This is a genomic window from Bdellovibrio sp. CKG001 (assembly GCF_055397465.1).
The window spans coordinates 2,292,697-2,350,058 of record NZ_AP029173.1 but is presented as its reverse complement, the minus strand read 5'-3'; the positions used below and the strand labels follow the sequence as shown (position 1 = coordinate 2,350,058).

Annotated in this window: 49 protein-coding genes and 1 riboswitch (2 of these 50 only partly in view); of the genes, 27 read left to right on the top strand and 22 right to left on the bottom strand. The window is 50.0% G+C overall.

What is annotated here, in order from left to right; genetic code table 11:
- On the top strand, window positions 1–36 hold the 3' portion of the coding sequence (locus tag ACZ50P_RS11160) for a hypothetical protein (RefSeq protein WP_464131161.1). It extends 288 nt beyond the left edge of the window; only the last 36 of its 324 coding nucleotides appear in the window; the start codon falls outside the window, past its left edge; the stop codon is at window positions 34–36.
- A gap of 150 nt (window positions 37–186) precedes the next feature.
- A complete protein-coding gene (locus ACZ50P_RS11155) occupies window positions 187–2,373 on the top strand; it encodes a hypothetical protein (RefSeq protein ID WP_464131159.1) in 2,187 nt (728 codons plus the stop codon).
- 43 nt (window positions 2,374–2,416) lie between these two features.
- Here ACZ50P_RS11155 and ACZ50P_RS11150 read toward each other — a convergent pair whose 3' ends face one another.
- Entirely contained in the window at window positions 2,417–3,265 is an 849-nt protein-coding gene (locus tag ACZ50P_RS11150; RefSeq protein ID WP_464131158.1) for an outer membrane beta-barrel protein, read from the bottom strand.
- Between the two features lie 396 nt (window positions 3,266–3,661).
- Here ACZ50P_RS11150 and ACZ50P_RS11145 point away from each other — a divergent pair, with 396 nt between their 5' ends.
- From ACZ50P_RS11145 to ACZ50P_RS11120, 6 genes are all read left to right on the top strand, one after another.
- Window positions 3,662–5,527: a hypothetical protein gene (locus ACZ50P_RS11145; RefSeq protein WP_464131157.1), complete on the top strand. Its 1,866-nt coding sequence runs from the start codon at window positions 3,662–3,664 to the stop codon at window positions 5,525–5,527.
- Between the two features lie 3 nt (window positions 5,528–5,530).
- Window positions 5,531–6,211 carry a hypothetical protein gene (locus ACZ50P_RS11140; RefSeq protein ID WP_464131156.1) on the top strand — a complete coding sequence of 227 codons (681 nt, stop codon included), beginning with the start codon at window positions 5,531–5,533 and terminating at the stop codon, window positions 6,209–6,211.
- A gap of 24 nt (window positions 6,212–6,235) precedes the next feature.
- Window positions 6,236–7,651: a hypothetical protein gene (locus ACZ50P_RS11135; RefSeq protein WP_464131154.1), complete on the top strand. Its 1,416-nt coding sequence runs from the start codon at window positions 6,236–6,238 to the stop codon at window positions 7,649–7,651.
- 10 nt (window positions 7,652–7,661) lie between these two features.
- Window positions 7,662–8,927 carry a hypothetical protein gene (locus ACZ50P_RS11130; protein ID WP_464131153.1) on the top strand — a complete coding sequence of 422 codons (1,266 nt, stop codon included), beginning with the start codon at window positions 7,662–7,664 and terminating at the stop codon, window positions 8,925–8,927.
- A gap of 107 nt (window positions 8,928–9,034) precedes the next feature.
- On the top strand, window positions 9,035–10,048 hold the full coding sequence (locus ACZ50P_RS11125; protein WP_464131152.1) for a c-type cytochrome: 1,014 nt from the start codon (window positions 9,035–9,037) through the stop codon (window positions 10,046–10,048).
- A gap of 54 nt (window positions 10,049–10,102) precedes the next feature.
- Window positions 10,103–10,585 carry a YceI family protein gene (locus ACZ50P_RS11120; protein WP_464120688.1) on the top strand — a complete coding sequence of 161 codons (483 nt, stop codon included), beginning with the start codon at window positions 10,103–10,105 and terminating at the stop codon, window positions 10,583–10,585.
- Here the strand turns inward: ACZ50P_RS11120 and ACZ50P_RS11115 are convergent.
- Window positions 10,582–11,217 (bottom strand): hypothetical protein, encoded by a 636-nt coding sequence (locus tag ACZ50P_RS11115; protein WP_464131150.1) that lies wholly within the window; start codon window positions 11,215–11,217, stop codon window positions 10,582–10,584. The genes ACZ50P_RS11120 and ACZ50P_RS11115 overlap by 4 nt on opposite strands.
- A gap of 8 nt (window positions 11,218–11,225) precedes the next feature.
- On the bottom strand, window positions 11,226–12,389 hold the full coding sequence (locus ACZ50P_RS11110) for a hypothetical protein (RefSeq protein WP_464131149.1): 1,164 nt from the start codon (window positions 12,387–12,389) through the stop codon (window positions 11,226–11,228).
- Between the two features lie 79 nt (window positions 12,390–12,468).
- On the opposite strand from ACZ50P_RS11110, the gene ACZ50P_RS11105 reads away from it, so the two are divergent.
- Window positions 12,469–13,143, top strand: coding sequence for a PilZ domain-containing protein (locus ACZ50P_RS11105; protein ID WP_464120691.1), 675 nt, complete (start codon window positions 12,469–12,471; stop codon window positions 13,141–13,143).
- Window positions 13,144–13,204: 61 nt separating this feature from the next.
- Complete coding sequence (gene folE, locus ACZ50P_RS11100; RefSeq protein ID WP_464131147.1) at window positions 13,205–13,915, top strand: GTP cyclohydrolase I FolE; 711 nt, start codon at window positions 13,205–13,207, stop codon at window positions 13,913–13,915.
- Window positions 13,916–13,981: 66 nt separating this feature from the next.
- On the opposite strand, the gene pepN is transcribed toward folE, so the two are convergent.
- Window positions 13,982–16,603, bottom strand: coding sequence for an aminopeptidase N (gene pepN / locus ACZ50P_RS11095; protein WP_464131146.1), 2,622 nt, complete (start codon window positions 16,601–16,603; stop codon window positions 13,982–13,984).
- Between the two features lie 26 nt (window positions 16,604–16,629).
- Between pepN and ACZ50P_RS11090 the strand changes: the two genes are divergently transcribed.
- Window positions 16,630–16,986, top strand: coding sequence for a VOC family protein (locus tag ACZ50P_RS11090; protein WP_041577782.1), 357 nt, complete (start codon window positions 16,630–16,632; stop codon window positions 16,984–16,986).
- A gap of 40 nt (window positions 16,987–17,026) precedes the next feature.
- On the opposite strand, the gene ACZ50P_RS11085 is transcribed toward ACZ50P_RS11090, so the two are convergent.
- The 3 genes from ACZ50P_RS11085 to ahpC form a co-directional block, all read right to left on the bottom strand.
- Entirely contained in the window at window positions 17,027–19,006 is a 1,980-nt protein-coding gene (locus ACZ50P_RS11085) for a S9 family peptidase (RefSeq protein WP_464131145.1), read from the bottom strand.
- 111 nt (window positions 19,007–19,117) lie between these two features.
- Window positions 19,118–20,680 (bottom strand): alkyl hydroperoxide reductase subunit F, encoded by a 1,563-nt coding sequence (gene ahpF, locus ACZ50P_RS11080; protein WP_464131143.1) that lies wholly within the window; start codon window positions 20,678–20,680, stop codon window positions 19,118–19,120.
- Window positions 20,681–20,866: 186 nt separating this feature from the next.
- A complete protein-coding gene (gene ahpC, locus ACZ50P_RS11075; protein WP_464131142.1) occupies window positions 20,867–21,433 on the bottom strand; it encodes an alkyl hydroperoxide reductase subunit C in 567 nt (188 codons plus the stop codon).
- A 190-nt stretch (window positions 21,434–21,623) separates the two neighbouring features.
- Between ahpC and ACZ50P_RS11070 the strand changes: the two genes are divergently transcribed.
- The 3 genes from ACZ50P_RS11070 (at window position 21,624) to ACZ50P_RS11060 (ending at window position 23,742) form a co-directional block, all read left to right on the top strand.
- The gene (locus ACZ50P_RS11070) at window positions 21,624–22,583 is read left to right on the top strand and encodes a LysR substrate-binding domain-containing protein (protein ID WP_464120697.1); all 960 of its coding nucleotides are present in this window, start codon (window positions 21,624–21,626) and stop codon (window positions 22,581–22,583) included.
- 67 nt (window positions 22,584–22,650) lie between these two features.
- Window positions 22,651–23,031: a group III truncated hemoglobin gene (locus ACZ50P_RS11065; protein WP_464120698.1), complete on the top strand. Its 381-nt coding sequence runs from the start codon at window positions 22,651–22,653 to the stop codon at window positions 23,029–23,031.
- A 135-nt stretch (window positions 23,032–23,166) separates the two neighbouring features.
- Window positions 23,167–23,742 (top strand): alpha/beta hydrolase family protein, encoded by a 576-nt coding sequence (locus ACZ50P_RS11060; protein ID WP_464131140.1) that lies wholly within the window; start codon window positions 23,167–23,169, stop codon window positions 23,740–23,742.
- A 2-nt stretch (window positions 23,743–23,744) separates the two neighbouring features.
- Here the strand turns inward: ACZ50P_RS11060 and ACZ50P_RS11055 are convergent, their stop codons facing one another.
- A complete protein-coding gene (locus ACZ50P_RS11055) occupies window positions 23,745–24,824 on the bottom strand; it encodes an alkaline phosphatase D family protein (RefSeq protein ID WP_464131138.1) in 1,080 nt (359 codons plus the stop codon).
- Between the two features lie 223 nt (window positions 24,825–25,047).
- Between ACZ50P_RS11055 and ACZ50P_RS11050 the strand changes: the two genes are divergently transcribed.
- Window positions 25,048–25,533: a hypothetical protein gene (locus ACZ50P_RS11050; protein WP_464131136.1), complete on the top strand. Its 486-nt coding sequence runs from the start codon at window positions 25,048–25,050 to the stop codon at window positions 25,531–25,533.
- An 86-nt stretch (window positions 25,534–25,619) separates the two neighbouring features.
- Here the strand turns inward: ACZ50P_RS11050 and ACZ50P_RS11045 are convergent, their stop codons facing one another.
- Window positions 25,620–26,786: a bifunctional 2-methylcitrate synthase/citrate synthase gene (locus ACZ50P_RS11045; protein WP_464120702.1), complete on the bottom strand. Its 1,167-nt coding sequence runs from the start codon at window positions 26,784–26,786 to the stop codon at window positions 25,620–25,622.
- 184 nt (window positions 26,787–26,970) lie between these two features.
- Between ACZ50P_RS11045 and ACZ50P_RS11040 the strand changes: the two genes are divergently transcribed.
- Window positions 26,971–27,339, top strand: a complete 369-nt coding sequence (locus ACZ50P_RS11040; RefSeq protein WP_464131134.1) for a DUF1304 domain-containing protein — start codon at window positions 26,971–26,973, stop codon at window positions 27,337–27,339.
- On the opposite strand, the gene ACZ50P_RS11035 is transcribed toward ACZ50P_RS11040, so the two are convergent.
- From ACZ50P_RS11035 to ACZ50P_RS11025, 3 genes are all read right to left on the bottom strand, one after another.
- On the bottom strand, window positions 27,336–28,985 hold the full coding sequence (locus ACZ50P_RS11035) for a hypothetical protein (protein ID WP_464131132.1): 1,650 nt from the start codon (window positions 28,983–28,985) through the stop codon (window positions 27,336–27,338). The genes ACZ50P_RS11040 and ACZ50P_RS11035 overlap by 4 nt on opposite strands.
- A 77-nt stretch (window positions 28,986–29,062) precedes the next feature.
- Window positions 29,063–30,211: a metallophosphoesterase family protein gene (locus ACZ50P_RS11030; RefSeq protein ID WP_464131130.1), complete on the bottom strand. Its 1,149-nt coding sequence runs from the start codon at window positions 30,209–30,211 to the stop codon at window positions 29,063–29,065.
- A gap of 210 nt (window positions 30,212–30,421) precedes the next feature.
- A complete protein-coding gene (locus ACZ50P_RS11025; protein WP_464131128.1) occupies window positions 30,422–31,441 on the bottom strand; it encodes a lipoate--protein ligase in 1,020 nt (339 codons plus the stop codon).
- Window positions 31,442–31,614: 173 nt separating this feature from the next.
- A riboswitch (guanidine-III (ykkC-III) riboswitch) is annotated at window positions 31,615–31,677 on the top strand.
- A 23-nt stretch (window positions 31,678–31,700) separates the two neighbouring features.
- Here ACZ50P_RS11025 and sugE point away from each other — a divergent pair.
- Together sugE and ACZ50P_RS11015 are read left to right on the top strand one after the other, a co-directional pair.
- Window positions 31,701–32,036 carry a quaternary ammonium compound efflux SMR transporter SugE gene (gene sugE, locus ACZ50P_RS11020; RefSeq protein ID WP_464131126.1) on the top strand — a complete coding sequence of 112 codons (336 nt, stop codon included), beginning with the start codon at window positions 31,701–31,703 and terminating at the stop codon, window positions 32,034–32,036.
- A 132-nt stretch (window positions 32,037–32,168) separates the two neighbouring features.
- Window positions 32,169–33,974 carry a methyl-accepting chemotaxis protein gene (locus ACZ50P_RS11015; protein WP_464131124.1) on the top strand — a complete coding sequence of 602 codons (1,806 nt, stop codon included), beginning with the start codon at window positions 32,169–32,171 and terminating at the stop codon, window positions 33,972–33,974.
- On the opposite strand, the gene ACZ50P_RS11010 is transcribed toward ACZ50P_RS11015, so the two are convergent.
- From ACZ50P_RS11010 to ACZ50P_RS10990, 5 genes are all read right to left on the bottom strand, one after another.
- Window positions 33,971–35,785: a methyl-accepting chemotaxis protein gene (locus ACZ50P_RS11010; RefSeq protein WP_464131122.1), complete on the bottom strand. Its 1,815-nt coding sequence runs from the start codon at window positions 35,783–35,785 to the stop codon at window positions 33,971–33,973. The two genes, ACZ50P_RS11015 and ACZ50P_RS11010, sit on opposite strands and share 4 nt — an antisense overlap.
- Before the next feature lie 219 nt (window positions 35,786–36,004).
- Window positions 36,005–36,904: a methylisocitrate lyase gene (gene prpB / locus ACZ50P_RS11005; protein ID WP_464120710.1), complete on the bottom strand. Its 900-nt coding sequence runs from the start codon at window positions 36,902–36,904 to the stop codon at window positions 36,005–36,007.
- A gap of 484 nt (window positions 36,905–37,388) precedes the next feature.
- Window positions 37,389–38,897, bottom strand: coding sequence for an MmgE/PrpD family protein (locus ACZ50P_RS11000; RefSeq protein WP_464120711.1), 1,509 nt, complete (start codon window positions 38,895–38,897; stop codon window positions 37,389–37,391).
- 98 nt (window positions 38,898–38,995) lie between these two features.
- Entirely contained in the window at window positions 38,996–39,529 is a 534-nt protein-coding gene (locus tag ACZ50P_RS10995; protein WP_464131119.1) for a DOMON-like domain-containing protein, read from the bottom strand.
- Window positions 39,526–40,299: an acyl-[acyl-carrier-protein] thioesterase gene (locus ACZ50P_RS10990; RefSeq protein WP_464131117.1), complete on the bottom strand. Its 774-nt coding sequence runs from the start codon at window positions 40,297–40,299 to the stop codon at window positions 39,526–39,528. Before ACZ50P_RS10990 ends, ACZ50P_RS10995 begins: the two co-directional genes overlap by 4 nt.
- Window positions 40,300–40,506: 207 nt before the next feature.
- Here ACZ50P_RS10990 and ACZ50P_RS10985 point away from each other — a divergent pair, with 207 nt between their 5' ends.
- Entirely contained in the window at window positions 40,507–40,785 is a 279-nt protein-coding gene (locus ACZ50P_RS10985; protein WP_464131115.1) for a helix-turn-helix domain-containing protein, read from the top strand.
- A 104-nt stretch (window positions 40,786–40,889) separates the two neighbouring features.
- Window positions 40,890–41,543 carry a hypothetical protein gene (locus tag ACZ50P_RS10980; RefSeq protein WP_464131113.1) on the top strand — a complete coding sequence of 218 codons (654 nt, stop codon included), beginning with the start codon at window positions 40,890–40,892 and terminating at the stop codon, window positions 41,541–41,543.
- Here ACZ50P_RS10980 and ACZ50P_RS10975 read toward each other — a convergent pair.
- From ACZ50P_RS10975 to ACZ50P_RS10955, 5 genes are all read right to left on the bottom strand, one after another.
- Window positions 41,540–44,341, bottom strand: coding sequence for a POTRA domain-containing protein (locus ACZ50P_RS10975; RefSeq protein WP_464131111.1), 2,802 nt, complete (start codon window positions 44,339–44,341; stop codon window positions 41,540–41,542). The genes ACZ50P_RS10980 and ACZ50P_RS10975 overlap by 4 nt on opposite strands.
- Window positions 44,338–48,309, bottom strand: a complete 3,972-nt coding sequence (locus tag ACZ50P_RS10970; RefSeq protein ID WP_464131109.1) for a translocation/assembly module TamB domain-containing protein — start codon at window positions 48,307–48,309, stop codon at window positions 44,338–44,340. Before ACZ50P_RS10970 ends, ACZ50P_RS10975 begins: the two co-directional genes overlap by 4 nt.
- Window positions 48,306–49,361, bottom strand: coding sequence for a hypothetical protein (locus ACZ50P_RS10965; protein ID WP_464131107.1), 1,056 nt, complete (start codon window positions 49,359–49,361; stop codon window positions 48,306–48,308). The genes ACZ50P_RS10970 and ACZ50P_RS10965 overlap by 4 nt, the downstream gene beginning before the upstream one ends.
- Window positions 49,362–49,436: 75 nt before the next feature.
- Window positions 49,437–50,003 carry an elongation factor P gene (efp, locus tag ACZ50P_RS10960; protein ID WP_464120718.1) on the bottom strand — a complete coding sequence of 189 codons (567 nt, stop codon included), beginning with the start codon at window positions 50,001–50,003 and terminating at the stop codon, window positions 49,437–49,439.
- Window positions 50,004–50,195: 192 nt separating this feature from the next.
- Window positions 50,196–51,023 (bottom strand): tetratricopeptide repeat protein, encoded by an 828-nt coding sequence (locus ACZ50P_RS10955; protein WP_464120719.1) that lies wholly within the window; start codon window positions 51,021–51,023, stop codon window positions 50,196–50,198.
- Between the two features lie 77 nt (window positions 51,024–51,100).
- On the opposite strand from ACZ50P_RS10955, the gene ruvC reads away from it, so the two are divergent.
- The 7 genes from ruvC to ACZ50P_RS10920 form a co-directional block, all read left to right on the top strand.
- Window positions 51,101–51,601, top strand: a complete 501-nt coding sequence (ruvC, locus tag ACZ50P_RS10950) for a crossover junction endodeoxyribonuclease RuvC (RefSeq protein WP_464120720.1) — start codon at window positions 51,101–51,103, stop codon at window positions 51,599–51,601.
- The gene (gene ruvA, locus ACZ50P_RS10945; RefSeq protein WP_464131105.1) at window positions 51,598–52,188 is read left to right on the top strand and encodes a Holliday junction branch migration protein RuvA; all 591 of its coding nucleotides are present in this window, start codon (window positions 51,598–51,600) and stop codon (window positions 52,186–52,188) included. Before ruvC ends, ruvA begins: the two co-directional genes overlap by 4 nt.
- Entirely contained in the window at window positions 52,185–53,174 is a 990-nt protein-coding gene (ruvB, locus tag ACZ50P_RS10940) for a Holliday junction branch migration DNA helicase RuvB (protein ID WP_464131103.1), read from the top strand. Before ruvA ends, ruvB begins: the two co-directional genes overlap by 4 nt.
- 252 nt (window positions 53,175–53,426) lie before the next feature.
- Window positions 53,427–54,428, top strand: coding sequence for an asparaginase (locus ACZ50P_RS10935; RefSeq protein ID WP_464131101.1), 1,002 nt, complete (start codon window positions 53,427–53,429; stop codon window positions 54,426–54,428).
- Window positions 54,429–54,452: 24 nt separating this feature from the next.
- Window positions 54,453–55,361: a UDP-3-O-acyl-N-acetylglucosamine deacetylase gene (gene lpxC / locus ACZ50P_RS10930; protein ID WP_464131099.1), complete on the top strand. Its 909-nt coding sequence runs from the start codon at window positions 54,453–54,455 to the stop codon at window positions 55,359–55,361.
- A gap of 107 nt (window positions 55,362–55,468) precedes the next feature.
- Entirely contained in the window at window positions 55,469–56,980 is a 1,512-nt protein-coding gene (locus tag ACZ50P_RS10925) for a hypothetical protein (RefSeq protein ID WP_464131097.1), read from the top strand.
- A gap of 109 nt (window positions 56,981–57,089) precedes the next feature.
- Window positions 57,090–57,362, top strand: partial view of a hypothetical protein gene (locus ACZ50P_RS10920; RefSeq protein ID WP_464131095.1) — the 5' portion only. Its footprint extends 468 nt past the window's final position; the window shows 273 of its 741 coding nt (coding positions 1–273); its start codon is at window positions 57,090–57,092; its stop codon lies beyond the right edge, outside the window.

Genomic DNA, 57,362 nt, shown 5'->3' with positions numbered 1-57,362 from the left:
AAACTTAAAGGGTCTAGCGTCCTTTACGCTGAATAAGCTTGGGCGTTGTGGCTGCCATTGAAGCCACAGGATGAATGAGCAAAACGAACCATTTTCATATATTTTGAAAATGAGTTTTCGACCTGTTTCGCGTAATAACCTTCATGGGGGATTGAGCCGGCAGAAAGAAATGCCGAAAAGTTCTTCATGATCAGAACGTATGTGTATTCATCTTTTGCATGTTTTCTAGTTGTACTTCTATGCGGTTGTAGCCTTGACCTCAATTTAACCCAAAATCCTTCGTTGCTGCCGACATCACCGGGCACTGAAAATCCCATCCAATCCTTCGGTGGAAAGCTGTGTTTCGAAGGTGGCGCCATTCGTACTGTGCTCGAGTCCGAGGGAATTCGTTATTACGGTGGGGACTTTACTAAAGTGGGTCCCTGTTCGAGCGGTATTACGAACTTGTCTTCGGATCCTCGCGGTCAGGCAGTCTCTTTGCCTGTCTCGTTAAAAGAGGCCCACGCCTTAGTGCAGGATTCTTTAGGACGATACTACGTTGCGATGACCGTGGCTAATCCTGGTGAGATGCGGGTCAGAAGATTTACGTCTGACTGGGCTTTGGATAATTCTTTTGTGTCGCCTGCGTTTTACTATGCCCCTTCCCTTCTTGAGGAAAAACGGCAGATCGCTTGGCTGCATACTAAAAACGACAAGCTGATTTTAGCCGGTCCCCTCTATTACACCCAACCCTCTGGAGGAGAGGAAGGCGGTGGTGGCGTCCCGATGTCCATGGAAGATGGCAGAAATGTTGCTATTCTGAACTTGGAGAGTGGCGCGTTGTTGCCGGCTAGCATTGTTGCTGATGGGTTGGAGCTGCAGTCCGTGGATGATGTCATCGTGGCGGGTAGCAGGGTTGTCCTGGTCGGAACCATGGGTGGTACCGGGCGTGTTGTTGTTGATTTGGACTATGTGAATCAGACAGTCTTTGTTGAACCGACGGGTTTTAACTCTCCGGCCACCTTGTTGCTGGATGGTGCGGGCCAACCATTGGCTTATCACATGGGTTCGGAGTCTTCTGAGTTGTATACAATCAACAACGGCGTTTTAACTTCTCGTGCATTTGATATCTCGGCCTGCGGAGTTTATGGGTCACCCACCGTGAAGGCCTATGGCAATATGCTTTACCTGTTGGCCCTGGTGGATTTCGAAAATAATTTGGTTAACATCTGTTCTTACGATCTTTCCACGAACCAGGTGACACGAGTGCTGCCGTGGGACACCGACAGAATAGCGCCGAATCAGATTGTCTGGGCGGTGAATGAGGAAAAAATCGCTTTGGCGGTAGGTTCACAGTTTTTGGAGCTGAAGCGCAGCGACTTAACGGAAACATACTATCAGAGCGTCCTTAATTCCGAGACGTTGGCGTCGGTTGCAGGTGGATTCTTCGCTTTGAGTGCCGCCGGCAATGGAGCAACGGGGGCGGGGGTTCATAGCGGTCTTTATGCCGAGTCGATGTCAACCCGACAAGAAGTTGAAATTCCGACCGTGCTAAGCCTTGACGGCGTGAATGATGCCCCGGATGACAAGGTCAGTATCCGCGGACTTGCCGTTCATGGGAAAAAGCTTTATGCGGGTGGGTTCTTTGAACAGGTCAACGGGGTTCAACAGCAAGGCCTTGTGGTGCTTGATATCAATGATGACTTCAAATCTGTGGCCTTGCCAGTTGCGGTTTCGGGAAATGTCTCAGGCCTGGGTCTTTATAACGATAAGTTGTATATGGTCGGTAATAGCCTTGTGGTCGGCGAAGATGCCGAGGCGGGAGAAGTGGTGCCTATGTCTGTCAGTTCGGCATCAAAGCTGGTGGCTCTGGATTTAAATACCGGTTTGCTGGATGCGGGGCTTTCCAACGAGGTTGTCGTTGATATCGGCAATGACGACATTTACACCTTGTACGTCAATCAGAGCGGAATTTATATCGGTGGCTACTTTGTTATTAGTCACGAGGGCAGTGATTATTGGGATTTCGTGGTGCTGGATCACCAGGGGGCGGTGATCGGAACGCCGCTGCCTGCAGATCCAGGGGATTACGAAAATGTCTCTGGGGTGGTGGAGTCCGGCGGTAAAATCTATTTCTCTGTCTGGGACTACGGCAGTGATAAGGCCTCTTATGCCGAGCTTAAACCGGATATGACGTTTGAAACGAAGCTTTTAAGCAGCCAGGTCAGCAGTAAAGCTGTGAGTCTCTTTAAGTATAATGGGAACCTTCACGGGATCGTGACGACGCAGGGCTCTGATGAGGCGGTGATTCGCGAAGTTCAGCAGGACGGAACTGTTGGGGAATCTGAGAAGTTGTCTGTGTCCGGGGCGGAAGCTGGCGGAGGCCCCGCTTAACCGCCCGAGGCACCTTACTTTTTAACAAATATCGGTATCGGCATTAGAAGTTGATACCCCAGCCCGCACGAAGAATGATTTGGTTTGCGGAAGAAGTGTTATTATCCGGGTACATCGCATAATCCAGCTGAACCGGGATGAAGTTCTTCTTGCTCAGGTGATAGTCCAGCCCCAAAGAGCCAACGAAGGTCTGGTTGGTGCTGATCTTACTGGTGTTCAGAACGTTGCTGGATTTACCAATCGCGAATAAGAAACCAAGACCGCCGCCGACCCACGCATCAAATTTGGTGTTGCGAAGATAAGAGTAGCGCACCAGGGCTTCGACCCCAAGATAGCTGATGTCCACTGAACATTCAGAACCAGAGCAACTGACATTGGAAGAAGTGCCTTTGGCCACCAGGGTTTCATAACCACCAAGGAAGCGGGCACTGATGTTTCCATCCAGATTCATCTGATAAAAGCCAGAGGCATTAATACTGCTGCCGGACAGAGAGACCGAAGAGCTGGGGCTGGGCTTGACCGTCATGTTGTTCATGGCATAGCCGGCAGTCACCCCCCAGGCAGATTTGCTGCTGGAACTCTTGACGGAAGCGGACTTCGAGCTGGCGGCAGAGGAGGCAGCTTTGCCAGCGCCGATTTTGCTCAAAGAGAATTCTTGACTCATTTTGCCCTTTAAAATGGCCGCTACTGCTTTGCCATTTTTGATTTGTTTGATTTCCAGCAGAGCGCGGGCTTTGCCATCACTGTCGCGGGCACCGACCTTGTCTCCGACCTGCAGGTCTTCGCCTTCAAGATCAATCAAGGCCCGGTCATTCTTAACAACGACTGTTTTAAGCGCCCAAGCTGGTGAAACCAAAGATGATATCATTAGTGTTGCAATCAAGAATCTCATATTGATCTTATCGACAAATACGCTTGGAACTAAAGGCAAGATCATTTGACTTGAAATTTCAAAGGCCGGATTTTACTGAAGAAGCCTCCAGAATTGCCAGGGCCCACTGCAATCAGGCGATCTTATTCTCGAAGTGAAACAAAAAACTGGCGAAAAATGTCAGCTCAGATTGGGGCGGAACACTTTCTACCCACCTCGGTGGCGGGGTGGGTGTTTCACTTTGAATACAGTGCGGACCACAGATCAAGCACTTAGGTGTTGTTTGTCCCAAAAAGTGTCTCAGGATGATGTGCTGTCGAAGCAATTGACTGGATCTTCAGATGAAAAATATTTCGCGATGCCATCACAATTTATCCTGAATTAGACGATAATGTAAACACTCAGGGGGAATTGAGTATGAGGGGCTACAAATATTTGGTTGTAGTTGCGTCGGCATTGTCTGTGGCAAATGCGAACGCTGCTGATAAAGACATGTTAAAGGCCAAAAGACTCTACGAGAGAATGACTGGCGTTAAGGTGTCTTCCACCAAACCGGAGTTGAAGAAGGTCGTTGAGTATATTTCTCAGAACAACGACCGGGCTGCCGCCAATTACATCACGACGACGCCGGATTTTTTGAATGTCCAGGTAAAAAATCTTTCCCTCCGTCTTTCCAATAAAGATGAGTCGGTCAAAGTTCCATTCAATGACTTCTCGGCTTTGATCGTTGGTGTGGTTCGGGATAATGCGGACTTTCGCGAAGTTTTGACGGCAAATTATTCTTACGAGATTCGTGGCATCGCGAACGATACGGATGAAAGAACCCGCTTCATAAACCAGAGCAACTATACGCCTGTTGAAACCTCTTACCTGGATATGACCAACAAGAATATTCTGGTGAAAAACAGCAGCCAGAAGCTTGTGAAGAACTTCTGGGATACGGCGATCACTCAGGCCAATTTTCAGGGCGGCCAGATTGTGACTTTAGGGACTCATCCGGAACCTGCGGGGATATTCACCACGCGCACATTTGCGGAAAGAAATCTTAGTGGTGGTACCAACCGCCGTGCGGTGGAATTTTCCCTGAAGCAATTCCTTTGTGTTTCCATGGCGGAAGCGGCTGACTCCAGTGCTTCTGACCAATACGTTGGGCGCGATGTCGAGCGTTTCCCAGCAGGGGATCATAATAAATATCTTACCAGCTGCAAAAGCTGCCACTCCGTGATGGACGGTATGCGCGGTGCCTTCGCGAAAATGGAGTATGTGAATTTCACCCATGGGGGTGCGACAGGAACATATTCCCAGATGAACGGCGACTTTTATATTCAACAGGGCATTCTGGCTGACTATAACAAGTACTATGCAGACTATGTCACGCCAACACTGAATGAGATTGTTCCGGAACTGGCAAACAGTCAGGAAAACTCCAGATGGTTCAAAGCACGTGTGGACTATTTGGTCAGCCGTGGGGATACCGTGGCTGTTGCGACAGAGACAACACGTAAAACCTTGGATACCATCCGCGACCCAGCGGTCGCTAATGCTCTGATGGCAGAATATCGCGCTGTTGCCGCCAATCAGGCGTTGTTGGCAACAATTAAAACCAACTATCGTGCGGCAGATTATGTGGCTGAATATACAGCAACATGTCTGAATAAACTGGGAACGACCGCGGGCACGGCACAAACTCGGGAAGATGGTTTCCTGCTTTGTAATTTGGACGTCAAGAAAGATCAGTCTTTGATCTATGCTTTTTACAATGCCAAGTTGACGGCAGCTCGTGTGGCTGACACCGAAAAAGCCCGCCTTCTGGGGAAGTTGATCAATAAAGGCCGCCCTGCGCCTATCAATTTGGCGACGCCCTACTTGCAGGCTAAGGGACAGTTGCGCCAGTTCCCTCGTAACAACTTTGATTCCGCCACGGGTGTGGCGGTGAAAATGAACAAAGGCAGCTATCCCTATGGGTTCGTTGTGAACAGCGATAACTTTGTGAACAATGCCACTTTGGGCAGCAAGTCCTCCTTCTTTGGCTGGCGCGGTCCGGCCTCTGCAGGCGGTTCCGGCGTTAAGGATTTTGGTCGTATGCTTTCGGATTCACGTCGTTTCAGCCAGTGCATGGCTAAACGTGTGTATGAAAGCGTTTGTTTGAAGAAGTTGGAAGCCACTCAATACTCCACACTGGTGCGCCTGGGGGATCGTTTTGAGGCCGTTGGTTACAACCTCAAGAATCTGTACGCGGAAGTTGCGCTGGATCCAGTTTGCGGCGTGGTGAAAGGGGAATAAGCCATGAAAGCAAGAAATAAAATTGGTGCTGTGATTGGTGTGACATTCTCTTTTCTGTTTGTGGCGGCGTCTTTCCAGAACTGCGCCAAACAGGTGGACTTTGCAAGTCTTGAAGAGGTGACTTCGAATGGCGGTGGCGAGGAGGTGCCCAATGGCAGCTCCGGCAATTCAAAAGCGCAAACAGATATCGACGGGGCTCCGGTGGATGCAAAGCAAACCCTGGAATCCATGATGTCACTGCTGGGGCTTTCCCGCACGGATATCAACATGAAAACCGTGAATGATGAGATCAACTATCGTCGGAATTTGCTGGTGTCTCAGAACGATCTGAGTCAGGTGAATTCCCCTTCAATCATTGCGATCACGTCGCTGGCAGGGGTGGTTTGCCAGCAAGCTGTGATCAAGGAAAAGAAGGGGACGAAGGATCTGTTTAAGTATATTGATTTTACCAAGGGACCTTCAAGTTATGGGAAGCTGGGTGCCATCAACACCTACATTTCCCTGATTGACCGCTTCTGGATGCGTCAGCCGTCTAAAGAGGAACTGACTTTGATCACACAGGCGGTGGATGAATACTTCAGCACGCTGGATTCATCTGCGATGAGCAAGGCGGCCGAATCTGACAAGCTCGCCGTGTTCATCTGTACGGGAATGCTGGCCGTTCCGGATTCATATCTTCTGTAAGTTTTTGGGGACAGTGGGGGAAAGATGAAAAACGATAAACTAAAAAAAGTACTGGATGAAAAAACAGATATCTCCAGCCTGAAGCTTTCCCGCAGGGAACTGCTGGAAACAGGTGTTCTGTCCTTTGCGGCCCGCGTGGCGGTGCCAGGAGCAGTAACTTCCATTCTGGGTATGACCAGCCGTGCACAGGCCGATGAATCGGTAGCGCCAATGATGCCCTTTATAACTTTAAGTTTGAGTGGTGGAGCTGCTTTGCATGGGAACTTCGTTGTAAAAGATAAAGGTGGAAGTCTTTTAAGCTCTTATAGCAAGCTGGGTTTGGGAAGAGCCGGTTTTGCGACTGAAAAAGTGATGGGGGCTGACTTTGCCTCCAGTTCCCGTTTACATAAAGGCATTCAGTCTGTGGCCTCGGCAGCGACTTTGGGTAAAACCCGTTTGGTGGCCTTGTGTACAGACACCGCGAACGACACCGCAGGTCAGGCGGCGCTTCGGCCGTTTTACGATTTGTCCGGTCCGTTGGAACGCGCCGGTCTGATTGGAAAAGTTCTACCCGGCGTGCATCAGGGCGCTGGTGCTGAAAACCTTCGCCCTGTGTTTACGTCGCCCAACACCATGCTGGAGCTTGCAAGTCTGGACAACATGTTCGGTGCTTTGAACTATTCCAGCACTTTGGCTGATAACGGGCTTTTGAACGCGGCTCAAAAAAGAACTTTAAGTTCATTTATTGGTAAAATGACCCAGTCCCAGATCGCGCGTCTGAATTCCAAAGATGATGGTCTGAAACTGGCTTTACAAGAGGCAGGTATTAAGTCTGCCGATATCATCAAAGCCGGTGGCGCCAGTGGTGTTGATCCGCGCAAAGATGCCGTGGTGCAAAGAGTTTATGGTATCAACACAGGCACCGCCGCCAACAATGCCACCGCTGTGACTGCAGGTGTGGTTTACAATGCTTTGAATGGCAATATCGCGCACGGCCGGATCACGCTGGGTGGGTATGACTATCATGCTCCAGGCGTCAGAACAGCGGCCGACCAGAAGGATTTCGATGCCGGGGTTCAGATTGGCCGTATGCTGGAGCTGGCAAGTCAGATGCAAAAGCCGTTGTTCCTGATGGTGACAACGGACGGGGCTTGCGTGTCAGAAATTTCTGACAGTGCCACCACAATCTGGTCCAGTGATTACACGTCTTCTTTGCAGTTCATTATCGCCTTCGATCCAAGAGGCAAGGTCACTTCAAGTGGGACACAGATCGGTCACTATCTGGCCGATCAAAGTGTGGACAACACCACGTTGGTGGGCTCGCGCCCGGACTATGTGGCTGCTGCGATTCTGGCGAACTATCTGAATCTGAATTATAAAATGGGGATGTTCAAGCAACTTGCACCGGCCACACTGCAGGCCGATGACGTTGAAAAAGTTGTTAAACTTCACGTAGCTTAAGGGGAAGCGAATGAAGAAACTTCAAGCCTTGAAGATATCAGGCGCCTTAATCGGGGGACTCATCCTTGTGGTGAGTTTTCAAAACTGCGCTCAGAGCCTGGGAGAAGGTTTCGAGATCGATGCTCAGTCAGTGAAGCTGGTCAGCCAGGGCAGTTCCAGTGCTGGGGGCGATGTGACTCCCGGTGAGGAGGAAGAGACCGACGGCGATGTCAGCACCGGAGATCTTTGTGAGGATCAGCTGTTTGCCAAGTTCGGTTCAGGCTATTATCAATTCTTGAAGCAAAACTGTGCCGGCTGTCACAATGGTGAGCACGAGGCACCGGCCTTTGCCTCCAAGAATTCGTTGATGTCCTATCAGGTCTTTAAAGACAAAGGCTATCAGCTGGTTTCCCTGAATGCGATCAGCGAAACGCACAATCCGCCTTACACAGGGGCCACTCATAACGGCACAATTTCCAGTTTGAAGAGCGAGTGGGAAACGGCCCAGTCCGCTTTCCTGAGTTGTAAGGGCGTGGATGGTGAAGACAAGTCTGTTGTCACCAATTACAAGGCCAATGCCGCGATCGTGAACAGCAAGGCGGATTCATCCGTCTGGAGCAAATTGGAATGGAACATGAGTACGGCGGCGGACATGCCGGCCAAAGCGGCGTTGTTCCCTCTGAGGATCTCATTAGACGCTCAGGTGGCAAAAGTGAACGGGACTGAAGTCGGATATGCCGTGCGCAATCCAACGATTTCCATCACTTCCGGCACGGCGAAGTATCGGGTGCGTGGGGTGTTCTTCTATGTCAACAATGTGCTTTTCGATTCAGCAACTGTTTACCGCAGTATCAATGCGGTTGTTTGTCCGGGGACTGCTTTGAATCTGGCTCCAGTGGGGAACGCCCAGTTGCTGGTTGTGTCTTCGGCTAAGACGACAGATAAATTTGCCTTGCAATTCACCTCCATTGAAAAGGCTGAATCAACCGCGACTTGTGGAATCGGATCCAATGTCGTTGTGCCGGTGGATGAAACCCCGGCTGTGGTCACCTACAGCATGTTGGTGGGCACGGACAGCAAAGTGAATGTGTTTAAAACCCAGTGCTTGAGCTGTCACTCTGGGACCTCTGCAGACGGAGGTCTGGACTTAAGCAACTACAATCAAGCCAAGTCCAAGGCGGCAGCGATTAAAAGACGTGTTAACGATGCCGGAAATCCGATGCCACGCAGTGGTGTGATGTCTTCATCCATGCGCGCGATCGTCGATAAGTGGGTTGATACGAATACACCGCAGTAAAGTGGTGTGTCTTGAAATGAGCCGTTTTGCTGTGAAAGGGGAAAAACAGACAAAACGGCTTTTGATATAGTCTGTGTGTCCGATAAGTAGTCGTGGGGAGCGTACGAATGAAACTTGGGGGATTCAAGAAGACATTTGCTGTTGTTGCCGTTTTGGCAATGGTTCTGGGTTTTCAGAACTGCAGTGACTTTGCGTTGCAGGACCAGGTTTTGTACGAGCAGGGGCTATTTGATTCGCAGACGGCGTTGGACCAGAAAGCGCTGCCGAAGCTTCTGAATGCCGAAGAGTTGTCATTCTGGTCAAAGCCAGGAAATCCTTCCTTCGTTACTAAGTCTCTTTTTATGGCCAACCAGATTTCTGTCGTTGTGGCGGTCGACCGTTCAGCGACAGGCAAAATCATCTCGGTGACCTCAGGAGTCAACCAGGAAGATGCCTTTATCTCTATTGCTGATGGCAAAGTGCGTGCGACTCATGCGGCGGTCAATGCTTCAAATTATGCGTTTATTGAAACCAATTTGCCATCGTCGGGTGACAAAATGGTGATTGCCGCCGGATTCGGGACTAAGACCACTGAAATCTCGCTCTTGATTAATGGTGTGGTGCAGACGGGAACCATTCAAAAAGTGGGCACTCCGGATGATTTTTCCTACACGGCCAAGAGTGTTGAAGTCGCACCTTCGGGTGGTCAGGTTTATGAGTATGTCGTCTATGGCGGACATACGGATGATGCTGCGGTCCTGACCAAGAGCGAACTCAATGTGATGTCCCGTTATATCGCGACCAATAATTTGATTGAGAATGTGATCTATGATCCAAGTCTTGCGAACGAAGGCAAGGATGATACGACCACCGAAAATCCAAAGTTCGCGCCGGTAAAAGCCCTTCTGGATGCGAAGTGCGTGACCTGCCATACACACAGTTCGAATTTGAAGAACATGACCGAGACTAAAGCTTTGGCCAACAACTGGGTGCGGGCGAAAAATCTGGCGGGATCTCGCTTGTACTATCGCTTAAAGGGTGCCACGACCGGTTCCGGTCCGGCCAATATGCCGACGGATAACACGTTGACGGCGGCCGAAGTTCAGGCCGTTGCCGACTGGATTAACAGCATTGAAAATTAATAACAACTAAGTACGTTGATACAACAATCACCAGTAAGGGTGGAGGGGTTACATATGAAGTTTTTGACAGCGTTGATTGTCACAATGGGGATTTCAACTGCAGCGGTGGCACAAAGTGTGGTCGTGGATGTTGTCTTGAATCCGATGGGGGATTTTAAAGGCAAGACGTCCGATGTTAAGGGTGAGGCGACTGTTAAAGGGGACGAGGTTTCTGCGCAAAATATCGTGGTGAATCTGAAAAACCTGAAAACAGGCGTGGAAGTCCGGGACAAGCACACACAAAAGTATCTGGAGACCAGCAAGTATCCTGAAGCGGTTTTGATCTCCGCCACGGGTAAGGGTGGTAAAGGAACGGGTAAGATTAAAATCCGTGGTGTGGAAAAAGATATCGCGGGATCTTACAAGATTGAAGGCAAGGTGCTGAAGGCCACGTTTAAATTGAAACTAAGCGATTTCGGCATCAAGGACATCAACTACATGGGTGTTGGCGTTGAAGACGAAATCACTTTGAATGTGGCTGTGCCGGTTAAATCCTAAAAGCGGTAGTTCGCGCCGATTTTCCAAAGCGTGGTCCCCTCTGTCAGGGGGCCAACGCCAGAATAAAAGTCCCACTTTCTAAATAGTCTAATATTCAGATCCAAAAGTCCGCCGACATAAAGACTGCGTCCGGCATCGACAATTTGCGTGGATGTTTCTCTTGGCCAGTCAATATTTTTGTACATGCCCATCAAGGTGAGCCCGGCATTGATGCGTCCGGAGAAGCGATAGAATCCCCGTGGAGAAACTCCATAGGTGGTGAAGGCAACCTTGTCCTGCAGATATCCTTCGCCAGCAATGCCACCGTTGGCGCGACCTGAGCCGATAAAAGCGCCCATGCTCCAGCCCCAGCGGTAGTAAGTGATCTCTTTCATCAGAGTGACTGTGATGGCGTTGTAGTTGGCGGGCTGTCGACTCATGTTGATTCCGTCTTGCACGCGCAAGGTTTCATTCCATTGAAGAGTCGAAAGACTCAGTCCCCAGCTTTGCTGGGCTCGGACACGGGATGGTTTTTTTGCCGCGGTCTCAGTTGCGGTTGTTTCACCAACGGTGTCGTCAGATTCCTCCTGGGCAAAAGCAGTGTGAGTCAGCAGGCCCAGTGTAAGAAGAAGGGGAAGAAGTGTTTTTTTCATGATTGCTCCTAGTATGAAACGTGCACTTGCCCTTGCAAGGACCACTGATCTTCCGCGCCACCAGAAGATGGATAAGTCTTGTTGTTAACGCCCATCACGCGCAATTCCGTGCGGGGCAGAGGGAACATCAAAGCTCCGACAGACCACTTCATGCTTTCGTCGGAGGACTCGGTGATGCTTCTTTTGGAGTGCTCAATAACAGAGAGAAGATTGTATCCGCGTTCCAGGCTCACCAGCGTTTGTACCAGCGCATAGGTGCCCAGTTCGGGGTCTGTTGTGCCGATCTGCGGTGTGCGTTCTTTTAAGCCAACCTCGGCCATGATCGCAGATCCTTTAGAAAGTCCCATGCGAGTTGTAAAGGCCGCAAGCTTCCATTTTTCCAGGTCACTTTCGGACATAAGGAAAGAACCACCGACTTTGAATTTTTCATAAACCTGATATTCGCCGGCGACGGAATAGCCTTTTTGCTTTGCATTGTCTTCTTGAGCCGCGTTTCCGAAGAAGGCATTCAGGGCAATATCCCAGTCGGGATACGTGAGGTGAGCAATAGCACCCTGAGACTGGTCAAACTGTCCCAAAGTGATGACTTTGCGGTTCACCGCCGAATGGTCCACGTTGCGGATACCGAAGGCTTTGTCCATTTGCCCCAGATAGATCCACAGGTTGTTGCTTTGTTTCCAGCGAAGATAGTATTCGCGCATGAACCATGTGTTGGTTTTCCCATAGTATGCTTCCTGACCTGTATAGCCGACAGTGGTGATCAGGGCGTAGGTTTGCTTTTTATCAAGGAAGAAGTTCAGGTTCACGTCGTTTTGCATGTTATAGAACTTCTCGATAGTATCTTTGGAGCCTGGCGAGGTTTTCAGCCACAAGCCACGGTACTTCAGGCCGGGACGGAACCACCAGGGAAGTGGCTTACTTCCCAAGAATCCGGACTTCATTGAGATTTCTTCGTCATCCATCGTTTTAGGGAAGACCGCACGTGAGGTGATTTCGCCAGCAAACAGGGCGCGGCCGTAATCATTCAGGGCTCCGCCACCCAGACCATTGTAATGGCAGGTGATACAGGAGGAGTACGAATAGCCGATAAAGTCGGGGTAGGCCGAAGCTGTTTCGGTTTTAAGAATCGCTGCAAAGATGAAGGCGGGCAGAAGATATTTAATGTGTCTCACAATGAGAAATTCTAAGTGAGGAGGCGAGATAATCAATAAAAATCTATATCTGGAACGGATACTGGCCGATAAGTTTTCCATGGAAACAAAAACAACCACACTACAACGTCCTCGGACGGTTGAAATGGCTGCGGCGGTGCTGATCCTGACGCCGATGTTGGATGCATTGATGATGCAACGATCTGGCGTGTCTATTCTGAATTGGCTCAGCTGGATTTTCGTTTTCGGTGCGGGAGTGACGCTGATGATTCGTCACAAATCCTCATGGATTCTCGGGGTTGTTCTGTGTGCGGCCTTTGTCGTGAACACCTCTTATCATCTGATTCAGGAGTTTAATACGGTAGATCCCATCATCAGCTCAGCACGACTGTTGGATTGCCTTATTGTTGTGTTTATTGTCGGGACTGTGTTTTCGTTCTTCCGTTATCCTTATCTGGATCGCCGTCAGAATTGGTTTGCACCCACGGGCGACCGTTACGTGGTGGCCACCTCTGTACTGCTAGAGGGGCGTGTGGAAGCGCAGACCGTGGATCTGTCCTATACCGGCGCCCGCATCGCGGTCCCGGAGGGGGTGTCTTACCAAAAGGGACAGACGGTCTCTGTTCAGCTTTCCGAGATCAATGACATTCAGTGTGCCGCCAAGGTGATTGACTTGCAGGGCGGAATCCTGCGCGTTCATTTCGCAGACCTGAATTCCAGCGAAAAAGAGCTGCTTCGTCAGTGGCTTTCCAGTCAAAATCTGCAAAAAACATAGAATCCTCTTTCGTCTCTGCTATTTTTAGGGCATAAGTGGGCTTTTCCAACAAGGTGGTCGCATGGCGAAAACAACAAAGAAGACATCCAAGAAAGCAGCCAAGAATAAAGAGGACGCTTTGCTGTCCGACGGAACTCCGACTGTGAAACAAATTCTGGAAAATGTGCGTCCGACTCCCATGGTGCATAACGGTCTGACCAATGAGGAAAAGATCGATCGGATCACGGAGAAATTCACTGATATCATGCAGACCCTGGGATTGGATCTGGAGGATGACAGTTTGCGTGAAACGCCACGCCGAGTGGCGAAAATGTACGTGAATGAAGTCTTCGGTGGGTTGGATCCGAAAAAGTTTCCGAAAATGACAGTGATCGAAAACAAGATGAACTATGATCAGATGATCGTGGTTCAAAATATCGGCTGCTTGTCTTTCTGCGAACACCATTTTTTGCCCATTGATGGCTTTGCCACTGTGGCTTATATCCCCAATAAAAAAGTCATTGGTCTTTCCAAGATCAACCGCATTGTACAGTATTTTTCAAGACGTCCTCAGGTTCAGGAACGCCTGACCAAGCAGATCGTGGACTGTTTGCAGTACATTCTGGGAACGGAGCATGTGGCGGTTCATATCAATGCCAAGCACTATTGTGTGATGATGAGAGGTATTGAAGACACCTCCAGCACGACCTCGACAGCGGATTTGCGTGGTCACTTTAAAACCCGCATGGAAACGCGTGAAGAGTTCCTGCAGCACTGCCGCACCAAATTCTAAGGTACCTGCTTACTTTTGCAGAAGCGTTGCGAAAAAAAGGGAGGCTGTAGCCTCCCTTTTTGTTTTTTAGGACAGGGCTGATTGTAGCAGTTCTCGGGAGTTCTTGGACAAGGACTCCACTGCGACCATACGTTTGATTTGAGTCAGGGCTTTTTCTTTCATGGCAGGCTCCAGCTTCTGAACAAAGTTGAAGGCTGCACAAAGGCGGGCGGCCACTTGCGGGTTCTTGGTGTCGATCTCAAGGATCTTGTCAGCATAGAACTCGTAAGCGTTGGTGTTAGGGTCATGGAAACGAACCAGATTCGCACCAAAGGCACGCAGCAATGAATAGACGTTGTTCGGGTTTGTGATGTTGAACGCTGGATGCTTCGTCAAAGCTTTGACGTCTTCCAGAACCTGCTTGCGGTTGGTTGTCGCCTGTGCGGTAAACCATTTATTCAGAACCACGGAATCATCTTTCCAGTCTTCATAGAAGTGCTGAAGAGCTTTTTCACGGTGAGCAGATTCGGAGTCTGCCAGAATCATCATGGCGGTCATACGGTCCGTCATGTTCTGTGCTTCCCAGTACTGTTTATTCACAGCTTCCATGATTTCCGGGTCATGCAGTTCTGCCAAGTAAGCCAGGGCCTGATTTTTCAAAGAGCGATGGCCAAAGACCTTGGTGTCACGGCTTTTCGGTTCCACATTATGAAACTTGCGATAGATGTTCAGCAAAGCGCCGCGGTTTTCTTTTGCGATAGCCTGGCGAAGAGCTGTGCGGGCCTGATAGAAGGCCTCGGCATCCAGAACGGATTCTTCCTGTGCCAAGACGGCGTAGCTTGGCAGCTGCAACATCTTGGCTTTGAAGGACGGATCCATGGATTCATCGGCAATCGTGGCACTGACGGCTTTTACAAAGCGTGGGTCCACGGTCAAAGTCTGCTTGTTGCGGGCTTGTCCGATCAAGTTGCGCAGCAAGCGCAAAGAGATCTTCTGAGCCATTTCACGGCGATTGAAAGAGTCTGTGTCCTTTTCCATCAGGAAGTACAAATCTTCCTCAGAGGCTTCCCATTTCAGGTTTACCGGCGCCGAGAATTCACGCAGCACTGAAAGAACCGGGCGGTCTTTCAGACCTTTGAAAGTGTAAACTTCTTTTTGCTCTTTAAGTTCAATCAGGTTTTTGCCATCACTGTTCACTGTGATCTTGTCGCAGTTCAGAGTCAGCTCATTGCCGGATTTGTCCAAAAGTCCCATCATCAATGGAATATGGAATGGCTCTTTGTGCGGCTGGCCTGGAGTGGCTGGGCAGCTTTGTTCCAGCGTCACAGTCAGCTCACCTTTGGCAGCATCAAAACTTTCCTGAATTGTGACCACAGGAGTTCCCGCCTGATGATACCAGCGACGGAACTGAGTGAAGTCCTTGCCGTTGGGAGTCGCGATGGCCGAAGCAAAGTCCTCGGTGGTGACAGCCTGACCGTCATGACGACGGAAGTATTCATCCATGCCCTTGCGGAATCCTTTGCGACCCACAATCGTCTGCATCATGCGGATGACTTCAGATCCTTTTTCGTAAATTGTCATGGTGAAGAAGTTATCCACGGCCATGCAGGATTCCGGGCGAACCGGGTGGGCATTCGGGCCCGCGTCTTCGGCAAACTGACCGGCACGCAAGGCATCGACGTCCTCAATACGCTGCACACCACGATCGGTCATATCAGCAGAGAATTCCTGATCACGGAAGACCGTCAAACCTTCTTTCAAAGACAACTGGAACCAGTCACGTAAAGTCACGCGGTTGCCAGTCCAGTTGTGGAAGTATTCGTGAGCCACAACAGATTCAATGCTGTGGAAATCCACATCAGTTGCCGAGTTGGAATCTGCCAAAACCAGGCGAGAGTTGAAGATGTTCAGTCCCTTGTTTTCCATGGCGCCGGCATTGAAATCGTCAATGGCCACAATCATGTAGTCATTCAGATCATACTCAAGGCCAAAGACCTCTTCGTCCCACTTCATTGATTTCTTCAGGGAATCCATCGCGTGCCAGCAGCGCTCTTGTTTGCCATGAGCGGCATAGACTTCCAGGTTCACCTTACGACCATTCACAGTGGTGAAGGTGTCGCGGATAACCCCAAGGTCGCCTGCCACCAAGGCAAAAAGATAGCACGGCTTTTTGTGCGGATCTTTCCAGAAGGCTTTGTGGCGGCCGTTACCCAGGTCTTCAATTTTGATGCGATCTCCGTTGGACAGCAGAACCGGGTACTTTTGTTTGTCCGCTTCGATGGTGACAGAATAGGAAGTCATCACATCCGGGCGGTCAAAGAAGAAGGTGATCTTGCGGAAGCCCTGAGCCTCGCACTGAGTGCAGAAAATCCCATTGGACTTGTAAAGCCCTTCCAGAGATGTGTTGTTTTGCGGTTGCAGTTCTGTTTCAATTTCCAAGCTGAAGCTGTCGGGAACTGACGGAACAATCAGCTCTTCTGCCGTGATTTGATATTGGTCTTTGCTAAGCGCTTGGTCGTTGATTTTGATACTGACCAGCTTCAATTCCTCGCCATTTAAGCGGAGCGCAGCGCCAGCTTCGGTTCTGCGAACCTGGCTTTTTGCCACAACTCGACAAAAGTCCTCATTTAGATTGAAGTCGAGGTTTACAGAATCCACCGCAAAGGCGGGGGCTTTATAGTCTTTCAGATAAATTTTCTCTTGTTTCATAAGGCCTCGATTCGGATAATGGGCAGATGAGTTTACTTTTCACTTCTATCACAATAAACACCACGCAGCTACAGGGCATGTTGGGTTTTTATCGAATTATCGGCTTTCAATTTACAGCGTCAAAAGTTGATAAGGGGAGTGAAGTCCACAGAGCCGTTCACAATGGCGTGGAATTTTCCCTGTACAATATCCAAAACCCGCAGAGGTCTCAGATTCCGAGCCTGCAGCTGGGCTTTAAGATCACGGACCTGGAAAAGACCGTGCAGGAGCTTGTGAAAGTTCCCGGAGCCATGTGTATTTTGGACCCGACAGATATGCCCGACGGCAAGAAGGCCATTGTCTTGGACCCGGATGGCCATTCCATCGAACTGTGCGAACTATAAAAAAAAGCCCCGGTCACCCGGGGCTTTTGCTTTTGGCTCTTTATTGAGGCGTTGTGATGAACTGGGCGGAAGAGGCCTTAACGTGAGTCTCGATCGGCTCCAGGCGCCCTTTCAGATATTTCTGCAGGAACTCTTCCGTGATGGCATTCGCCGCCATGTTGTTTGCCGCTTTGGCAAAACCATGGCCTTCATCCGGGAAGAGCACGTATTCCACAGGGATTTTCTTCGACACCATAGCGTTATAGATTTGATCTGCTTCGTTCTTTTTCACACGCGGATCATTGGCTCCTTGCAGAATCAAAAGTGGCTTTTTGATCTTATCCACATGAGTCAGAGGAGAGCGTTCTTTTAAAAGCTTTTTGCCTGCGACGGTGGTAGGGTCCCCTACGCGTTTGTACAAATTCGCACGGAAGCTTTCCCAGTAGGGGGGCACCGTATTTAGCAATGTTTCCAAGTTGGAAGGGCCCACGATATCCACGGCTGCGGCAAAGGTGTCCGGCGTGAAGGTCACGCCCGCCAAGGCTGCGTACCCACCATAAGACCCTCCCATAATAGCGATCTGGCTTGGATCAGCGTAGCCATTCTTAACGGCCCAGTTTACGGCATCAATCAGATCGTCATGCATTTTGCGACCCCATTGTTTGTCGCCAGCGTTCAGGAACTTTTTCCCGAAACCAGTCGATGCACGGAAATTGACGCTTAGGACATTGTAGCCACGATCCGCAAGCCATTGATGATAAGGATTGTAACCGTAATCATCGCGGCCCCACGGTCCGCCGTGAACAAACAGGATCAGAGATTTTCCCGCAGGTTTGCGGGCCTGGGTCAGATAGGACACCAGTTGAAATCCGTCACGAGAAGGAATTTCGACGGCCTCCATCGGACTCATGCGATCGGCGTATGGAATTAGGGACTTGGTGTGATACAGGGGTTCGCTTAAGGCCTGGGTTGTGACATCATAAAAATAGAACGCCACAGGTTTGTCCGTGGAATCGGCGAAGATCACCCAGTGATTTCCATCCAGGCTCATGGAGGTCACAGAAATTTCTGTGTTGAGTTTTTTCTCAATGTTTTCAAAATGCCGTTGGAATTCTTTGTCGAAGAACTGAATGTCTCGTTTTAGGTAATAAGATGACGCCCACAAAAGCTTTCCTGTCTGCAGATGCATCTGCAGATTCTGAATGTCGGAGCGTTCGTCCGAAGCAAGCACTTTTGTTTTATCAGATTTCAGATCCCACTCGACCAATGCAGCCTTGTCACGCTTGCGGCTGTCGACCAGATAAACCTTGCTGCCATCATGGGATGTGTCCACGGCGGAAGAGGTCATGCTGTCTTCAAACGGAATCACACTTTTTTTGTTAAATTTTTTGTTTTTTTCGTCCCAAAGGAAAAGCGTGGAGGAGCCGTCCTTGTTGGATTTGCTGGCCAGAATCGGGCGGAAGTTTTTATCAAACAGAACGCCAGCGAAGTTTTCTGTGTTGGTAAAAAGATCCGTGGTTGCTTTGGAAGTCAGGTTCAGGATCTTGTAGTCAAAAAACTTTGGATCACGTTCGTTTGAAATAATCACGACTTCGTTAGGTCGAAGATGACTGGTTTCAGCAATCTGGGAGGTTGTTTTTCCAGGCTTGGTGATTTCGTTAACTTCGCCACTGGCCACATTCAAAGTGTACAGGCCATAATTTTCATCGCCCGCCACGTCCTGACTGAAGATCAAAGTGCCTGGAGTGTATGTCCAGTTGTAGCGAAAGATCCCGCGTTTGGTGTCGTGAGTGACGGGCTTCGCGGTTTGCGGCTTTCCAAATTCCTGAACCCAGATATTCAGAACACCTTTGTGTGTTGAAAGATAGGCCACATATTTTCCATCCGGACTGATTTTAATACCGGTGATGTCCGGGTTTCCGAAAAGAACTTCACGTGGTATGTAGTCGGCGTTCACAGAATCTTTCTTGTTTAAAGACTGGCAGCCACTTAGGGCGAAAATCAGGGCAGTAAAAAAAGGCACATTAAAGACTGTCTTCATTAAATGGACTCCTGTTTTGGAGTCTTATCGTAGGTCAGCCTCTATCGGAGTCAAGTGGGGGAGATTTATTACGCAGAATAGAAAAAAAGGGCCCGGAGGGGCCCTTTTGTATCAAGAGTGATACATGCGGTCTTCAAAGGCTGCCAGAGCGGCTTTGGCTCCTTCACCCATGGCAATGACGATCTGCTTGTAGGGCGTCGTTGTCACGTCACCAGCAGCGTAGATGCCCTTGGCTGAGGTGCGACCTTTTTCATCGACGATGATTTCACCAAACTTCGTCAGCTCCACTGTGTCTTTCAGGAACTGACTGTTGGGAACCAGACCGATCTGTACAAAGATACCATCGAGATCCATTTTTTCAGTTTTATTCAAGCCACGATCCAGGTACTGGATCTGCTGAACTTTTTGACCGTCGCCAATGACTTTTTCAGTCTTGGCATTGGTGATGATCGAAGCGTTGGGCAGGGACTTTAGTTTGTCCACTAGAATCTTATCGGCTTTCAGTTGTTCATTGTATTCAAAGACCACGACTTCACGAGCGATACCCGCCAAGTCAATCGCCGCCTCAACGCCCGAGTTGCCGCCGCCGATAACCGCGACTTTTTTATCCTTATAAAAAGGACCGTCACAGTGAGGGCAGTAGGCCACACCGCGGCCCAGATATTCTTTTTCGCCTTCGACACCCAGTTCACGCCATTTGGCGCCGGTGGTGATGATGACAGAATCTGCGGTCATGTGTTCGCCACTTTCCAGCTCGATCGTTTTTGTTTTGCCCTCGGTCAGAATTTTCTTCACACGACGGTTTTCAAAAACCTTAATAGGGTAGCTGGCAATGTGTTGATTCAGTTGGGCGGCCAGTTGCGGCCCCTCCGTGTAAGTCACAGAGATCAGATTTTCAATGCCTTTTGTTTCCTGAACCTGACCGCCGATTTTTTCCGTGATCATCGCAGTGCTCAAACCTTTGCGAACCGTGTAGATCGCTGCAGAAGCCCCCGCAGGACCGCCGCCGACAACCAAAACATCAAAGTGGCCCAGGTTGGCATTCACGGGCTCTGCCGGAGCGGCGCTTTCATCCACACCGAAAGTGGCTTCGAGCTTGGTCATCAAGTCCAATAATTGAATGCGGCCTGAGTGGAACATTTTGGAGTTGGCCACCAAACTTGGCACGCCTTGGATGCCCAGCTTTTGGATGTCATCCTGAACGTAACCACCATCAATGATTTCGTGCTTGATGCTTCCGTGGGCCAGCACAATCTGATTGATGGCCTGAACCACGTCCGGACAGTTTTCACACGTCAAAGAAATGTAGGACTGAATCGTGATGTTCTTCTTCAGGCGTTTCGCTCGCGCGGCAATCACGCTGTCCAGCGGTTTGCCTTTACCGTCGGTATTGAGAATGGCCAAAATCAAAGTGGTGAATTCATGACCACCTGGAATCCCTTTAAATGAAATTCCAGTCGGTTTTCCTTTGTACTCGATATGGAACAGTGGGGCCGGGGAGGTTGTGTCACCTTTGCGCACGACAATCTTATCTGAAGTGCTCGCAACATCCTGGAGCATTTCAACAAGTTCTTTGTTGTCGTCGTGAGAGCTGTCTGCGTAAACCAGTTCGACAGTGTTTTCCAGAGCAGCGAAGACGGACTGAAGCTGTTCTTTAAGACCTTGATCTAACATTGGGGCCTCCATTCTAACGGGGGAAATTACCTGAAAGCACCAACTGACTGCGTTGGTCGGTGTCGGCGTACTAGGAGTACGCCTTCCTTCTCCCGCCTTGCATTTGATGCTTTCAGCTAATTTCTGTTTTGCGGTTCGGGGTGGGCTTGTCCCCGCTTTCGCGGGGACTCGCTTCTGGGTAAAATCTTAGATTTTACCTACTAGGTCCAAGCCTGGTTTCAATGTGGATTTGCCTGGAGTCCATTTAGCTGGGCATACTTCGCCTGGGTTTGCAGCGATGTATTGAGCCGCTTGAACTTTACGGAACAACTCATCAGCGTTACGGCCGATACCGTTGTCCTGAACTTCTGCAAGTACGATTTTACCAGCAGGGTTCACCAGGAAAGTACCGCGGTAAGCAAGACCTTCTTCTTCAATGTGCACGCCGAAAGCGCGAGTCAATTGGAAGGTAGGGTCCGCAAGCATTGGGTACTTGATCTTTTTGATTGTGTCAGAAGCATCATGCCAAGCTTTGTGAGTGAAGTGAGTGTCTGTGGAAACACCGTAAACTTCCACGCCCAATTTTTGGAAGTCAGCGTATTTGTCAGCCATGTCACCCAACTCAGTCGGGCAAACAAATGTGAAGTCCGCAGGGTAGAAGAAGAAGATAGACCATTTACCTTTAAGATCGTTGTGAGTCACAGTCTTAAAGTCGTTGTTGTGATAAGCTTGAACTTTAAATTCTGGCACTTGCGTGTTGATCAGAGTTTGCATTTATTCTCCTTGAATAAAAGTGGTTTGTATTCGGGCCGATGGCCAAGTTATAGGTCCACCAGCATTGTTAATTGCTAGCAGACATCTTTCGTCTTTGAGAATAAGGGATCAACCTCTTTTAATGAAATCGATTATAAGTATCTATTGATAGATTTTGTCTATTGCGGCATAATGCCTTCCAGGAGGCTGTATGGGCCCAAAAGTGAACTTTTCTCTGACGCAGCTTGAATACGTCATGGCTGTCCATAAGTACGGACATTTTGCCAAGGCGGCTCAGGCCTGCTTTGTGACTCAACCTACGCTCAGCATGCAAATACAGAAGCTGGAGGAGGATCTGGGGATTGTGATCTTCGATCGCTCCAAAAAGCCGATCCTTTTGACTCAAATGGGTAAGAAACTGATTTCTCAAATGCAGACAGTTCTGTTTGAGGCCAAGAAAATCGGCAGTATTATTCAGCAGGAAACCAAAGGGGCTAAGCAAGGTTCTTTGTCTATTGGTGTCATACCTACGGTCGCACCCTATCTGCTGCCTCGACTTTTGCCGATGTGCGAAGAGCTTTTCCCAGAGGTCGAACTGAATATCAAGGAACTGCAAACGGAGCAGATTTTAAAAGCTCTGGATGATGATGAAATCGACGTGGGAATTTTGGCGACCCCCACTCAGGTGGCCAAGATGTTCGAATATCCGCTGTACTATGAACCGTTCTATGTGCTGTGTGAAAAAGATCATGAATATGCCCACCAGAAGAAAATCAAATATCAAAGTCTGAGCATGGAGGACATCTGGCTGCTGGAAGAGGGCCACTGTCTGCGCAATCAGGTTTTGGACTTGTGTTCGGTCAAAAAGAATAAAGGCGCAGGAAGACGCTACAAGTTTGAAAGCGGCAGTCTGGAGACCCTGAAGAATCTGGTGGATCTGTACGGCGGCTACACGTTGCTGCCTTATCTGGCAACAGAACAAGTCGGGGATCGCAGTCAGATTGTGCAGTTTGAGCGCCCCATTCCGGCTCGTGAAATAGGGTTGGTGTACCGTCGCGAACACTACAAGAGCGAATTGATCGAAGCCCTGGGTGAGGCGATTTTGAAGTCGATTCCGGAAGAACTGCGTCGTATTCGCTCTAAAGATCTGGATGTTTTACCGATATCTTGATTTTTAAGTGAGCGGTCGGGCGGCCGGGAATTTTGTGGTAACCTTATGGGTAAAAGAAAGGTCCAGCATGGAAATAAAACGCAAACCCCTTGAGTCTCGTGATGACATCCGAATTTTAGTGGACAGCTTTTACGCCAAGGTGCGGGCTGATGGGTATATCGGGCCGATCTTTACGGATGTGGCGCAAGTGGACTGGGATGAACATCTGCCCAAGCTGTATAATTTCTGGGCCGATCTTCTTTTGGGGGAGGACTCCTATCGGGGCCGACCCTTTCCTCCGCACATGAAATTGAATTTACAGCCCGGACATTTCGAACAGTGGCTGCGTTTGTTTGTGGCGACGGTGGATGAATATTTTGTGGGGCTGAAGGCAGATGAAGCCAAACACCGGGCTTATCGCATTGCCAGGAATTTTATGATCAATTTGAATCTGATCAGTTTGGATTAACTTCTTACCAGACGTTGAGCGTGTGCCGGAATGCAGAGGGGCTTTTGAGAACCTTGTATTGTTGCACAGCTGCGCAGGACGCTTAGAGAAGCTCTGCGGAGAGTGCTTAAATGGAAAAAGCCGCGGAGGTTCTTTATGAAACTCACAGTCAACTTTGCATCGCAGGGACGTCTTCTTGAGGGAACTCTTTATCTTCCTGAATCCAATGAGGATGTTCTGGCCGCCTGCCTTTTTGAGGGGGCCATGACCGGAGCCACAGCTCAGGTGGTGGATTATCTGGCTCGGCAAGTCAGTCATCAGGGGTTTGTCACCCTGGTCATGGATCATAACTATTTCGGAGATGACGAAACGGCTCCGCAGCCCTGGGAATCGCCCTTTAAGCGGCTGCAGGATATCCTGGCAGCTTTGCACTTTTTGGAAGATTATGGCGAGGTTGATAAGAACCGAATTTTCGGTGTGGGTGTCAGCGTGGGTGCTGAGTTTCTGGCCGAGGCCAGTCGCCGGACTGATATATTAAAGGGTCTGGTCTTCGTTGAAAGTCCCACAGATGACAGTCGCAATCGAATTGCTCGACTGGATATTCCCAGCATTGTCGTGGATGAAGCTCACCTGGAAACGGCCGTCGAAGAAATTGTTCTTTGGGCCCGCACGCTCTTTGGCAGTTCGCGTGAAGAGCATGGTTCTGTGAACTGGCATCTAACGGATGAATAAATTTACTTCAACTTTATTGTGACCGTATTCACAACCTCATTTTGCATATTGCGAATGTCCACTTTCATTGACTGGCGCTTCCAGTCGATTTCGGCCAAGCCAAAGTTTTCTTTGTTATACACGGGGCCGATGTAGTGTCGGTCGGAATCCCGATAGTTGTTAGCGCGATTGATGGAGCTACCTGTGATGTCGTACAAAGGCCCATAGCCGGGAAGTTCCAGTTTGGAAATAGAGGCCATGTGGCGATCCCCACTGAGAATGACGACATTTTTCGCCTTGGTTTTTTTGATTAAATCAAAAAGGCGCTGACGTTCTTTGGGGAAGTTGCTCCATTTTTCAAACGGCGGATCTTCCGCGATGACCTGAATACTGCTGACGATCAGGCGGACTTGTGCAGGACGCTTGAGCTGGGCTTCCAGCCACGCCCACTGGTTTTCGCCCAGCACAGTGCCATCAAGGCTGGGTTCATAGTGCATGGCCTTTCCTTCAAAGCCCGCTTTTTCCTTCAGGGGACTACGATAGTAGCGGGTGTCGAGCATAATGACCTGAACCAGGTGCTTTTTGGGGCCGATGATTTTGCTGTGGTATACTCCGCGCTGCTCAAGGGGCATGCTGTTACGGGTGTAAGTCCAATAGTTCACAAAGTCCTTGCGAGCGGCATCCTTGCCCGTCCATTCATTTCCACCGTCGCGCATTCCAAAGTCGTGGTCATCCCAGGTCGCCATGAAGGGCACCTTTTCGCGCATGGCGCGGTATTCCGGGATCAAATCCAGTTTGCGGTACTGTTCGGCGATGGGCTGTTGGTACGGGCTGCTGGCGTAAACATTGTCGCCGGCAAAAAGAAACAGATCAGGCTCAGTGGCGCTGATGGTTTTCCAAAGCGGCTGAGGTTCGTCCTGATTGGCGCAGGAACTAAAGGCAATACGGCGCAGGGTCGCAGAATAATCAATCCCCCGGGAGGGCAGAGCGGAAACATAGGTCGTTGCCACCGGGGCCATCTGGGTGACACCAGTGTCGCGATTTTTTGGATTTTGTGCGCAGGCCGTGACCAGCAATACCAGCAACAACACAAGTCTTGTCATGAAGTCTCCCTGATGGAGGTTGGAAATTGGAAACCGGGTTTTTATTTCATGCATCCGGGTCTGTTTTGGCAACCCTTTTGTCTCAAAATAATCCACGGCACAGAGCTTGTATTGATTCTTTGGCATGACAAGTAAAACGATCCTCTTAGGCAGAATACTGACGGCTTTCTTTGTGACCCTGACTGTTTTTACAGCTGAGCTTTCATTAGCTTCACTTGAGCGAATGAATCTCAGACTGAGACAGCCGACAAAGGGCGCATCTGTTCAAAGAATGGCGCAGGAAAAACGACAGCAAGCGGTGCGTTTAGGACTGAAGCGCGCCAACACCTCGGCAGAGGCGTTGGATCAGCAAATCGTGCGCTATCTGGAAGTGGCCTCGATGGGGCGCTTGGAGCGCTGGAAAAAGGGCATTGACCTTGATCTTGTCAAAGTCGAGTACTCGCAGCGTGTTCTGGGGCACTTAAGCTCTGTGACCAATCTGATGAAGATGCGTCGTTCGTCCGGCAACAAATTCAAAAAACTTTACGAGTTTGATTTCCAAAATCTGATGCGTAAGAGCGATTACGTACTGGCGGTGAATACCACGCGCACAGTTTTGGAGTACGCATCGGCTCAGGATAGAGAGCTGGCCGCTCGGGCGGAAAAAATTCTGGCGGAATACAATCAGGAGCGTCTGCAATTTGACGCTAAAATGATTGCCTTCAACTAAGGTACCTGCTTACTTTTGCAGAAGCTGTGCGTAAAAAAAAGGGAGCCAAGAGGCTCCCTTTTTTCGTTTTAACTTTTGGTTAAAAACTATTTGCGCTCGCTCAATGGAGTCACTTTGCGCTGTTCTGCACCCACGTACTCAGAAAGAGGACGGATGATGCGGTTGTCAGCAGCTTGTTCCATAATGTGAGCAGACCAGCCCGTCGTACGAGCCATCACAAAGATCGGAGTGAAGAAGTCGATCTCAAAGCCCATCATGTAGTAAGCAGGACCTGCTGGGAAGTCCAGGTTAGGATAGATTTTTTTCTTCTCAACCATGACTTTTTCAAGGGCTGCATACATCTGCATCCACTTTTGTTCGCCAGTCACGTCAGCCATGATTTGCGCATACTTCTTCATGGTTGGAACGCGAGAGTCGCCGGAGCGGTAAACGCGGTGACCGAAGCCCATGACTTTTTTCTTCTGTGCCAATGCATCCAGCATCCACTGTTCTGCTTTTGCAGGGTCAGCGATTTCTTTCATCATGTGCATAACCATTTCGTTCGCACCACCGTGCAAAGGTCCTTTCAGCGCGCCAATGCCTGCAACAGTTGCAGAGTAGATGTCAGACTGTGTGGAAGTTACAACACGCGCAGTGAACGTGGACGCGTTGAAGCTGTGCTCAGCGTAAAGGATCAAAGAAACGTCGAATGCCTTAACAACTTCTTTTTGTGGAACTTTACCGAAGCACATGTGGAAGAAGTTTTCAGCGATGGAAAGATCAGACTTAGGTGGGATGAAATCCAAACCTTTTTTGAAGCGGTAGTCCGCTGCCACCATCGTTGGGATCTTCGCAAGCAACATCATGGCTTTGTCCATGTTTGTCGCAGGCGTTGAATCCCAGATACGAGCGTCTTCAGCACCCAAGAAGGACACAGCTGTGCGGATGGAATCCATTGGGTGACACTTTTGTGGAAGCGCCTTGATCACGTTCAACAAAGTGGTGGAGATTTCACGGTAGCTGCGTTCTTTCTTGGTGAAATCCGCAAGCTGAGCAGCGTTTGGCAGCTCACCATTATACATCAAGAAAGCCACTTCTTCGAAAGAGCAGTTTTCTGCCAGATCCTGAACCGGGTAACCACGGTAGATCAAAGAGTTGGTGTGAGGGTTTACTTTGGATACGGAAGACGTATCCATCACAACGCCATCAAGACCTTTCTTAACGTTCATTTTCTCTGGTTCTGGAACATAATCTGGATTGATATACTCAGCCATTTTTCCTCCGGCGAAATCCGCGCAGGCGGTTCCTAATACATTCAGGAATCGGTGCGTTATATTGCTAATGATTAACGACCAAAGCTAGCGCGGCCCCAGAAGGCGGTCAAGAGTTGGTGCACGGACTCTGCTTTGCGCAGCGGCGGGATTGACGGATCCCCCTAGGTTTGAGCACACTTTAACGATGGAATTATCATTCGCTCTCGTTCCGGCCCTTGTTCATGTGTACATTTTTGCTCTGGAAAGCCTGCTTTGGGGGCGCAAAAGAACCAATAAGACTTTCGGTGTCACGGAAGCCGAAGCGGCCACCACGAAACTGATGGCCTTCAATCAAGGGTTCTACAATCTGTTCCTGGCTGTGGCGATTTTGCTCGGTCTGCATTTGCGAACAGGGGAGGTCACTCGCGCCGCGGGCACCACACTGGTGATCTATGGTCTGGTCTCTATTATCGCGGCGGGACTGGTATTGATTCTGTCGTCACGGCGCTTGTGGCGGGCGGCCCTGGTACAAATTGTTCCGGCAGTGATCGCCCTGATCCCGTTTCTAACTTAAAACTGCCCTTCACACACACCTGGAGTCGTCGTCAGGATCGGCTGTGGATTTGCTGAAAAATAGTTCTTCAGATCCAAATCCAGATGCAGATTTCCTTTTTTGCAGTTGTCATAAAGCGCCCGGTACAGACTTAACAGGTTGTTCTTGAATATCGTGTATTCCGCGGCGGTGAACTGCAAAGAGTTGCGGAAGAAGGTCTCCATGGCGACTTGGGATTCTGGATTGCCGAAGACCTGATTGTGCAACTGGATGACGCCCTTATAAACCATCGGGCTGAAATGTCGCACCACCATGGTGGCATTCAGGTACAGATCGGGATTTCCTTTCCAGCTGTCATAGGTGGCAGAGGCCTTCTTGGTGTCGGCAATCAGGTGATATTTCTTTGCCGTGTTCATATCAAAACCGCCATCGTTGTCTTTCAAAAGCATCACTTTCAAGGAAACTCCGGTTTCTTTGATCGCGCTCAACATTTCAGCTTCAGCCGGCGTCAGCTGGGGGGGCGCTTTGGCTAGAAGTTCGCGGTATTTTTTGTCGGAAATATCATCCACTTTTCCCTGTGCTGTTTTAAAGAAGTGGCGACGCTTGTAGTGGATATTGCCGATACGGTCAGCCTGGTCCAGCAGGAAGTCCATCACCAGCATGTCAGATGTCTCCTGCATGCCCAGCATTTTCTGACCGGCTTTGGCCAGCTCGGTGCTGCCTAGGATTTGCGAAATCGGTCGCGGGTCCTTCAGCAGAGGCCAGAAAACGCTGCTATTGCGGAACTGATCAATGCGGGTTTTGTCCTGTTTCAGGCCAAAAGCTTCGGCATATAATTCTTCGTTGCCCGGATTTTCCGCTAGCACGCCAAAGACCTGACGCTTGTCTTCAGTCAGGATGCGAGTTGACCAGTAGGCAGTGCCGTTGGTCGATAGGCCACGGCGCTTGCCATCTTTATAGAACGAAGCCGGTACAATGCCCAGGCCGTGGGGCGGTTTGGTATAGACATCCGGCAATTGGGACACATTGCCGTGCTTGGCGCGAACCAGATGGCCGATCTGATCGTACCAGTATTGATTCAGATATGTGTTACCCATTTGCAGTCCCAGATAACGTCCGGCCAATGCGTGATTTAACACCGTGTCCAGATCCACCGTGCGCAGAACACTGGCCGGAACCTCCACAGACTTAAACAGCTGAGTCAGACGAGAGTATCCCAGAATACTTCCTACGGAAACTCCGGGAGCCGCAAACTTGAATTTCGCCTCTTTGTCCGGATATCCCAGACGGGCTTTCATTTTCTTTTTTTCAGAGCGCGAAAGAGGGCAGATGGATTTCTGGAACTGGGCCTCCGTCATTCTGGCAGGGACTTCATAGTATTCCACCGCCACGGAGGTGCTGTTCACTTTCGGACAGCTGTAGAAGGTCTTCAGTTTGGGATGATCGCCATACGAGGCATAAAGATTCATTGCGCACAGGCTGTCTTCGTCTTTATTGATTTTGTTTTCCAAGCCGGGGAATCTTTGCAGTAGATAACATTTTTCGCGCAGGGCTTTGCCGGGCACCTCGATATTATAAGTTCTGATTGCATGTTTATCAAATTGCGGGTCCAGATAGCCGTGGGCATTGGAACTGAAAAGAACAAGGGACATGAGTGAGGCAAACATGGGATAGTCTCCGTATAATGGGGACGGAGACTATTTCCCGGTATGTCGAAAACCAAGTTATTTTATTGCAAGGTTTTTCAGCGAACGTACCTCACTCCATTTTTGGCATCCAAAGTCAGAGAGGCGGGAAGCGAACTTAGACTTTGCAGTGTCCCTGAGGAGTTGTAGTAACGAATGGAAAGCTGATTCGTCTCAGAGAAAACAAGTTCGACGTAACCTTGCGGAGTTCTAATGTTTGTTCCGACGAGGTATCGGGGAGCGCTTCCGGCACACGGCATGGACACCACTTGAAGTTTTTTTCCATCAGGATAGGTGTAATGCCCGGAATAAAATCCGTGAGAATGTCCGAAGATCACCAGATCCACTTTATTGCTTAAAAGAATGGACTCCAGAGTAAATGATCCCGCTGTGCGGCGTTCTTGAGTCAGGACGCCGTTTTCATAAACCGTAGAGCTGTTGGCCTTGCTGCTGACGATCGAATAAAGTGGGATGTGTCCATAGACCACGCGAGCGCGAGCTCCTTGGGCACGGGCCGAAGATAGTTGGGCCTTGAGCCAGTTCAACTGAGCCGTGCGGTTGGAAAGTTTTGAGTAGTTCGCATCATCCAAAGAGACAAAGAAGACATCCTCTTTGATGAAGGAATAATAAAAGGGAAAGTTGTCATCATCGACATATTCCACGTTGGGTTTGTTTTCGCTCCAGAAGCTGTCATAGATTTTTCGTTCCTGGCTGTAGTAGGCATCATGATTTCCCGGTGTCGGCAAAAACGGCAGACCCGCGGTTCGCATCAGGGATAGAACCTTTTTTGAAAACGAGTTCCACATATTCACGTAGGTGCTGTCGGACAAGGTCTTTTTTTCGCCGTCGATATAATCACCCACACCCAAAATGGCCGCCGGCTGGCGTGCGATCATGGATTTTACAATTGAAATAGTGCTGCTGGCATAGGTGCCACTGGTGTCGATGTTCATATCCGCAAAGGCATGGATCTTTAAAGACCTTGCGCTGTCCTCGATAGTGCCGCCTTGTTCGGGGGGCGTGGTTGGGGGAGTCGGCGAGGAGGGATCCTTGCTGCCCGGATCAGTGAACGAACTTTCAGAATCTGAATCAGAGCCGGGTGGAACCGTGCTGAGAACATCAGAGTTTTGGGGCATACATGCGGCTAAGCCAGAAACGAGAAAAAAGGCCGCAAGGAATTGGATGGAGGCGGTGGCTTTTGTTTTCATACAGTTTGTATCGTAACAAAGGTCGAAAACATTAAGTCGAATTAATGTGGATAGTGTGTATGTAAAATGGACTCAGGTCTAAGTCCCATTTTCTGCAGGAGCTTTAGACAGTTTCTGTGAAATAAAAAATGGAATCAGAGAGGTTGTAATAAACCCGATCAAGGGCAAGATCCTGACAGTCTCTCCGCCAGGATCTGTTTGTTTAGCGGCTTAGATTTCGATGTTTTTGCAGATCCAGTCGCGCAGTTCACTTAAGCCTGTTTGAAGATCTGGATGGGCCTTGATGATGGCAGACATCTCGGCGTGCACAGTTTCGCCTTTGTACGGTTTGTTGCGCAAAGCCTCGGTGATCTCTTCAATCACGGCCGGATACAGGCAATCCGTATAGAACTTCAAATCCTTGATCTGTCCGTCTTCCACTTTGAAGTGCACATCAAAGAAGCCCAATGACAGATAGTCGTCCATCTTATGGCTGAATTCCAGGGTGTTGCCGTACAGCCACTCCCACGAACTCAACTGGTCGTACTGACTTTTCAATTCAGGAATCTGCTGCAAACTTTGCATGGTCAAAGACTCAATCTCAGCCTTGGCGCCATAGAAGCTTTCAAAGGCCTCGATCATCGGACCGACAAGATTGTCGTGGTTGATAGAGGCTGAAACCTCATTCAGATTCGCCACGCGGGCCCGGACGGATTCTTTGCCTTTGGCTTGAAGCTTCTTGGGGTTCGGAGTCAGATAGTTCCCCAATCGCGCCAAATCCGTATGCATCAGCAAAGTGCCGTGGTGGAAGGCGCGGTCCTTTTTTTCTCGATAAGCGCTGCCGCTGAATTTGCGCGGTCCATCGTGGAACGGGATCAGCAGGTCATTGCGACCGGAGGCTTCCCCCTCAATGCCAAACTTTTTAAGCGCGTTGAAAATAACCTGCACATTGTTTTCGCGCTTATAGGATTCTTTCGGTGAAAGGAAAGTGAAGTTGGTATTACCCAGGTCATGGAAAACGGCTCCGCCGCCGGTCGTGCGGCGAGCCAGATGAACCTTGTCCTCTTTCATTTTCGCCAGGTTGCATTCGGACCAGGGATTTTGATTGCGCCCGATGACAACGGTTTCTTCATTGCGCCACAAAAACAGGATCTGCTGGGAAGGATCCAGGTTGTGAAAGATCCATTCTTCTGTTGCCAGATTCAAATGCGGATTCAAACTGTCAGAGAGAAATACTTTAAGTTTTTGCATGGGCCCAACCTAGTCTGCCGTCGACGACGGGTCAAGAAAGAGTATAGGGTATCGGGCTTGTCCAGTGGGGGAATTGGCGCGATCTCTGGACTTAGTAAGGCAATTTAGAGGGAAAGACTTAAACGGCGTCTTTACTTTTTCCGTGTTTTGCGATTAAATATTACCGTATTTCAGTTTTCGCAACTGATGTGCCCGGACGATGTGCGACGTACCCGGTCAGGACAAGACGACGCTTTTTTCTAACGAAAGGAGTGTTGGTATGTCTAACACAGTAGCATGGATTATTTTGGCAATCGCAGGTCTTCTTGAAGTCGGTTGGGCCATCGGCCTTAAATACACCGAAGGTTTCACAAAGCTTACACCCAGTCTTTTAACTTTGCTTGCTTTGGCAGGCAGTATGTTTTTACTGTCTCGTGCGGCGACGGTTCTTCCTATCGGGACTGCGTATGGGGTGTGGGTTGGTATCGGTGCTCTTGGCGCTGCGGTTCTGGGAATCATGTTGTTCAATGAGGCGGCCACGCCAGCTCGTCTGTTCTTCCTAGGTCTTTTGTTGATATCCATCATTGGACTGAAACTCACAGCCGGTGGGTACTAAAAAACTCACCTTATCGGGGGAGGAGTCGCAAACTTCAGAGAGCGTTCAGAGAGGATCTGGACATAGGTCCTCTTTGTCTCTCTCGGGTTTGTTCCGAATCTTTCAGGGTTCAGACAGACCTGGAGTTGTAGCATGTTGTTTCGCGGATTCAGAAGACTTTCATTCACTCAACAATTGACCCTGCCCATTGCCGTGGTTGGAACTTTGGTTTTGGGAGGTATTGCAGCACTGTCCGTTCAGGATTCGTTCAAGGATGCAAAAGAAAGTGCGCACACTCTGACTTTGGAGATGGGGCGGAAGTACTCTCAGCAGATCAAAACCTATTTGGACAAATCTTTTGCGCAGGCCGAGGTTGTGGGGCGCAGTTTGGCCATGGATGTGCAGAATCATCTTCAGGATCGCAACAAGGCCTATATGACCTTGCGTGAGGTTTTAAGCAGCGATCCTCAGTATCTGGCAACCTGGTCTGCTTGGGAGCCTGATGCCTACGATGGCAAAGATGCCCAGTACATGAACTCACCGATGCATGAAAAGACCGGACGGGTGTATCCGTGGTGGGTGCGTCAGGGTGACAAGATCGTCTACAAGACGTTGCTGAATGAAGAAACGCCGGATCTGGGGGATTGGTACTTCCAGCCGATTCAAAGAAAGCAAAGTATGCTGGTGGAACCCTACAAGGACACCGTCAACGGCAAAGAGCTGGTCATGACCTCGGCTGTCTACACTATCGTGCAGCAGGGCGAAGCCAAGGGACTTGTGGGTATTGATATCAGTCTGGATAATATCAAAAAATTGGTGACAGAAGTCCGTCCCTTTGCCGACTCTCAATCGTTTTTGCTTTCGGATAAGATGATGGTGGTGGCAGGTCCCGCACAGGCGGAAGTGATGCAGACGTATCAGGCCGATGCGGATCTTCAGTCTTTGATCCAACGTCATGAGCCTGGCAGTTTGGAAGTCGACAGTCCCCGCGGCAAAGAAGTGGTTTTGGTGGTGCCGGTGCCCATCTATAATCTTGAGCAAAGCTGGACGCTGGTGATTCGCACGCCAGAAAAAACGATCCTGGCGGCCGCCTACTCGTCCTTATGGAAGCAGCTGGGTTTTTCTTTGCTGGGTCTTCTTTTGCTGATGTCCGTGGTGTATCTGGGGGCGAAAAGATCCGAGCGGAAAATTTCCACCCTGTCTTCGGGGCTGACCGAGTCTTCTCATGGTATTTCCGAGGATCTTGAGCACTTAAATACGACCGGGAGTCTACTGGCGGAAGCCTCGACCCGGGCAGCGGCCTCCATCGAGGAAACAGTGGCTTCACTGGAGGAGATCACCTCAATGGTGCGTTTGAACACCGGCCATGCACAAAATGCGGCCTTGCTTTCCGGTGAATCCGCGAAGCTGGCCAAGACCGGAGAGGCAAAAATTCTGGAGCTTGTCCAAACCATGACGGCGATTGAGTCGTCGTCACAAAAAATCGAAGAGATCATCAACATCATCGATGACATCGCATTTCAAACCAACCTGCTGGCCTTGAATGCCTCGGTCGAGGCGGCTCGTGCCGGAGAGCACGGCAAGGGGTTTGCGGTGGTGGCAGAGGCTGTGCGATCACTGGCGCAGCGGTCGGCTTCGGCTGCAAAAGATATTAATCACTTGATCTCCGCATCCGTGGCGCAGGTCAAGCAGGGCACCGTCATGGTGCGGGAAAATGGTGAAGTTCTGAAGCAGATGTCCGCCAGCATTGAAAAAGTCGCGGCGTTGAATCAGGAAATTGCGGACGCTAGCCAGCAGCAGTCCACGGGAATTGAACAAATCAACGTGTCCATTAATCAACTGGATCAGGTGATCCAGAAGAACGCCTCTGAAGCCGGTGAAATTGTGACAGCGGCCGCCAACATCAGTGAGAAATCTGAAGTGATGAATGCCACTGTCAAGGTGTTGAGCGCCGCCTAGTCGCCGTGAACGACGGAATTCATCTCTGTCACCACCGTCTTCATGACGTGGGCCTGATTCAGGATCTCCTGAACTGTGGCAGAGATTTCTTCCGCTGAGGCGGCATTTGTCTGAATAGCCTGATCCAAGGAGTTCATCGCTTTGCTGATCTGCTGAATGCCGGTGGATTGTTCGTCACTGGCTGAAGAGATTTCAACATTCAGGTGACTGACTTTGCGTACTGAATCGACGATCTCTTTTAAGTTCGAGTTGGAGCTTTCTGCTTTTTGGCTGCCACGCTGAACTTTTTCGATAGAGTCATTGATCAGACTGTTGATATCTTTAGCCGCTGATGCGGATCTTTGCGCCAGGGTTCGAACGGCTTCTGCGACCACCGCGAAGCCCTTGCCGTGCTCTCCGGCACGAGCCGCCTCGACTGAGGCATTCAAGGCCAGCAGATTTGTTTGGAAGGCCAGGTCGTCAATCACACTGTTGATTTCAGCAATCTTCTTGGAAGAGCCAGAGATCTCTTCCATCGCTCCGACCAGAGCGTTCATCTCGGTGTTTCCGCGTTCAGCGCTTTGATTGGAGTCTGCCGACAGGCGGGCCGCCTCTTTGGCGTTGCCGGCGTTCATTTGCACCATGGAAGTCAACTCTTCAAGACTTGCCACGGTTTCTTCGATGGAAGCAGCGGACTCGGTGGCCGACTGAGCCAGGTTCTGTCCAGCGCGGCTGAGTTGATCGATCGCGGCCGTCACAACGTTTTCCGCTTGATCCAGACTTTTTGTCAGACGGGTAAAGCGCTGGGAGATCCGGCGAGAGATCGCAAAGACGGCAACCCCCATCACCAAGAAACAGATAACAAAAACCAAAAGCTGATTCCAGAGAAGGGAGTACGCGCTGGCCAGGACTGTTTTGACGGGTGTGGAGATCAGCACCCCCCAAAAAGTTTTGGAGTACGGAATCGCAACCGGCACTAGAATGTTGAGAATGTCCTGGCCCGAATGTGGATCCGTGCCGGTTTTAAGCAGCAGACGGCCTTCTTTCAGGGCCTGCTTGAATTCTTCCTGAGCGAAAGGCAGCACCGCAGGTTTACCCACCAGATCCGCCTGGGGATTGGTGACATAGTTGAACTGGTCTGAGATCAGATAACCCACCGAAGTTTCATAGGGCTTTACGGCGGCGATTTGCTTTTCCAGTTGCGACAGCAGAAGATCAACGCCGACCACGCCTTGCATTTTTCCGTCTTGATAAAGGGGAGCTGCGGCGGACGTCATCAGAAGATTCTGCCCATTGACCTCGTCATAGTACGGCTCCGTCAAAATACGATGTCCGCTTTTCTTGGGCGCCAGATAGAACTCGCCATCATAGTTGATGTCATTTTCCCAGGCCAGGGTGCCGTTCTCTCCCGAGCGATTCCAGTAGGGACCAAATCCGCCCACCTTTTCATATCCGGGCTGACCCAGATAGTGAGCGTCTTGTCCGTCGAAGGCATTGGGTTCAAAAGTGGCCCACACCCCAAAGACGGAAGGGGCTTGTTCCAGCATGGCCTTTAAGACTGCGTTGACTTCAGAACGCTGTTTGGATTTTTGTTGGCGAAGAGTCTCCAGATAGGCCTCGAGCTGCTGGGCGACCATAAGGCTTGCATACAGCTCGGCTTTAAAGGCATTGGCGAAGGACTCGGCAGATTTGCTGACTTTAAATTCAGCGTCGCTGCGTGCGCTTTGAAAACTTTGAGAGGCTGAAAAATAAGTCAGAAGTCCCAGAGCAATGAATGTGATAGTCAGAATAGGAAGGGCAATTTTGGTCTGTAAGGAGAACTCTTTCTTCATTGAGCCATCTTAAAGGAGTTTTGCGCATCTGACCTCGGCGAAAAAACAAATAAGACTCTGGTCGGAATTTGCGTCTTCAACAATTAGGCGACGGTGTCCGCGCCTCTGAGCCAAAGGGCAAGTTTATTACAGATTGCGAGGAGTTCTTAAATACACTGTTTGAAAGAAACAGTGGGAACGGTCAAAAAAAAGGGAGGCTCAAGCCTCCCTTTTTCACTCTTACTTCAACGTGAAGTTGAAGATGCTGGTGTCGAAAGAGTTGTACTCGTCGTAACGAGAAAGTGCATACAGTTCTTTGCGAGTTTGCATTTTGTCCAAAAGACCTTCCTGAGTGCCTTTGGCTTTGATTTCATTCAAGCCCGCCACGGTCGCACCCATCGCCAGACGGAACGTCGTCACAGGATAGATCACGATGTTGTAGCCAAGGTTGGAAAGCTCTTCGTAAGTGTACAAACGGCCCTTGCCGAACTCAGTCATATTCGCCAAAAGAGGAACATTCACAGCCTTGCGGAAAGTTTCAAATTCTTTTTCGTTTTCCAAGGCCTCTGTGAAGATGCAATCCGCACCCGCATCGATGTAAGCTTTCGCACGGTCAATGGCTTTATCCAAGCCTTCAACAGCACGGGCATCCGTACGAGCAATCAGAAGGAAGTTTTCATCCAGCGCTTTACCACGAGCCGCCGCCGCCACTTTGCGGGACGCTTCATCACGAGTCACGAGACCTTTACCATCCAGGTGACCACAGCGCTTCGGATTGATTTGATCCTCAATGTGGCAACCCGCCAGACCCATCTCAATCATTTCCTGAACCGTGCGAGTCGCCGACATCGGTTCACCAAAACCCGTGTCGATATCAATAATGGTCGGAAGTTTTGTCGTGCGGGCAATCTGACGACCACGCTGAGCCACCTCAGTCAAAGAAGTCAGACCAATATCAGGATAACCCAGATCATTGGAAAGCACAGACCCAGAGATATAAACCCCATCAAAGCCCGCTTTCTCAATCGCCATGGAAACCAACGGAGACCAAGACCCCGGCATCTGCAAAAGCTTGCCAGACTTCAAAGCCTCTCTAAAATTCTTACGTTTCTGCGCAGGAGTAATTTCAGGAAACAACATACAAACCTCATCCTTCCTCACGACCCGCTTGGGGACGGGGAGGGGGCTTAGCCTTAAGCCCTTCCCCTGCGAACAGTCCTCGCGGACGCCATCCCTTCGGGATGAGCTGCTGCGGAACTTGGTGAAGAGCTTAAGGCTAAGCCCCCTCCCCATCCCCAAGCAGCTCTCGGGTATCGTGTATCCATTTATGTTTTCTTCGATTCAGAGCTAAACACACAAAGTTTTTAGAGTGCCTATCTCTCAATGTCCGGCAGCGCTGGTTCAGCAGTTCATCCTATCACAGTCCATTTCAAGTAGTGCCCAAGTATAAGCGTCAACAAATTGAACTTATAGAGCGATGAGCTTGAAGGGAGTGGGAAGCTGTACTTGGAGGGACCTCTGGGGGCGCAGGAAGCGCGAACCGGGCGAACGCCCGGCCCCAGCGAGGCAGGAAGCCGTGTCCCGTAAAGGACAGCTTCCCACTCCCTTCAAGCGGACCTTCGTTCTAGAAGATCCCTTTGTTGTCGCGTTTGTTGTTCACAAGCTTTTCGATTGGGATCTGAACGTTCAACTGCTGAACTTGTTCTGCAGTCAGGTTTTCCAGATTTTCAACCAGGCCGATGAAACGATCGCGTTCTGCTTTGGTGATGATACCTTCAGTCAGAATGTCGAACTTGCGGATGTAGTCCGCACGTTTGAACGGACGAGCGCCCGCTGGGTGAGCATCAGCTACGCCAAGCTCATCAACGATTTTGGAACCGTCTTTCATTGTGATTTCTACGCGGCCACCGAAGCGTTTTTTGTCTGGATCTGTTTCGTGGTACCAAGCAGTCCATTGTTTGTCTTCAACAGTGGAGATTTTGTGCCACAAAGCCACAGTGTCCGGACGCTGAGCGCGCTCTGGAGCGTAAGAGTTCACGTGGTGCCAAGTTCCGTCCTGCAACGCCACGGCGAAGATGTACATGATGGAGTGATCCAAAGTCTCGCGGGATGCATTTGGATCCATTTTTTGTGGATCGTTTGCGCCAGTACCAATCACGTAGTGAGTGTGGTGAGACGTGTGGATCACGATAGACTGGATGTCGTCGAAGTTTTTGATCATTGGCTTCATTTTGCGAGCCAAGTCGATCAAGGCTTGAGACTGATACTCTGCAGAGTGCTCTTTTGTGTAAGTCTCAAGGATCGCGCGTTTTTCTTCGCCCACTTCTGGAAGTGGAACTTCGTATTTACCATCTTTGCCATCAAGCATGTAAGCGATAACAGAGTCTTCACCTTCGTAGATCGGAGATGGAGCGCCTTCGCCACGCATAACGCGGTCCACAGCTTCTACAGCCAGTTTACCAGCGTGAGCAGGTGCATAGGCCTTCCAAGAAGAGATTTCACCTTTGCGGGACTGACGAGTCGTGAAGGACACGTGAACCGCTTGTTGAACCGCTTGATAGATGGTTTCAGTTGGCAAAGACAACAAAGTTCCGATGCCTGCGGCTGTTGCCGGGCACAAGTGAGCGATATGATCTTTTTTGTGTTTGTGAAGGCAGATCGCTTTAACCAGGTCCACGTGAACTTCGTAACCAGTCACGATACCTTTCAGAAGGTCTTTACCGTTTTTGCCCATTTGCTGTGCCACTGCCAAGATAGCAGGGATGTTGTCAGCAGGGTGGGAATAGTCAGCAGCCAGGTAAGTGTCATGGTAGTCCAATTCACGAACAGCAGTGCCGTTCGCCCAAGTGGCCCATTCACAGTCAAATTTCTGATCATTTGGCATACCGAAAACAGTTGCACCGTGGGCGCGAGGATGCGCAATCGCCATGGCACGAGCAGAAGCCACCGGACGACGGTTGGCAGCAGCAATCGCAACAGAGGCGTTGTCGATGATACGGTTGATAACCATGTCAACAACGTCAGCTTTGATAGGGGCATTGTCAGAAGCGATTTCGGCAATCTTCCAAGCCAGTTGATCTTTGCGATCCAATTTTTCTTTGGACGGGTAAACGCGAACGGTGTGTTTCTTCATGAGAAAGTCCTTTCTGGATTTAGAAAAATGAAACAGCCCAAGCTATCTTGGGCTCCAGTAAGGGTCAAGAAACCGCCACGCTCAGCAGACAGCTTCGCTCAATGCGTCGAAAGCGCCGTCCAGCCATCCTTGTTGTGAAAGTCAGGATCGGAGCCCGGATGGGACAGGGACCAGTAGCTCAGCGAGCCATCAGTAAACTCAATCACCGCCGTCAGGCCCAGGCAGGTGAAGTCAAAGGGCTTTTGGCTGTCGATTTCGATTTCAAACAGAGCCTCATGCTGTTCCGGCTCATGGTGTTGAAGGCGCACGCGGGTTTCCGCTGCCGGCTGCATACCCTCGCGGTAACTGCTAAAGGAGTAAGCATTCCAGTTGCCATTAGGAGCACAGTTGATTTCCAGATAAGGCGAGCGGGGAGAGGTCCCCGTTCCCAGAAAAGCCTCCAAACAGGTGTGCTTCCAAAGGCCGTCTTCCCGGTGGATCTGAGGGGTCGCTTTGGGCCACAGGATCAGGGCCAGGTTGCCGGAGATTTTGAATTTGACCAGCAGGCGGTTGTCAGCCAGTGAGGAGATATTCCCGTGGACAGAAATACTTTCGGTCAGGGCGGTTTTGCTGAAAGGCTTCAAAGGTTTCATGCTTTTTTCTCCCATCCCAGCAGGGCGGTGAAGAGGACTTTGTTGTCGCCGACACGCAGCCCCTGATAGCTGGTGATTCCGGCGTCTGAAGTTTCCGGGTTCGGTGCTTGACAGCTGCGGTGAATTTCAACCTCGTCACCTAAATGGGTTTCAGCCAGAAAATTGACCGAGTAGCTATTCAGCTGAAGTTTTCGGTGCAGGTCATAGGGGACGGCATCCAGAATCCACTGCGCGTATTTGGTGTTGTTCACATGCTGATTGATATCCAGGTCGGAATTTCGCACGCGGTACTTGGCGATTTTTTCATAAGTACCCTGCACTGGAATTTTCTCAGGCGTCAATCCCGTGGCACGTGGATGGGTCAGGCTTTCCCAGGGACGCAGATTCTGTGCAGGAAGAATTTTTTTGCTCTGGCGATCCAGGGCCAGCCAACTCGTGGAACACAGGCCGATTTCCTGGCCTTGTTGGTTCAGCACCACGAATTCACGGCTGACAAAGGCGCCTTCCGGCGGGCGCAGCCAGGTTTGCACTTGAAGATTTTCACCGAAGCGGGGCCACTGTTTCATCTGCAGTGTCTGACGGGTGAGCACCCAGAACAGGCCGTCTTTTTCCATGTCCTGCATGCCAAAGCCTAAACTTTCCGCATGCATCCAAGCGGTTTCCTGCAGAAGATTCAGTAATCCATAAAGACCCAAGCGTCCCATGGGATTAACCAAAAGACTGGTAATGTGAAAGTTTTCTGACCAAGGGGAGTTGCTAATGTTTGGCATTCTCACATCCTCTCATATCTTATCTGTAAGAAAACAAGAAAATGCTCATATCTCAAACACAGAAAAGATTAGAAATTGCAAAAAAACAGGAAGTACTTTAGATCAAATAAGCTATAATGTATTTATATTGATGAGATATTTTTGAAAGCAAAGGCTTGTCACAATCGCTTTGTTATGTATAAATAAATCATCGTTAGGTGGAAACGCATGAGACAAAGAAATATGCTAGCTGATTTCTTGAAGCAAAAACGTGTATCTGCAGGTCTTTCTCAAAGAGACGTGGCTGACAAATTGGGATACTCCACTCCACAGTTTATTTCAAACTGGGAAAGAGGTGTTTCTCATCCGCCAATCAACGCTTTGAAAAAGTTGGGAGAGCTTTATAAAGTCTCTGCTGATGACTTGTTCGAAGTGACTTTGAATGCAACGATTCATGAGGTGACTCAGGATTTGCGTCGCAAATTTGCAAGCAGCAAGGCTCGCTAAGTCGAGATCATTCAAGGGCACAAGTAAAGGGGCTCCATTTTGGAGCTCTTTTTATGTCAAAAATGTAAATAATATATTGTTTTATAGCAAGTTTGCGGTGCATTATGAGTCCCAAGACCCCATCTGCGGTCGATAGTTTTAAAAAATATGCAGAGGAATTATGTGCGTTTATTGAGCAAGAGGGTTGGGCCGTGCGCCCTTACCATCAGGACTCTTTGCCGTTTTTCTTGCAGTTGAATGAGTTTCAGCGAGGCACAACCATCGAACTGCTTCGTCAGTACCTGGAGATTTGTGAGCGTGTGTATTCCCGGGGGCGCCGCTTAAAGGACATGCCTTTTTTTGTGGAAACGGCTTTGGACTATTATGGTTATAGCATTTTTCCCCAGACAATGGGGCGCTTGCGGGCGGAACCTAACAAGATGGTTGAATTCTACTCTGACAAGCACACCCAGTTCTTTAGATCACTGAATTTCTTTGAGTTCACCAGCTACACCATCGAAGACTTGTACTGCCGTCAGTGGGTTCATCTGTATGATCGTGAAGAGGCGATGACCTTGCGGATCTTAAAGAAGGCCAACGCTGTGCTGGCAGGGCAGTGTGAGGCTCCTTTGGCGGTGCTAGAGCCTCACATTCTGAAAGAACGTCTGTCCTTGGAACGCTTGCAGGTGGAAATGAAAAACCTGGAGCTAGAGCCCTTACGTAAAAACGGCCAGGTTCAGGGAATCTTTGCCATGGCCGATTGCACCTGGGCTCTTTAGAATGTCCCGATAGACAGGTGGAAGCGCCAAGGTTCTTCCCCCGGGCGCGCATCCAGTTTCCAGGCCCATTCCAGGCTCAAAGGACCCACCGGCGTGTTATATCGGATTCCGAATCCGGCAGAGTCCCGGTAAGGATCTGAAAATTTTAAATCCTCAATTTTCACAGACCCACCATCATAGAAAACGGCTCCCCCCAAGCTTTCATAAAGCGGGAAGCGCAGCTCTGATTTAATCAGATACATGGTTGAATCCGAAGTCAGATAGTACGTCGGATCGCTTTCAGTAAGCCCCAGATCCTGTCGGTTCGGGAAGACTTCCTGAGTTCCGGCCTCATAGCCACGCACGGTGGCTTGGCCTCCCAAAGTGAAGCCCTTTTTATCCCAAGGTACACCGCCCCCAGGACTTAAGTTTTTCATATACCCGGCACGCCCTTGATTGGCCCAGACAACCGGCTGCTTGGAAAGGTGACCGACCGTCCAATAGTGCGTGAAGCTTAAAGTGGTACGCCAGTATTCAATTGTCGGGCTGGAACCGATTGAAGGACTCGCATATTCCGCATTCCAACGGGTGAAGGTCCCTTTGCTCGGATTGAAAGGATTGTCACGGAAGTCCAGATCCAGTTGGGGGCCGGTTGTTGCGATGTTTTGTTCAACTGTGTCATATGGATAGGAGTCATCCAAACCGAAGTCACGGATGGTGGCCAAAGACCACAGATCCCAGATTCCCAGAATCCGTGAGGTGAAATCCTTTTCCAAAGAGTAAGTGGTCGAACGCACGTCGGAGACCTGTTTGATATCGAAATCCGTCACCGTGCTGGAGCGAGTGACATTGATACGTCCCCGCACGCGGGAATCAAACAAATAAGGCTCCAGGTAACCCAAGACCACGCGGCTTTCCAGATACTTGATATCTGCGACGTTATAGTTTCCTTCAAGACGCAGGGAAACTCCGCGTCCGGTGCCCCACAGATTTCGATAGGCCACGCCCGTGTATCCACGCAGTGTCAAAGTTCGTTCGTTGGTTGCTCCGGCGCCCAACGTAAAGACGCCCGGATCGCGTTCACTGACCTTGACCAAAACCGTGCGGTTGGCAACGTTGGTTTTTTCTTCCAGTGTGCGGATTTCGACAGAGCCAAAGAAGCCGGTTCTTTGCAAGCGCGCGACGGACTCCTCCAGATTTGACGGGGTTAAAAGGTCGCCGTTTTTAAACTCCAGTTCCTTGTGAATAACATAGTCCGAGGTGAAGGTGTTGCCTTCCAGGATGATCGACGCCACCCGAACCTGAGGTCCTTCGAAGATCTTGAAGTTGAGATTGGCTTTGGTGTTGGTTTCATCATAAGTCACGACGTCGCCGCGTTCATTCAGCAGCAGCATTTCGATATAGCCGCGCTCTTTATAGAAGTTCTTCAAGCGGGCGATAGAGTCCTCGATCTGCGTCAGGCGCAAGGGGCCCGCGCGCAGACGGGTGGCCTGCAGCAGCTCCTCGTCCCCGAAGGACGAGTTTCCTTCAAAGGTCACGGACTCCACAATCGTCAAAGGTCCCTCATCCAGATTGATGTGGATTGTGACGGCATCGCGCTCTTTGTTGTACTGGGTGCGCGTGGACAGGATCTTGGCCTGCAGATAGCCGTTGTTTTGCAGTTCCAGAATCAGATTTTTCAAGCCGATGTCGATGTCCTCTTTATTGTAGTAACCGCTTTCCACTGTGCGAGAGCTGTGGGCTTCAATAAAGTTGATATAGTATTTGTCTTTGCGATTAAAGCGCCCTGTCAGGTTGTATTTCTGAATTTTGACCCGGGGACCTTCTTCAATATGGAAGGTCACCTTCCTTTGGAACTTACGTGCTTCAGCTTCATCCACTTTGACTTCGGCCCGGGCATAGCCCCTTGCCAGATAATGAGCGCGAATCTTCTGCGCCAGCTCGGTGCCCACAGAGGGGCTGGCGGAATAGTAATTATCCAGATCCAGGGCACTTTCGATTTCCCGGATCGCCAGGAAACGAACCCCTTGATAGTCGAAGTTGTATTTTTCGGTTTTCTCCAGACGATAGGTCAGCACGACTTCGCTGTCATCTTCACTGAATTCCGTGGTGGGGCCCACCAGATCCGCCCGGATGTAGCGGTTTTCAGTCAGGTACTCGCGCGCCGCTTTTTGAATCTGTGCCAGGGTCGCGTCCGTGTAAGGATCATTCAGGGAATCGTCGATTTCCTTCATGACCTTCTTGTTCAGCTCCTCGTTGGGGCTGATCAGAATAATATTTCGCACCAAAGAGCGTTTGTTTTCATTCACCCGCACAAGCACGCCCACCGTGTCGGCAGTTTCAGGCGGCATTTCGATGTCAATCACGGCATTGTAATAGCCCAGATCACGATAGGCCTGACGCAGTTTTTCGCCTCCTTCAATCAGCGTCTGCTGATCAAAGACGTCTCCGGATTTAACCCCAAAAAGATTTTCTGCTTCCGATGTGGAGAAGTTCTTATTGCCCACGATTTTCACGCTGGCCACCCGGCGGGTCAGCTCATATTCCAGGCGCAGGGGAGAACTGTTGCCATCATCCAGAACACGCACGCGTTTGATCTGTGGCTTAAGCTGCAACTGGCGTATGATGTCGTCCACCTGATCCTGGGTCAGGCGCTCTTTGCCCAGTTGCGGAAACCTTCTGGTCAGATCCTCTTGAAGATCCTGGGGCAGGTTGGATATGTTCAAAGGCTTTTTTAAGGCCCAGACCGACGTACTCCAGCCCAGAGTCAGCGTCGCTAGCAAAAACACGGCAGGGGATCTTAGGCGTGAAGATATCATTTAAACTCCCGCTTAAACTCTAGATCCAAGCCAAAAATACTTTGGGACTCTTGTTGGGTGGACTGAACATTCGTGCTTTCCTCTGTCGATCCGCGACTTTCAAATGAACCGATGGCTGTAACGTTGCTGTTCAGAAGATATTCCAGCTTGATGTCATAGGATTGTGTATCACCCACGGGACGACTGCCGGACACCTTCATTTTATCTGACAGTCGACGGCTTAAGGTGATCTTTGGCACACTGATGTTGCGGGTGGAATCATACTGGGACGTCACAGCCAGATTCAGACCTAGCGTGCTTTCAAGTTGTTTGTTGATAGGTTTTGCCAGGACCGCCCCCCCGATTTCCACGCCCAGCTGTTCGGCCTGTTGACGGGATTGCAGGTTTTGATCCATGGCCGAGGAGGTGACCCCCAGGGCAATCAGGGAAATAATATCCTGCTCTGACAGTGGTGGGACACTGTTGAGGTGAATGGTCAGATTTTTTGACGGTCCTTGCGCCAGCAGCGTGATGTCGTATTCATTGATGCGTGACATGGCCGAGATATAAAGATTCGGATTGATTTCATCAGGATCATTGAAGTCAATCACGCCGCTTTGGATGTCAAAAACCTTGTCTTTGAAGATGATCTTGGATTTGCGTTCCATGCTGATTTTACCCAGAAGCACCGGATTGGTCGGAGCCCCTTTGACTTGCAGCTGTCCTGTGACCGAACCATCGATCAAAGAATTTTTAACCACGATATTTCGATTTAACAGGATCTGCAGATCCAGCAAAATGGGCTCAAATTGCCCCTCACGCAGCAGCTTTGGCAGATACTGGCTTTGGCGAACCCCTGCCACCGTCCCGGCGTCTTCGGTGAACTCTTTTTCAACCAGAGCGTTGGACACATGGAAGGTGCCGGAAAGAGTGAACGGGAACCATCGGCCTGACAAAAGCACATCGGCATTGCCACTGCTTCGGACCTTGTCCGGGACGTTGAAGGTCACGCCATCCAGACGGGCGCGAATGGTGGTGGGGATATCCTTGATTCCATTGATCATGATGCCGCCATCCCCGGTCAGGGTGCCGCCCGCGATCTGGCCTTTGATGGCATTGATCAGAATGCGGTTCTGCGAAAAGACGACTTCCGTGGAAAGGCGTTCAAAGGGATGCGGGAAGCCTTTGATCTTAATGAAAGTGTTCTGGGCGTTGGCATTTCCAAGAATTTCCGGTTTCATCAAGGTGCCGGAAACATTGGCTGAAATGTGCAGCAATCCCCCCATATCCTCAAGGAACGGAGTGAAGATTTGCAACAGGCGAAGGTCGGTGTGACCGGCCACACCCAGATTCAGCCGTTCGGCGGAAAAATTAGAGCCCCGAATCTGCAGCAAGTGATTCGGACCTGACAGGGTGAAATTGCGGATGTTGACCAGACCGTTGTCGGCCGTGATGTCAATAGGCCCATTGTTGGCGAAATTCAAAGGACCGCGCTTCAGATTGAAGGTTTCAATGTGAATCTTGCCGCTGGCCTTCAGGATGTCTCCTTGCTCTGAGCGCAGGTCCACCATTGATGTCAGGGTGGAGTCATATTCGCTGGCCAGATTTGCGCCGCCGATCAACCCCAGAACCGTCGAGTAATTCCATTTGTTAGTATTTACTTTCAAAACCAGTGGTGATCGTCCTTTTTCCATCGGGATCTGAAAGTCCGCTCGGACCTTGTCCCCAAAGAAAGTGAATTGTCCGCCCAAACTGTTGCGGTTGACCCTGACAATAAAGTTCGAGTTGGGAATTTCCTGGTCCTCAAAAAGAGTGTCAGTGATCGCACCTTTTAGCAGAACCTGCGGGTTGTTGACGGAATCTTTCAGTTCGGCAGCAAAATTCACATTGCCGGTGATGTTGGAGTTGATTTTGCTGATAATGTCAGATTCTTCCAGATGCCAGTTTTTTCCATCAGCATAAAGATTCATGATGCGATCTGAACTGATGCCACCTTGCAGAGTCAAAGTGGAGTTGGCCTTTTGCAGGATCACTTTGTCAGCATTGATGTTTCCGTCTTTAGCCGAGGCATTGAACAGCAGCTGATTGAATCCCTCGGGTCCGATCGTGACATCCTTAAAGGCGGACTCCAGCTTGTAATTCAGCTTCCAGAAGTTCAAAGGTCCATCAACACGGGCTTTGGCAGCGCCAGCCCCAGAGACGGGCAGAGGGAATCGGTAGATCTTTTCAAAGATCGTGGCCACATCGCCGAGTTCCGCTGTGGGAATGCTGAAGTCACCTTCCAAAGTTTCATTGTTCAGGTCGACATCCAACTCGCCCAAATATTGCGTGCGATTCAGAGCGCCGGCGATGTCTTCAAAGAACAAGATGCCTTTGCTGTAGCGGAGATGGGTCAAAAGATTTCCCAGAGTGAAATCCTCAAACACGAAGTTGCGTGCATTGAGCTTCATATTGAAGACGGCAACATTGGAGTCCCCGGAGGTGGATCCTTCGATGCTGGTTGTGCCCACCAATTTTAAGTTGGCCAGATTACGCACATTTTTAAGATCCAGCTTGTCGGTTTTAAAGTTGATCTTAAAACCTTTGTGGAAATCAATCACACCATCAGAACTTCCGGCGCTGTCACCCATGGTCACGGAGGCCGCGTAAGAAACCTGATCCAAAGTCACCTGAACCTGGCCTTTGGCAGACATCGCATCAATGTTCACCAGGTCTGGGGTTTTGGGTTTGATGTCAGTCTTCACCCAAAGGTTTTTCCCCTTGAGGGAAGCGTTAGAGCAGGTCACCTGAAAAGTGGGGCGGATCTGTCCTTCGCAGGGAAGCTGACCTTCCAGTTCCAGACCGACGGGAATGTTCGCCAGATCCAGATTTTGGAAAAGTTTGTAAAGATCCAGGCTGTGAACCGTCACCATAGACTTAAATCCGTAATTGCCATCCAGCCGTAACTGCGATTTTGTCAGAGTGGCTTCACCCGCCGGGTGGTGCACTTCCATTTCCGAAAGTCCAATGACGCCATTGTGGTATTCACCCTGAATACGGGCGTCACCCAGTTCCAGCTTTTCCAGCGTGACAGAGCGGGTGTTGATTTCAGCCTTGGCGCGGATGTCGTCAAAGCCGTTGAACTTGGTGTCGACTTCCGTGATCAATTCACCACCGATCGCCGGCAGCTTGATGTCCGGGCGCAGACGCTTCATTTCCGTATAGATGTCGCTCAGGTTGATTTTTCCGGTCAGATCCAACACGCCGGAAGGTTTGATGGCAATACGGGCAAAGTTGGTCAGCTCGCCGCGGGCCAAAACTTCCGACTGTCCCAGTCGGACACCCAGTTGAATGATCTTTAAAGACTGACGGGTCAAATAGAGGTGAGTATCCAGTGAGCCGGCAAAGTCCCCAAAACCAGTCAGCTTCACCTGCAGTTCTGGTAAGTTGGCCTTGGCCGTCAGGTTTTTACCCATATTGGTCAGAAGCAGATCGCCACTTTGTACGGTCGCATTCAGCTTAAGCTGTTTGGAGGTGATCTGGGTTTGAATGTTCTGCAGGAAAATTCGCTGCAGCGGCAGTTGCTCTAACACAGCAAAGATCTGATCCATCGGCAGCTCTTTGGAAGGGGAGTCCTCTTTAAGGAGCGGATCCAGATTGATTTGCGCCTGAGGAGAGTCCACGACCACTGCCGACAACGTCAGTCGCCCACCCAGCAGATGGAACATGTCCACAAAAGTGCGAACACTTTCGATCCTGATACTGGGAAGAACCTCGGCCAGTTCGCCTTGTCCTTCAATAGTCACGCCTTCCAGGGCGGCGGAGGGACGCAGGAACCGCAAAGAAAGTTTCTCGGCACGGATTTTCACCGGCAGGTTGGCGGCGGAATAGCTTTGGATTTTTTCCAGCGTCCAGGCTTCAATCTTCGGAGCCAACACCTGGGCCATCAGAGCCCAGAGCACCAGAATTACAGCCAGCGGAGTGATAAGAATCCAAAAGACACGTTTCACTGACCACTCCAGATGCTAAGTAGCGCACTGGCGGCGCGATAGTGTGGACGAGCGGCCAGAAGTCCTTCGAGTACTTCTATCGCCGTGTGTTTTTGTCCCAAGCCCCACAGCGCCTGCGCACGCAGATAAGCGGTGGCAAAGAAAGTTTCCGGATCATTCGCAAACAGTATTTCAACTTTGGCAAGATCGGTCAGCAGTTCCACGAAGCGGCGGCACTTTAACAGAATCTCAAGTCGGAACCAGATCAGGGATTCCGTTTCCTCGCTGAAAGAAAGCAAAGACAGTGCATCCTCGAAGCTGTCCAGCATATAAGCGGCCACGGCGAAATCAAAGGCCATCTCCGGATATTTCTCGGCGTGCTCGTGCATACTTTGCATCAGTGCCTGCAAGGCCTGTTCAACTTCGGGTTCACGAGGGGAATACTCTTCGGTGTTGATACTGACTTTGCGTGAACGTGGTGTTCGACGCGACAGGATCTCCAACGCATAACGCTGTTTGTGTTCATTCACCTCGCGGCGAATATCGCTGTCTCCAGGATAAAGTTTTTGCAGACGCTGCAGCAGGGACTTTTCCTGCTCATACAGTTGCTGTGTGCGCAGGGTGATCAGTTGCTCCAGCAAAGAACGTTTGTTGTTCAGATAGTCTTTGTGGATTTTATATTTGCGATTGCTGCGCCATTCGCCCAAAGTCTGCAAAGTCTGGCGCAGAGCCAACGAGCGTGAGGCTTCGCTTTGAGCCTGGTCCTCTTCGATTCCGTCCTGCAAAGCGCGCACAGCCTTTTCATTCAGCTCGTCAGAGAAAGCACTTAGCGCTTCAAGAAAATAGGGCCATGGAATTGGGAAGGATTCGTTTTCAATGTGACGAAGAACGAACTCAATCAAAAGATGTTCATGGCGTGACTGAAGCAGGAAGCGAGAAAGGGCGTTGATATTGTCCAGAGTAAGAAGGTCCGGCGAGGACTCGATATTGCCGATAAGTTGTGTGGCAACTGCGCTGAGATCATCAGCGTGTCTGAGAAGACTTTGGATTTCTAATTCAACATAAGTGGACAAAAAAGCCTCCGCAGCTTAACTCGTTTATTTTGCGATAAAATTGAGTGGTTGCGGAGACTTAATACTGAGCGTTACTTATTTTTGGCTGACGCGCTCGACGTATTCACCTGTGGAGGTGTCAATACGAAGAACATCGCCTTCACTGATGTGCAAAGGCACGCCAACAACAAGGCCCGTTTCCATAGTGGCAGGCTTGGTAGCGCCCGTAACGCGGTCCCCTTTGATGCCTGGGTCCGTTTGAGCCACAGTCAGGTTCACGGCTTTTGGCACATCACAAGCAACAGCTTTCTCGTTATAGAACAAGATAACCACTTTCAGGTTTTCTGTCAGATAGTACTTCGCATCACCCAGGTCTTCTTCAGACATGGCGATCTGTTCGAAGGTCTCTTGAGACATGAAGTTGTAACCCGTGTCGTCTTTGTAAAGGAAAGACATCTCTTTGTTTTCCACGTTAGGAACTTCAAACTTCTCACCGGACTTGAAGGTGGATTCCAAGTTTTGGCCAGTCAGCATGTTTCTTAGTTTGGTGCGGGTGAACTGATTCCCTTTACCTGGTTTTACGTGTTGGAAATCCACGATCACATAGGGTTTCCCCTCGAGCATGATTTTAAGACCTTTTCTAAAGTCCGACGTTTCGTACATGATAAATCCTTCCTCACGGCTGATGAAAAAGGCCCCACTGACTGCGTTGTCGGGCGGCCTTCTCGCTCAGACGTGCATTAAGCACGTCTGCGCTGCGAGGGACTACTCCGCCTTGCATTGGGACCTTTTTGATCAGCCTTTTATCTTTATGGCTGATCAGAAAGGCATCATGACTTATAGGGACGTAGGCGGTCAACCTTGGGCGCGGTAGTCTTCGATTTTGCGAAGCATCATCTCAAGAACTTCCAGCTTCTTTTCGCGGATCAGCTGTTCGCGTGGCAGAAGTGGTTTTAGCGGAATGGCCTCATCAGAGTCGTTATAGCGAACCTGAAGGGTGTTCATACGGCGTTGGATTTCCGGGTGGTCGCCAAACTCCAGACGGGTGTCTTTCAGAAGAGCATGGGCTTTTTCCAAGTCATTGCGCACAATAAAGGCGTCGATCAAAGAAAGCATGCGCTCCAAGGCCTTGTTGGTGGTCACCGGAGTGGGGCGGATCACCACCTCTTCCGGGGCAAAGTCAGGCGGGCGCTCGGATGAAACCGGAGCCGCTTGCAGTTTTACCTCCGGAAGTTTTGTCATCGAAAAGACGTCTTCATCATACTCATCCGCCGTCAGGGATTCCAGTTTCTGGACGGCTTTTTGGGCGCTTTTTGAGTTCGGATTCAGGAAAAGCACCATTTTAAAGGCTTTTAAAGCCTCTTTCGGATTTTTCTGAGCCAGATGAACTTCCGCCGTCAGTTGGTGCGCCAAAATATTTTCGGCCGACAGGGAGGTGGCTTTTTTCAAGGCCTCAAGAGCTTTTCCCAGTTCGCCCAAGTCGCGCATCACTTTGGCGTAAGTGACCAGGCCGCCGACAAATAGCGGATGGCGTTGAACGCCCAAAGTCACCGTTTTACGCGCTTCTTGCAGCATTCCCATCTCGCGATAAGCTTCCGCCAGAGGTGCAAAAACCTGAGAATTCGGATCTTTCTCAAGGAGACTCTGGTACTTTTCGATGGTGCTTGCTTCAATTTTGGGCATAGACTGATACTAAAGCAGATTTATTGACTAAGCAATATCTACGACGCCATAGTGGAAATATAAAAAAGGAAAATTCTTTGATCATTCTTGGGGTCGATCCCGGTTCTCGCATTACAGGTTTTGGTGTTGTCCGTGTTCACAACGGAAAGATTGAGCACGTCAATCACGGTGTGATTGTGATGGACGCTGATGAAGCGTTTCCGCTGCGCATGAAAGAGTTGGGGTCCGCCTTCCGCGAGGTCATGGAAAAGTACAAACCCCAACAGGTGGTCATCGAAAAAATCTTTCTGGGCAAAAACGCCGACAGTGCCTTTAAGCTGGGGCACGCCCGCGGGGTCATCATGTATGAAGCCGGTTTGGGCGGGGCGGAAGTTCAGGAATATGCCACGCGTTCCGTGAAAAAAGGTGTCACCGGAAATGGCGGAGCCTCCAAAGAGGACGTTCAGGCAATTTTGAAAGTCATGCTGAGCTTAAAAACCATCAGCCGCATTGACGCCTCCGATGCCCTGGCCATGGCCTGTTACCATGCCTTTGAGATAAAGAAAAAAGCGATTATGCAAAGAGCGGTGAGTTTATGATTGGATATCTGCGCGGTAAAATTATTGAAGTGATGAATGACTCCGCTTTGATTGATGTGCAAGGGGTGGGGTATGAAATTCTGGCGTCGGCGCACACGCTGGGGGATTTGCAGGATCTTCTGGGGAACGACATCATCGTATGGGTTCACACCCATGTTCGTGAAGATGCGTTGCAGTTGTTCGGTTTTCACGACAAAGAGGAAAAAAATCTTTTCCTGTCTTTGTTGAAAGTAAATGGCGTCGGCCCCAAAATGGCCCTGAGCATTCTTTCCGGGGGACGCCCGGCCCAGATTCAGGAAATGATCGAGGCCGGAAATGCCAAGGCCCTGTCCGGTTTGCCTAAAGTCGGCAAAAAGACGGCAGAGCAAATTATTCTTACTCTCAAAGGCAAGTTGGTGTCCATCGAAGAGAGTGCAAGCCCTGCGAAGAAAAAATCCCAAGGCCACACGCAGATCACCTCCGCGCTTTTGAATCTGGGCTATAAATCCCAGGTGGTGGATCAGTTTGTTTCCACTTTGCCAGCGGATATCAGCGTTGAAGACGGTGTCCGTAAAGGACTTCAGACCTTGTCAGGAGGCTTGTCATGAGTCGCATTCTGGAAGGGGATCCGGTCGAGGGTGAAAAGTCCTGGGAAAATGAGTTGCGCCCGCAGCGTTTTGAGGACTTCCCGGGTCAGGATGACGTAAAGGAAAAGTTGAAAGTTTTCGTGGCGGCGGCCAAACATCGTGGCGAGTCTCTGGATCACGTGTTGCTGGCGGGGCCTCCGGGACTGGGTAAAACCACCTTGTCCAAGATCATCGCCAATGACATGGGGGCTGAAATCAAAATGACTTCGGCTCCGGCGATCGACAAAAAGGGTGACTTGGCGGCGATTTTGACGTCGTTGAAGCCGCACTCGGTTTTGTTTATTGATGAAATTCATCGTCTGAGCCGTCATGTGGAAGAGTATCTTTACACCGCAATGGAAGACTACTACATCGACATCGTCACCGGCGAAGGCCTGGGAGCGCGTTCGATGAAGTTCACACTGGCGCCGTTCACTTTGGTGGGGGCGACGACCCGTGCGGGGCTTTTGAATCCGCCATTCCGCGATCGCTTTGGGATTGTAGAGCGCTTGCAGTTCTATGATAAGGATGCTCTTCGTCAGATCCTAATGCGTTCAGCAGAAATCCTGAAGGTGGAAATCGACGAAGCTGGTGCCGAAGAGGTGGCAAGGCGTTCCCGCGGCACCCCGCGTGTAGCCAATCGTCTTTTGAAGCGCGTGCGTGACTATGCCCAGGTCAAAGGCAATGGCGTTGTTACCAAGGACATTGCAGTCTATGCACTTAATCAATTAGGCGTGGATCAGTACGGTCTAGACCTGATGGATCGACGTATTCTTAGCTTGATTCAGGATAAGTATGCCGGTGGTCCGGTCGGAATCGACACCATTGCCGCAGCTTTAAGTGAAGAGCGTGACACATTGGAAGAAGTCTATGAGCCGTTCCTGATTCAGGAAGGTTTCATTCAGAAGACTCAGCGTGGACGTGTGATCACAGAATTCGCAAAAAGCTCCGTTTTAGCAGACAAATAATCGGTGACGTAATTTCTCGAAAAATCTTTTAATCTCATGGGCCTTGCCTAATGAAGACTCAAAGCCGGCGTATTGCCGGCTTTGTTGTTTGTCGTATTTTGAGCCTTTAAGAAGTTTTTATTTTGGGGGCCCGGGTATCCTGATAGAATAATTCGCGGTTCGCCTATGACATTCAGGCGATGTGTTGCAGTATTCTCTCTCGGAGTTGTGTTGTTTTGAGAATCCTGAGCTGCTTTTTTGGGGAGAAACTCTATGGCATCAAAACAGCCGTTGGTCATTGAAGTGCTGCGTGGTCCTGTTGTGGAAAGCCTGCATCAGGTGATGATTGTGGTCGTGAATGAAGTGGGCAGTGTCATTCAGTATTGGGGTCATCCCCAGTTTTTAACCATGCCTCGCAGTGCGATCAAGATGCTGCAGGCTTTGCCGCTGATCGAATCCGGTGCGGCTGACAAATTCAACCTGGAAGACAAACATATTGCGTTGGCTTGTTCATCTCATCGGGGAGAAAAAGAGCATTTAGCGGCCTTGGCTCAATGGGCGGAGAAAGCCGGTTTGAAGGAATCTCAATTCGTCTGTGGCCCGCATCTGCCTTATCACGAGGAGAGTGCCCACGAGATGATTCGTCACAACCACAAACCCACAGTTTTTTGTAACAACTGTGCCGGAAAACATTCAGGCATAATTTCGACATGTTTGCACTTGGGAGAGGATCCCACGGGTTATGAGAAGTACGATCACAATGCGCAGAAACGCCTGCGCAAAGTCCTGACCGAAACCATGAGGGTGGATCACGGTAAGATTCCCTATGGAGTGGATGGGTGCGGTATCCCGACTTATGCTGTGCCTTTGCAAGCCATGGCGGTGGGAATGTCCACGTTCATAAATCCCAAGGAAGCTCCGGCGCGAAGAGCGGCCGCAGCGCGAATTTTACACGCCGTAAAGACACACCCGTTTTATATTTCCGGCAGTGACAATTTTGCCACAGCTGTGATTGAAAAGTCACAGGGGCGTGCCGTGATTAAGGGTGGAGCAGAAGGGGTCTTTTGTGGAGTTCTGCCAGAAAAGAAGGTGGCGTTTGCTGTGAAGGCTGCTGATGGGGCTGGTCGTGCCGCTCAGGTGGCGACGGCGTCGCTGTTACTGAAGCTGGGCGGACTTTCGGAAGATGAATTTAAGGCTCTCTCGAAACACACAATGCCGGTCATCACCAACTGGCGTGGGGATACCGTCGGGCAAATCCGCATTGCGAAGGTCTGACAGTTACGGTACAGTCTAGGCAAGATGTTCTTACAGAAAACAATTCGTAAAAAGACCGTTGTTCAGGGGATCGGGATTCACTCCGGCGATCCCTGCACGCTGACTTTCCGACCGGCTCCTGCTGACACGGGCGTTTACTTTATTCGCACCGATTTGCCCGGCAGTCCTTCTTTGAAAGTCACTGCTCGCAATGTTCAGGCGACTTCGCACCAGACAACGATCGGTGGTCCTGATTTTTCCGTGGCGACCATTGAACACTGTGTATCCGCTCTCTCTGCACTTCGCATTGATAACTTGTTTATCGAACTGGACGGGCCCGAAATTCCCATAGGCGATGGCAGTGCCAAGGTTTTCCTGGAGGCCTTACTGGCCGTGGGGATTGTGGAGCAGGATCAGCCGCGCAAGTATTGTTATATTACAGAGCCGATTTACTTTAGCGAAGGTGATAAGCATGCCTATGTGGTTCCCTATCACGGCCTGCGTTTGACTGTGACCATTGATTTCCCGAATCCAACAATTGGCAAACAGACGATTGATCTGGACATCAATGAACAATCCTTTGGGCGTGATGTCGCCAATGCGCGCACCTTTGGATTTATGAAGGACGTGGAGGCATTAAAAGCCCGCGGTCTTGCCAAAGGTGGCAGTCTGGATAACTGCGTGGTGTTGGATGGTGAAACTGTTGTGAATCCGGATGGACTTCGTTGGGCGGATGAATTTGTGCGCCATAAGGCTCTGGATGCGTTGGGGGATCTGGTGACGCTGGAAATGCCTTTGATGGGGCATGTGGTGCTATATAAAGCCGGTCACGATGTGATGAACAAGCTTGTACGCAAGATTTGGGATTCGCCGAACAGTTATCGTCACGTCGAATTGGGGGCTGATATTTCAGAGGAAGTTCAGCGCTACACCGGATGGACTGTGCCAGTCTGAGATAAATTCGTTGTTCCTTGTATTCAAGCAAACACGTTACCAGGAGAGGGTCTTATGCGAGGCCCTTTATAGTTAAGCCCCCGTCAAAAGTGCCGATAGGTTATCGCATGAAACTGAATCTTTCGGCTCTTTTCCTGTGTTTTTCTCTGCTTTCAGCGTGTACGTTGGACTTAAATATGCGTGAAGGCAGTTCGCAGAACAGCCTGAGGCCCGAAGAGGACGTCTTCACGGAAGTTCTTTCCATCGATTTCAGAGCCAAAGCGGATAACAGCGATATTTCCGAAATCTATATCAGTAAAGATCAGTCACAATTTGACTATGTCGCCAGCATTCCAGGTTACATTGACTTCTTTGCGGCAGATCCCAGTTCTCCGGGGAATGGTTATGCCGTAGTGGTGAAGTCCCCGGCATCCCCGGGGGCTTGGCCGGACAAGGTGCTTTGGTTTGTTTCGGCCAAAGCGGAGGCCAATCAATACTTCGCGGATCTTCCCGCAGGACTGGAATCATGCACTGTCTTCCCTCACAAATCCTTTATAAATCTTCATTGTTTGGATGCAGCTTATGAACCTGTCGCTTATCAGGTCGACAAAGCCAGTGGAGAAGTGGCCCCGCTCCTGCCGAGATTAGGATACTTGGATGACAGCAACTATCGTTATCAAATTAATTCTCCCGTCTTCCCAGGCAGTGCTGTGGATCTGATTGAGGTTCGCAAGATCGCTTTGGCAGATCCGTCTGACAGCAAATTGGTGGATCTTTTTGTTTACCTTGACGATGCCTACACAAAATTGCCCCTGAGCGGGGGGGATCTTACGGCGATAGCGGCAGCGAATGTCGGTAATGTTCGCATGGATATGGACAATTTATTGACGGTGTTTCTTTTTGATTCCATCACTCAGGACGTCAATCTTGTGATTGTGGACGTGACTAAGGCAGATCAACTTCTGCCGGTTCGGGTTTTGGCCGGGACAGGGACGGTGTTCACTGAAGGGGTGATGGATGGTTCTCTCATTTTGAATGTGAACTCAACCCTGAAGTCTTATCGGCTGGGGTCGGGATTAAGCACATTAAGCTATTCCAGCAATCAATATCACGGGATTGTTCAGGACCGTATGTACTATTTTGAACCCTGGGTCTTCGGTCAGCCGCAGTGGTTTGGCAGTTGTGACATTAGCGGAAGTTGTCAGACTGTTTTCACGGATGCGGCGGCCTATGAAATTTTGACTCTGGTCCGGAATGAACAGCAGAAGATTTATTTTGTGAATAAGACATCTCCGGAAGCAGACAGGGTCCTTGAGTCCACCGGTGGTTCGGCAGGTGGAAGTGTTGTCGAGACAAAACTTACTGAAAATCTCAAGTCGCACCCCATTCCTATCGCCAAGGTCAGTTCCATCCGCAAAGTGGGCAATTACCTAGAGGTCTACTATCAGGATCCCAACACAAATCAAAGAGCTTTTGCCATCCTGGATGCGGAAACCGAAAGTGTTTTGGACACCTTTGTGGACTATTGTTATGCCGCCACGGATGAAGAGAGAAAAGATTTCGTTTTAAAAAATCATAAATACCGCGAGCCCCTGAAGCCTGGTCTGAACTTCGTTGTGGCAAGTTTTGGCTGTATTTAGTCAAAGTGTTTTGAAATGAGACAGACGGACTCTATTCCATTTTTTCTCAACATTTGCCGTTAAGAATGATGGTACTGTATGAGGACTGTGTTTCCGGTGGGGGGGATGTATGCAGAATCAAAAGAAGATCTGGGGCAGTGTGATGGTCTTTGCTGTCCTGACAATTTGTACATTGACCTTTCAAAACTGTGCACCCAGCTCGACGGATTCGGCTTCGACGTCGTCAGACGGGACTACGGCCAACACAGATAATTCCAGCACGAGCACAAGTATCCTGACCTATCCCAACGCTGGCACACCTGTGACACTGATTCCTGGTCAAAGTATCACGCTTAAACTTACCAAGCCTTCGTACATGAGCAATGCTGCTGACTATCTTTGG

What these genes read in the sequence shown, in the direction of transcription:
- ACZ50P_RS11155 (WP_464131159.1), top strand. Translation starts at nt 187, where the DNA reads ATGATCAGAACGTATGTGTATTCATCTTTTGCATGTTTTCTAGTTGTA.
- ACZ50P_RS11150 (WP_464131158.1), bottom strand. Translation starts at nt 3,265, where the DNA reads ATGAGATTCTTGATTGCAACACTAATGATATCATCTTTGGTTTCACCA.
- ACZ50P_RS11145 (WP_464131157.1), top strand. Translation starts at nt 3,662, where the DNA reads ATGAGGGGCTACAAATATTTGGTTGTAGTTGCGTCGGCATTGTCTGTG.
- ACZ50P_RS11140 (WP_464131156.1), top strand. Translation starts at nt 5,531, where the DNA reads ATGAAAGCAAGAAATAAAATTGGTGCTGTGATTGGTGTGACATTCTCT.
- ACZ50P_RS11135 (WP_464131154.1), top strand. Translation starts at nt 6,236, where the DNA reads ATGAAAAACGATAAACTAAAAAAAGTACTGGATGAAAAAACAGATATC.
- ACZ50P_RS11130 (WP_464131153.1), top strand. Translation starts at nt 7,662, where the DNA reads ATGAAGAAACTTCAAGCCTTGAAGATATCAGGCGCCTTAATCGGGGGA.
- ACZ50P_RS11125 (WP_464131152.1), top strand. Translation starts at nt 9,035, where the DNA reads ATGAAACTTGGGGGATTCAAGAAGACATTTGCTGTTGTTGCCGTTTTG.
- ACZ50P_RS11120 (WP_464120688.1), top strand. Translation starts at nt 10,103, where the DNA reads ATGAAGTTTTTGACAGCGTTGATTGTCACAATGGGGATTTCAACTGCA.
- ACZ50P_RS11115 (WP_464131150.1), bottom strand. Translation starts at nt 11,217, where the DNA reads ATGAAAAAAACACTTCTTCCCCTTCTTCTTACACTGGGCCTGCTGACT.
- ACZ50P_RS11105 (WP_464120691.1), top strand. Translation starts at nt 12,469, where the DNA reads ATGGAAACAAAAACAACCACACTACAACGTCCTCGGACGGTTGAAATG.
- folE (WP_464131147.1), top strand. Translation starts at nt 13,205, where the DNA reads ATGGCGAAAACAACAAAGAAGACATCCAAGAAAGCAGCCAAGAATAAA.
- pepN (WP_464131146.1), bottom strand. Translation starts at nt 16,603, where the DNA reads ATGAAACAAGAGAAAATTTATCTGAAAGACTATAAAGCCCCCGCCTTT.
- ACZ50P_RS11090 (WP_041577782.1), top strand. Translation starts at nt 16,630, where the DNA reads ATGAGTTTACTTTTCACTTCTATCACAATAAACACCACGCAGCTACAG.
- ACZ50P_RS11085 (WP_464131145.1), bottom strand. Translation starts at nt 19,006, where the DNA reads ATGAAGACAGTCTTTAATGTGCCTTTTTTTACTGCCCTGATTTTCGCC.
- ahpF (WP_464131143.1), bottom strand. Translation starts at nt 20,680, where the DNA reads ATGTTAGATCAAGGTCTTAAAGAACAGCTTCAGTCCGTCTTCGCTGCT.
- ahpC (WP_464131142.1), bottom strand. Translation starts at nt 21,433, where the DNA reads ATGCAAACTCTGATCAACACGCAAGTGCCAGAATTTAAAGTTCAAGCT.
- ACZ50P_RS11070 (WP_464120697.1), top strand. Translation starts at nt 21,624, where the DNA reads ATGGGCCCAAAAGTGAACTTTTCTCTGACGCAGCTTGAATACGTCATG.
- ACZ50P_RS11065 (WP_464120698.1), top strand. Translation starts at nt 22,651, where the DNA reads ATGGAAATAAAACGCAAACCCCTTGAGTCTCGTGATGACATCCGAATT.
- ACZ50P_RS11060 (WP_464131140.1), top strand. Translation starts at nt 23,167, where the DNA reads ATGAAACTCACAGTCAACTTTGCATCGCAGGGACGTCTTCTTGAGGGA.
- ACZ50P_RS11055 (WP_464131138.1), bottom strand. Translation starts at nt 24,824, where the DNA reads ATGACAAGACTTGTGTTGTTGCTGGTATTGCTGGTCACGGCCTGCGCA.
- ACZ50P_RS11050 (WP_464131136.1), top strand. Translation starts at nt 25,048, where the DNA reads ATGAATCTCAGACTGAGACAGCCGACAAAGGGCGCATCTGTTCAAAGA.
- ACZ50P_RS11045 (WP_464120702.1), bottom strand. Translation starts at nt 26,786, where the DNA reads ATGGCTGAGTATATCAATCCAGATTATGTTCCAGAACCAGAGAAAATG.
- ACZ50P_RS11040 (WP_464131134.1), top strand. Translation starts at nt 26,971, where the DNA reads ATGGAATTATCATTCGCTCTCGTTCCGGCCCTTGTTCATGTGTACATT.
- ACZ50P_RS11035 (WP_464131132.1), bottom strand. Translation starts at nt 28,985, where the DNA reads ATGTTTGCCTCACTCATGTCCCTTGTTCTTTTCAGTTCCAATGCCCAC.
- ACZ50P_RS11030 (WP_464131130.1), bottom strand. Translation starts at nt 30,211, where the DNA reads ATGAAAACAAAAGCCACCGCCTCCATCCAATTCCTTGCGGCCTTTTTT.
- ACZ50P_RS11025 (WP_464131128.1), bottom strand. Translation starts at nt 31,441, where the DNA reads ATGCAAAAACTTAAAGTATTTCTCTCTGACAGTTTGAATCCGCATTTG.
- sugE (WP_464131126.1), top strand. Translation starts at nt 31,701, where the DNA reads ATGTCTAACACAGTAGCATGGATTATTTTGGCAATCGCAGGTCTTCTT.
- ACZ50P_RS11015 (WP_464131124.1), top strand. Translation starts at nt 32,169, where the DNA reads ATGTTGTTTCGCGGATTCAGAAGACTTTCATTCACTCAACAATTGACC.
- ACZ50P_RS11010 (WP_464131122.1), bottom strand. Translation starts at nt 35,785, where the DNA reads ATGAAGAAAGAGTTCTCCTTACAGACCAAAATTGCCCTTCCTATTCTG.
- prpB (WP_464120710.1), bottom strand. Translation starts at nt 36,904, where the DNA reads ATGTTGTTTCCTGAAATTACTCCTGCGCAGAAACGTAAGAATTTTAGA.
- ACZ50P_RS11000 (WP_464120711.1), bottom strand. Translation starts at nt 38,897, where the DNA reads ATGAAGAAACACACCGTTCGCGTTTACCCGTCCAAAGAAAAATTGGAT.
- ACZ50P_RS10995 (WP_464131119.1), bottom strand. Translation starts at nt 39,529, where the DNA reads ATGAAACCTTTGAAGCCTTTCAGCAAAACCGCCCTGACCGAAAGTATT.
- ACZ50P_RS10990 (WP_464131117.1), bottom strand. Translation starts at nt 40,299, where the DNA reads ATGCCAAACATTAGCAACTCCCCTTGGTCAGAAAACTTTCACATTACC.
- ACZ50P_RS10985 (WP_464131115.1), top strand. Translation starts at nt 40,507, where the DNA reads ATGAGACAAAGAAATATGCTAGCTGATTTCTTGAAGCAAAAACGTGTA.
- ACZ50P_RS10980 (WP_464131113.1), top strand. Translation starts at nt 40,890, where the DNA reads ATGAGTCCCAAGACCCCATCTGCGGTCGATAGTTTTAAAAAATATGCA.
- ACZ50P_RS10975 (WP_464131111.1), bottom strand. Translation starts at nt 44,341, where the DNA reads ATGATATCTTCACGCCTAAGATCCCCTGCCGTGTTTTTGCTAGCGACG.
- efp (WP_464120718.1), bottom strand. Translation starts at nt 50,003, where the DNA reads ATGTACGAAACGTCGGACTTTAGAAAAGGTCTTAAAATCATGCTCGAG.
- ACZ50P_RS10955 (WP_464120719.1), bottom strand. Translation starts at nt 51,023, where the DNA reads ATGCCCAAAATTGAAGCAAGCACCATCGAAAAGTACCAGAGTCTCCTT.
- ruvA (WP_464131105.1), top strand. Translation starts at nt 51,598, where the DNA reads ATGATTGGATATCTGCGCGGTAAAATTATTGAAGTGATGAATGACTCC.
- ruvB (WP_464131103.1), top strand. Translation starts at nt 52,185, where the DNA reads ATGAGTCGCATTCTGGAAGGGGATCCGGTCGAGGGTGAAAAGTCCTGG.
- ACZ50P_RS10935 (WP_464131101.1), top strand. Translation starts at nt 53,427, where the DNA reads ATGGCATCAAAACAGCCGTTGGTCATTGAAGTGCTGCGTGGTCCTGTT.
- lpxC (WP_464131099.1), top strand. Translation starts at nt 54,453, where the DNA reads ATGTTCTTACAGAAAACAATTCGTAAAAAGACCGTTGTTCAGGGGATC.
- ACZ50P_RS10925 (WP_464131097.1), top strand. Translation starts at nt 55,469, where the DNA reads ATGAAACTGAATCTTTCGGCTCTTTTCCTGTGTTTTTCTCTGCTTTCA.